This is a genomic window from Micromonospora sp. DT47, from assembly GCF_049844475.1.
Classification (GTDB): Bacteria; Actinomycetota; Actinomycetes; order Mycobacteriales; family Micromonosporaceae; genus Micromonospora.
This window is the reverse complement of sequence record NZ_JBNCLC010000010.1, coordinates 168,091-220,482: the sequence shown is the minus strand read 5'-3', so window position 1 is coordinate 220,482 and position 52,392 is coordinate 168,091. Positions and strand designations below refer to the sequence as shown.

Sequence of the window (52,392 nt, the reverse complement as noted above, 5' to 3'; positions counted from 1 at the left end):
CGTAGGAACCATGATCACTGATGTCTGTGCCCGTCTCCTACCCGCCCGATCCTCACTGACCTATTTGCGCGGCCTCTTAGGAGCCCGTGTCCGAGAGGACGTGGGGGTTCGAAACCCCTCTCCCGCACCAGATAGCACTGTCGCGAGCGTCACGATCACGGGCCCGCGCCGGGGGCGGTCCATCAGGATGGCGGGCGTGAGTCTGCACTTCGTCCTCGACCCCGACCTCACTCCCGAGCTGCGCGAGCGGATCGTCGAACTCTGGGTGGACGTCACCAACGCGGGCGGCGCCGTGGGCTTCGTCGCGCCGGTCACCGTCGCCGAGGTCCGCCCCGTCGCCGAGCGCGCCCTCGCCGACATCACCGACGGGCCGGACCGGCTCCTGATCGGGTACGAGGGCGACCGGCCGGTCGCCGTGCTGATCTTCGCCGACAACCGGTTCCACCTGAAGACGCACTGGGGCATCCTCAAGCGGGTGATGGTCCACCCGGACACCCAGGGCCGGGGGTATGGCCTCGAACTGATGCGGGAGGCGGCGCGGCGCGCCCCCGAACTGGGCTGGCGGGCGCTGCACGTGACGGTGCGCGGCGGGTTGGGGCTGGAGAAGTTCTACGACCGGCTCGGCTATCGCGAGGTGGGCCGGCTGCCCGGTGCGCTGCGGGTGGCGCCCGGCGACGACCGGGACGAAATCTTCATGTGGCTCGACCTTGACCGCCCGACGGGCTGACCGCGACCGCCGCCCGGCAGACCCGCAACACGGCCTACAGGCCACTGTCCGGAGAACGGTGGCCTAGCGAACGTGATACCTCAGAGGCATCTTGATGCCTCTGAGGTATCGGGCTCACCCCGATCCTCCGCCGGGGCCATGGCACGCTGCTCAGTTGCGGCCAGGGGGCGCACCCGCTGAACAGGCGCCGTCGCCTGGGGGCTCAGTCCTCGACCGTGACCGGGTCACCGACCTTCACCGCGCCCGGGCCCTCCGGCACCATGTGCAGGCCGAAGAGGAGCTTGCGGCCGATGTTGCGGTGCCGGGCCAGGGTGCGCAGCGGCTCGTGGCCGCGTACCCCGGTCTCCTGGTCGGTGGTGGTGACCACGCAGCGGTCGCACGGCCCGGCGGCGCGGAACAGCGCCGCGCCGATCCGGACCGGTCGGCCGGCCCAGCCGTCCTCGGCCCAGGCCGGCGCGCCGGCGACCACCAGGTTGGGGCGGAACCGGGCCATCGGCACCGGTTCCTCACCGGCCTCGGCCAGCCAGTCGTTGAGCGCGTCGAGGGAAGCGGCGCCGGCCAGCAGGAGGGGGTACTCGTCGGCGAAGCTGACCTGGTCGCCACTGTCGTGGTCCCGCCCGCCGGGGGCCATGTGCCGGGCCGGGTGGCGCAGGTGAACCAGGCGGACCGGCCGGTCGAGCAGGGTGGTGAGCCAGCGGTCGGCGCAGTCCCCGGCGGGCACCGCGTCGACCGGCAGCCGGCTGCGGAAGACCCGGACCGGGGTGGCGGCGTCGCCCGCCGGCTCGGCGACGTCGAGGTCGGGGTGGCCGGCGGCGGTCAGCACGAGGCCGTCGCCGCGCGGCACCGCCCGCAGCCGGACCAGGTCGGTGGCCTCCCGCTGGGTGACGCCGACGCCGTCGGCGTCGACGACCATCCAGCGTCGGTCGCCGGCCAGGCCCCACGGCTCGACCCGCGCGTCGTCGTGCTCGAGCCGGTGACACCCCTTGACCGGGTACGTGTGGATGGCGGCGAGCCTCACCAGGCGACCCCGATGCCGTCGCCCGGGTACCAGTGGTTGACCGGGGTCTCCCGGTAGGCGAGGAAGCGCCGGCCGGTGCGCTCGGCGTGCTCAGGGAGGACGTCGGTGTCCGTCACGTTGTCGGTGAGCAGCATCGCGCCCGGCGCCAGCTTCCCCTCCACCGCGTCGAACTCGCGCTTCTCGTGGGCCCGGCTGTGGTCGCTGTCGTGCAGGAACAGGTCGACCGGGCGGTCCAGGGCCTCGATGGAGGCGACGGAGTCGCCGATCACCAGGTCGACCACCTCGGACCAGGGCGCGGTGCGGGCCAGGTAGCCGGCCTCGGGGTTGATGTCCAGCGAGGTGAGCCGCCCCGGGTGCCCCTCGGCGGCGTTGCGCAGCAGCGCCGCCGCCAGCACGCAGCTGCCGAGGCCCTTGTCGACCCCGGTCTCGACGACGTGCGCCGGCTTCCTGGCGCGGACGATGGCGTACCAGCCGATCCGGCGGGCGTACCGGACCCGTCGGTCGGCCAGGCCGCGGCGGGCGGAGGCGGCGGTCGCCTGCTCGATGTGCCGGCGCAACGTCTGGTCCGACTCGATCTCCTGGAAGTATCCGCGGACCTGCGGGACCGGTACGTCGCAGGCCACGCTGACCAACCAGGCCAGGTGCTGGCGGCTGAGCCGGGTCAGGTCGTACGTGTAGTTGTGGTGTTCCCGGGAGGTGACCAGCCAGCGGGCCGAGGCGCGGAGCACCCGGCCGTCGTGGCGGGCGACCGAGGCGAGCCGCTTGGGGAAGGCGGCGACCGGGGCCAGGGGGGTACGGGCGATGGCTCTGCGCAGTTTGATTGCGTCCACCGGAGGGTTCTACCAGTTCCGGGTGAGCGGTGGCTGAATGTTCGCCGACCGATGATCGCAAATGCCGCCGGTCGTGTCCGGACGGCGGGCCCGTCACCGGGGCGTGACTCAGTAGCATGCGCGCATGCCAGAACGTGAGCAGCCCGCGGGCCCCGGATCCGTCGATCCGGTGGAGCCGACCGACCCGCCCGTCGGGGCGGCGGACGAGGCGCGGCCCCGACGTCGGCGCGGCCGGCGGATCGCGCTGATCACGTTGCTGGTGCTGGCGCTGCTGGGCGTCGGTGGCGTGGGCGCGGGCGCGTTCTATCTGCGCTCGGTGGAGAAGGACGTCGAGCGGGTGGACGCCTTCACCGAGGTGCCGCAGGAGCAGCGTCCGCCGGTGGTGGCCAGGGACGCGATGAACGTCATGATCCTGGGCAGCGACTCCCGTGACCCGGAGAAGACCTCGGGCTCGCGGACCGACACGATCATCCTGGCCCACCTGCCGAAGGACCGGAAGAGCGCGCAGCTGGTCTCGATCCCCCGGGACACCTGGGTACGCGTGCCCCGGTCGAAGGACGGCCGGCACGGCGGCCGGGAGGCGAAGATCAACGCGGCGTACGCCTGGGGTGGCGTCCCGCTGATGGTGCAGACCGTGGAGGAGTTCACCAAGGTCCGGGTCGACCACGTGGCGGTGATCGACTTCGCCGGCTTCAAGGAGATCATCGACGCCCTGGCCGGTGTCGAGATCAACTCCGAGAAGAGCTTCACCTCGATCCACCCGCCGTTCCGCACCTTCCCGGCGGGCGTGCAGACGATGGACGGCGCGACGGCGCTCGACTACGCCCGCCAGCGCAAACAGTTCGCCGACGGCGACTTCGCCCGGATCCGCCACCAGCAGCAGGTGATCAAGGCGATCCTGGACAAGGCCGCCTCCGGTGGCATCCTCACCAGTCCGGGCCGGCTCAACGACTTCGTCAAGGCGTCCTCGGCGGCGGTCTCCGTGGACGAGGGGATGTCCCTGCTGGACATGGCGACCGACCTGCGCGGGTTGCGCGGTCGCAACCTCGCCTTCTTCACCAGCCCGAGCCGGGGCACCGGAACGGTGGGCAGCGAGAGCGTCGTCTTCGCCGACACCGACAAGGCCAGGATCCTCTACGACGCGGTACGCCGCGACGCGCCGCAGGAGATCCCGCGCCTCGGGGAGTAACGCGCCCCCGGGGAGTAGCCGGTGGGCCGGTTGCTTCCTGAAAGTTTTCATGCATAGAGTCACGGCATGAATGACGGAGCTGTCGCGGCACCCCCTGACCGGGTGCTCGACCTGTTCCACGGCGTCCGGCTCACCCCCACCCAGCGCCGCATCGCGCACTGCCTGGTGCAGCACGCCGCCGCCGCGGCGTACCTCTCCGCCGCCGAGGTGGCCGAGCTGGCCGGGGTGAGCCAGCCCTCGGTGACCCGGTTCGCCGTGGCGCTCGGCCACGACGGCTATCCGGCGCTGCGCCGCCGGCTCCGCGAGCTGACCGCCGCCGACTCCGACGGCGGCGCCGGGGACGGCAACGAGTTGCAGCGCGCGGTCCGCGCCGAGATCGCGAACCTGGACCGGCTGGCCGGGCAGCTCGCCGACCGGGACCGGATCGCCGTCGCGGGTCGCCTGCTGGGGGCGAGCCGGCCGCTGCCGGTGCTCGGGCTGCGGGCCGCCGCGCCGCTGGCCGCGTACTTCGCCTACTTCGCCGCCAAGGTGCAGCCGGACGTCCGGGTCCTCGACGACGGCGGCAGCCTGCTCACCGACCGGCTGGAGCAGGCGGCGACGGCCGGCGCGACCGCGCTGCTCGCCTTCGTGCTGCCCCGCTACCCGCGGGAGACCCTCGACGCGCTGCGCGACGCCCGCGACGCCGGCCTGACCGTCGTCGCGATCACCGACTCCCCGGTCAGCCCGGCCACCGAGTACGCCGAACTGGTGCTGCCCGCCGCCGTCGGCACCGACCTTGTCTTCGACCTGCACACCGCCCCGATGACCCTGGCCATGGTGGTCCTCCAGGCGATCTGCGACGCCTCACCGGCGGAGACGCAGGCCCGCCTGGAGGCATTCGAATCGTCCGCCGCCCGTCGCCAGTTGTTCCTCGGCTGAGAGGAGTACGAGATGCACCAGTCCGTCCGCGCCGCCCGCGGAGTCGAGCGCACCGCCCGGGGGTGGCCGCAGGAGGCCGCGCTGCGGATGCTCATGAACAACCTCGACCCCGAGGTGGCCGAACGCCCCGACGACCTGGTCGTCTACGGCGGCACCGGGAAGGCCGCCCGGGACTGGCCGTCGTACCACGCGTTGGTGCGCACGCTGACCGACCTGCGCGACGACGAGACGATGCTGGTGCAGTCCGGCCGCCCGGTCGGGGTCATGCGTACCCACGAGTGGGCGCCCCGGGTGCTGCTGGCCAACTCCAACCTGGTCGGCGACTGGGCCACCTGGCCGGAGTTCCGCCGGCTGGAGCAGCTCGGCCTGACCATGTACGGGCAGATGACCGCCGGCTCCTGGATCTACATCGGCACCCAGGGCATTCTCCAGGGCACCTACGAGACCTTCTCGGCCGTGGCGGCCAAGCGGTTCAACGGCACCCTGGCCGGGACGTTGACGCTGACCGCCGGCTGCGGCGGGATGGGCGGGGCGCAGCCCCTGGCGGTCACCATGAACGGCGGCGCCTGCCTGATCGTCGACGTGGACCGGACCCGGCTGGACCGCCGGGTGCGCGACCGCTACCTGGACGAGGTGGCCGACTCGCTCGACGACGCCGTCGAACGGGTACTGACCGCGAAGCGGGAGCGCCGCGCGCTGAGCGTCGGCGTGGTCGGCAACGCCGCCACCGTCTTCCCGGAACTGCTGCGCCGGGGCGTCGAGATCGACATCGTGACCGACCAGACCAGCGCGCACGACCCGCTGTCGTACCTGCCTGAGGGGATGGAGCTGGCCGACGCCCCGGGATACGCCCGGGACAAGCCGGCCGACTTCACCGACCGGGCCCGGGCGTCGATGGCGAAGCACGTCGAGGCGATGGTCGGCTTCCTCGACGCCGGCGCCGAGGTCTTCGACTACGGCAACTCCATCCGCGGCGAGGCGCAGCTCGACGGGTACGAGCGCGCCTTCGATTTCCCCGGCTTCGTGCCGGCGTACATCCGGCCGCTGTTCTGCGAGGGCAAGGGCCCGTTCCGGTGGGCGGCGCTCTCCGGCGACCCCGCCGACATCGCCGCCACCGACCGGGCCATCCTGGAGCTGTTCCCGGAGAACGAGTCCCTCGCGCGGTGGATCCGGCTGGCCGGCGAGCGGGTCGCCTTCCAGGGCCTGCCGGCCCGGATCTGCTGGCTCGGCTACGGCGAGCGGGACAAGGCGGGGGTGCGGTTCAACGAGATGGTCGCCTCCGGCGAGCTCTCCGCGCCGGTGGTGATCGGCCGGGACCACCTGGACTGCGGCAGCGTGGCCAGCCCCTACCGGGAGACCGAGGCGATGGCCGACGGCTCCGACGCGATCGCCGACTGGCCGCTGCTCAACGCCCTGGTCAACACCGCCAGCGGGGCGTCCTGGGTCTCCATCCACCACGGCGGCGGGGTGGGCATCGGCCGGTCGATCCACGCCGGGCAGGTCTGCGTCGCCGACGGCACCGCGCTGGCCGGGCAGAAGATCGAGCGGGTGCTCACCAACGACCCGGCGATGGGCGTGATCCGGCACGTCGACGCCGGCTACGACGACGCCCGCGAGGTCGCCGCGCGCACCGGCGTACGGGTGCCGATGGCGGAGGGTCTGGCGTGACCGACCTCGCCGGCCGGTTCCGGGCGCTCTGGGACGAGATCGCCCCGGTCGGCCGGGACGCCGGCAGCGGTGGCTACCTGCGGTACGCGCTCACCGACCCGGAGCTGCAGCTGCGGGAGTGGTTCCGGGGCCAGGCCGACCGGCGCGGCATGCCGGTCACCGACGACGGCAACGGCAATCTCTTCGCCTGGTGGGGTGACCCGGACGGCGGGGACGCGGTGCTCACCGGCAGCCACTTCGACTCGGTGCCGCACGGCGGGGCGTACGACGGGCCGCTCGGCATCGTCAGCGCGTTCCTCGCCGTCGACGAGCTGCGCGCCGCGGGCGTCACGCCGGTCCGGCCGGTGGCGGTGGCCGCGTTCGTCGAGGAGGAGGGCGCCCGGTTCGGCGTACCGTGCCTGGGGTCGCGGCTGCTCACCGGCGTGCTCGACGCGGACCGCGCGGCCGGGCTGCGCGACGCGGCCGGGGTGAGCTTCGCCGAGGCGTTGGGCGACCGGCCGGCGGGCGCCCGACCGGAGCTGCTCGGCCGGTTCCGCGCCTTCGTCGAGCTGCACGTCGAGCAGGGCCGCGCGCTGGTCGAGGCCGACGCGCCGGTCGCGGTCGCCAGCGCGATCTGGCCGCACGGCCGCTGGCGCTTCGACGTCACCGGCGAGGGCAACCACGCGGGTACGACCCGGATGACCGACCGCCGCGACCCGATGCTCACGTACGCGTTCACCGTGCTGGCGGCGAACAAGGAGGCCCGGCTGCGCGGGGCGCACGCCACCGTCGGCCGGGTGTCCGTGGAGCCGAACGCCACCAACGCGATCCCGTCGAGGGTCATCGGCTGGCTGGACGCCCGGGCGGCGGAGCCGGAGACGCTGGCCGGGCTGGTCGACGCGGTGCAGGCCAAGGCCGCCGAGCGGGCGAAGCGGGACGGCACCGAGCTGACGCTGACCGAGGAGTCGGTGACCCCGCTGGTCGCCTTCGACGGCGGCCTGGCCGACCGGCTGACCCGGCTGCTGGCCGCGCCGGTGCTGCCCACCGGGGCCGGGCACGACGCCGGGGTGCTGGCCGGGCACCTGCCCACCGCGATGCTCTTCGTCCGCAACCCCACCGGGGTGTCGCACTCCCCCGCCGAGTCGGCCACCGACGCCGACTGCGCCGCCGGGGTGACCGCCCTGGCCCGGGTGCTGGAGGAGCTGGCATGCCGATGACCCGCTGGCTCGCCGAGTACGCCTGGCTGCCCGACCACGCCGAGCCCACCCCGGACGTGCTGATCGAGACCGACGAGGGGCGGATCACCGGCGTCACCCCGCTGACCGCCGGCACCCCCACCGCCGGCGTCGACGTGCTCGGCGACGCCGTCCGGCTGCCCGGGCTGACCCTGCCCGGGCTGGCCAACGCGCACTCGCACGCCTTCCACCGGGCGCTGCGCGGACGCACCCACGGCGGCCGGGGCGACTTCTGGACCTGGCGGGACCGGATGTACGAGGTCGCGGCCCGGCTCGACCCGGACTCCTACCTGGCCCTGGCCCGGGCCGCGTACGCCGAGATGGCCCTCGCGGGGATCACCTGCGTCGGCGAGTTCCACTACCTGCACCACGGCCCCGACGGCCGCCCCTACGACGACCCGAACGCGATGTCCGCCGCGCTGGTCGAGGCGGCCGCGCACGCCGGCATCCGGCTCACCCTGCTGGACACCTGCTACCTCAGCTCCACGGTGGACGGTGCGCCGCTGGTCGGGCCGCAGCGACGATTCGGCGACGGAGACGCGCTGCGCTGGGCGGACCGGGTGACCGCGTTCGCGCCGGAGAACGGGCACGCCCGGGTCGGGGCGGCGATCCACTCCGTCCGCGCGGTTCCGGCGGCGCAGCTCGCCACGGTGGCCGGCTGGGCCGACCTGCGCGGCGCGCCGCTGCACCTGCACCTCTCCGAGCAGCCCGCCGAGAACGACGCCTGCCGGGCGGTGCACGGGCGCACCCCGACCGGGCTGCTGGCCGAGCACGGGGTGCTCGGCCCGAACGTCACCGCCGTGCATGCCACCCACCCCACCAGCGCCGACCTGGCCCTGCTCGGGGAGAGCCGGACCGGGGTCTGCCTCTGCCCGACCACTGAACGGGACCTGGCCGACGGGATCGGCCCGGCCCGGCGGATGGCCGAGGCCGGCAGCCCGCTCAGCCTGGGCAGCGACAGCCACGCGGTGGTCGACCTCTTCGAGGAGGCCCGGGCGGTGGAGCTGGACGAGCGGCTGCGCACCCGCCGACGCGGCCACTTCGGGCTGGTCGAGCTGCTGGACGCCGCCACCGTCGCGGGTCACCGGTCGCTGGGGTGGACCGACGCCGGGCGGATCGCCGTAGGGATGCGGGCCGACCTGGTCACCGTACGGCTCGACAGCGCGCGCACGGCCGGGGTGCCGCCGGTCGGGGTCTTCTTCGCGGCGGCCGCCACCGACGTCCACCACGTCGTGGTCGACGGCCGGGTGGTGGTCGCCGACGGCCGGCACCTGAGCGTGGACGTGCCGGCGGAGCTGCACGCCGCCGTCGCGGAGGTCAGCTCATGAGCAGCCTGCTGGTCGACAACATCGGGGAACTGGTCACCAACTCCCCCGGTGGGGACGGTCCGCTGGGACTGCGGCGCGACGCCGCCGTGCTGGTCGAGGAGGGCCGGGTCGCCTGGGTCGGCCCGTCCCGCTTCGCGCCGGCCGCCGACCGGCGGATCGACGCCGAGGGCGCCGCGGTGCTGCCCGGCTTCGTGGACAGCCACGCCCACCTGGTCTTCGCCGGGGACCGGGCCGCCGAGTTCGCCGCCCGGATGAGCGGCGAACCGTACACCGGCGGCGGCATCCGCACCACGGTCGGCGCCACCCGGGCCGCCTCCGACGACACGCTGCGCGCCACCGTGCGCCGGCTGCGCGACGAGGCGATGCGGCAGGGCACCACCACCATGGAGGTCAAGAGCGGGTACGGCCTCACCGTCGCCGACGAGGCCCGGTCGCTGCGGATCGCCGCCGAGGTGACCGACGAGACCACCTTCCTCGGCGCGCACGTCGTCCCCGTCGAGTACGCCGATCGACCCGACGACTACGTGGGGCTGGTCTGCGGGCCGATGCTCGCCGCCGCCGCCCCGCACGCCCGCTGGGTCGACGTCTTCTGCGAGCGGGGCGCCTTCGACGCGGACCACGCCCGGGCGATCCTCACCTGCGGGCAGGCCGCCGGGCTGGGCGTACGGCTGCACGCCAACCAGCTCGGTCCCGGCCCCGGCGTACGGCTCGGGGTGGAACTCGGGGCGGCCAGCGTCGACCACTGCACCCACCTGAACGACGCCGACGTCGACGCGCTGGCCGGGTCACCGACCGTGGCGACCCTGCTGCCCGGCGCGGAGTTCTCCACCCGGTCGCCGTACCCGGACGCCCGCCGGCTGCTCGACGCCGGGGTGACCGTGGCGCTGGCCACCGACTGCAACCCCGGGTCGTCGTACACCTCGTCGATGCCGTTCTGCATGGCCCTCGCCGTACGCGAGATGCGGATGACCCCGGCGGAGGCCGTCTGGGCCGCGACCGCCGGGGGCGCGCGGGCGCTGCGCCGCGACGACGTCGGGGGGCTCACCCCCGGCGCCCGGGCCGACCTGATCGTCCTGGACGCCCCGTCCCACCTGCACCTGGCCTACCGGCCCGGTGTACCACTGATCCGCCAGGTTCTGCACAACGGAGTGCCGCAATGTCGACCGTGACCATCCAGCCCACCGGAATCTCCCCCGCCGACGTGCTCGCCGTGGCCCGCGGCGCCGCCAAGGTCGTCCTCGATCCGTCCACCGTGGACGCCATGGCCACCAGCCGGGCCATCGTGGACGGCATCGAGGCCGCCGGCCGCCCGGTGTACGGCGTCTCCACCGGCTTCGGGGCGCTCGCCAACACCTTCGTCGCCCCGGAGCGGCGGGCCGAGCTGCAGCACGCGCTGATCCGCTCGCACGCCGCCGGGATCGGCACGCCGATGCCCCGCGAGGTGGTCCGGGCGATGATGCTGCTCCGGGTCCGCTCGCTGGCACTCGGCCGCTCCGGGGTCCGCCCGCTGGTCGCCGAGGCGCTGGTCGACCTGCTCAACCACGAAATCACCCCGTGGGTGCCGGAGCACGGCTCGCTCGGCGCCTCCGGCGACCTGGCGCCGCTGGCGCACTGCGCGCTGGTGCTGCTCGGCGAGGGCTGGGTGCTCGGCCCGGCCGGCGAGCGGCTCGATGCCGCCGAGGCGCTGCGCCGGGTCGGGCTGAAGCCGATCGAGCTGGCCGCCAAGGAGGGGCTGGCGCTGATCAACGGCACCGACGGCATGCTCGGCATGCTGCTGATGGCCATCCACGACGCCCGGCACCTGTTCACCATGGCCGACGTGACCGCCGCGCTGGCCATCGAGGCGATGCTCGGCTCGGAGCGGCCGTTCCTGCCCGAGCTGCACGCCATCCGGCCGCACCCGGGGCAGGCCACCTCGGCGGCGAACATCCACCGGCTGCTGCAGGACTCCCGGGTGATGGACTCGCACCGCGACGACCTGGCGCACGCGGTGCAGGACGCGTACTCGATGCGCTGCGCCCCGCAGGTGGCCGGCGCGGCCCGGGACACCCTCGACTTCGTCGACACGGTCGCCGGGCGGGAGCTGCGCTCCGTGGTGGACAACCCGGTGGTGCTGCCGGACGGGCGGGTCGAGTCGACCGGCAACTTCCACGGCGCGCCGCTCGGCTTCGCCGCCGACTACCTGGCCATCGCCGCCGCCGAGGTGGGCGCGATCGCCGAGCGACGGGTGGACCGGCTGCTGGACGTGACCCGGAACCGGGAACTGCCGGCGTTCCTCTCCCCCGACGCCGGGGTCAACTCCGGGCTGATGATCGCCCAGTACACCGCGGCCGGCATCGTCGCGGAGAACCGCCGGCTGGCCGCGCCCGCCTCGGTGGACTCGCTGCCCACCAGCGGCATGCAGGAGGACCACGTCTCGATGGGCTGGGCGGCGACCAAGAAGCTGCGCACCGTGCTGGACAACCTGACCAGCCTGCTCGCGGTGGAGCTGCTCGCGGCGGTACGCGGCCTCCAGCTGCGCGCGCCGCTGGAGCCCTCGCCGGCCGGGCGGGCCGCGGTGGCCGCGCTGGCCGACGCCGCCGGTGAGCCGGGCCCGGACGTCTTCCTCGCCCCGGTGTTGGAGGCGGCCCGGGCGGTACTGGCCGGCCCGGAGCTGCGGGCGGCGATCGAGCGGGAGGTCGGGCCGCTCGGCTGACCGGTTCCGGACGCGGGCGATCCACACTGGAGGGGTGGAGCCGACGACCCGACCGTTCGACGTGCCGGCGCCCCTCCGGCGGGGCCGGCTGCTCTGGCCCGCCCTCGTGGGATACGTCCTGGTGGCGGCGAGCGCCCGACCGCTCACCGGTCCCGCCGCCGTCGCCGTCCTGCTGCCCGGCTGCGCGCTGCTCGGGGTCGGCCTCCGGCGGACACCGACCCGGCAGCGGGCCGTGGGCCGGCGGACCGCCGCCACCTGGCTCGGTCTCGGGGTGCTCTTCTGCCTGTGGGAGCTGGGCGCTTTCCTGGCCGGCAACGACGAGGCGCACCCGACGTTCAGCATCCTCGCCGATCCGCTGCTCGCCACCTACCCGGGGCGGGTCGCCGGCTATCTGCTCTGGCTCGGCACCGGCGGATGGCTGGTGACCCGGTGAACGGCCGCGCCGTGATCGTCGCCGGCTTCGCCGCGATCATCCTGGCCATGCTGTGGACGGATGTGGCCGCCCGGCGCGGCGCGGGACGGGCCGGGCTCGTCCCGCTGGGTGAGGCGCTCACGGCGGCGCTCCGGAGCACCGCCGGCCGGGCGGTCGTGCTCGGCGTCTGGCTCTGGCTCGGCTGGCACTTCCTCGCCCGGTGACGCCGCCGCCTATGGAAGTGCCGGAGTGGCTGTCGGCCTCCGCTGCTAACGTCGCCGCCGTGGAACCCGATGAACAGGAACTCGACGACGAGATCCGCGCCTTCGTCCTGCGTCAGGTCGCCCTCGCCGACCTGCCGGCGGCGGCCATCGTCACCGAGACTGTGGCATACCTCCACGGGGAGGCCGCACCAGACCGGATCGAGGAGCTGACCTGGCCGGTGGTGGTCGAGGAGCTGACCGCCCACCTGGCCGCGCAGCGGGACTGGCCGGAGGTCACCGACAGCGACCGGCTCACCGCCGCCTTCCGGGCCCTGTCCGCCAGCCGGATCGTCGCCCGGGAGAACTTCGCCTGCTGCCAGAACTGCGGCGCCGCCGAGATCGGGGCCGAGGCGGCGCACTGCGAGGCGCCCCGGGGCTACACGTTCTACCACCAGCAGGACGCGGAGCACGCCGTCGACGGCTCGCCCGTGTTCCTCGCGTACGGGCCGTTCGACGGACGACCGTCGGAGGAGGTCGGCGAGGAGGTGGTGGGGGCGCTGCGCGACGCCGGGCTGACCGTGCACTGGGACGGCGACACCCGCACCAGGATCCAGGTGCCGATGGTCTGGGGGCGTCGCCGGGTCGGCCGGCTGGCCGCACTGCCGCCCACCGTGGACGACGACACGAGCGTCGACGTCGAGCGGCTGGTCTCCTGGTCCGGGCCGTACGCGCCCCGGGACGGTGCGCAGTCCGCCGTTCGGCTGGCCGCCCTGCACCTGCCGTGGATGCCCGCCGACGCCCGGGTCCGCCTCTCCACCGACTCGGTGACCGTCACCGTCCGGCGCGAGGGCGACGCGCTGATCGGCGTGTACGACGACCCCGGCCGGCCCACCGCCACCGCCGGCCGGTACGACGGCATGGCCCTCCTGGGCCGGCCGCCGGCCACGACTCCGGCACCCGCCGACTTCGTCGAGGCCACCTACGAGCACTCCGTGGGCCACGGCAACCTCGTGGCGCTGGAGGCGGCGGAGGCCGCCGCGATCGCGCACCAGCTGCGGCCGCACACCCGCGACTTCCTCGCCTGCGGCGGCCGCTCCGGCGGGGTGGTGCAGATGTGCTGGGAGGCGGACCGGCTCTGGCTGGAGACACCACACCCGGAGACGGCCACCGTGACCGGCCGCCACGTCACCCCCGCCGAGGCGGAGCGGATGATCACCATCCTGGCCACCGAGGACCGGATCGCCGTCGGCGAGCTCGGCGACGTCGTGACCAAGCCCTGGTAGCCGGAAGCCGCCCACGTTCCGTCCGGCGTGGGCGGCGCTCGGCTGACCCACGACGGTCAGGCGCGGGTCCAGCGCAGGACGCCACGCAGCAGGGTGGCGGCCGAGGCGGGCGCGGCACCGAACCAGGCCAGGGAGGCGACACCGAGGGCGGCGGCCAGCAGACAGCACCGTGGACGACCGAGCATGGCGCTTCCCCCGTCAGGAAGAGCCCGCCCACCGCCGGGGCGGGCGTGTCCTGACGGGATGGCCGTCGTCACGCCTCTGCATTCGGAGAGTGCATCCTGGTCAGAGGTCGATCACCGTGAGCCACTCCCCGCCCCGGACGGCGCGGTAGCCGTACCTCTCGCACAGGGTCTGGACCACCGTGGGCACGTGAGCCGCACCGTAGACCACCGCGACCCGGATCGCCTCGTCGTGGCGGGCGTCGTGGATCCGAGCCAGCTCGGCGAGGAGTTCGTCGTCCCGCTCCTCCAGCAGCGGCTTCTGCAGGAAACGCAGGAAGATCCGCGGGTCGGTGTCGTCGCTCACCTCGTACCCGCGCCGCAACAGCTGACTCCGGCCGCCGACGGCCGCCATCACGGTGAGCACCGGGACGAGCAGGACCAGGTCGAGCCAACCCCACCACGACAGCCGGTCCCGTCGCCCCCCACCGGTCAGCCGCTCCGGCCACACCACCGGTACGCCCAGCGCCCGGTAGTCGATGTCCTGGTTGACGAGCGCGCTCGCGCCGCGCTGCCGGGTCAGTCGGTAGGCGATCGCGTACGCAAGGCCGGTACCGCTCGGGCCGTCGTACCCCTCGGCCACGATCAGGTCGCACGTCGAGAGCCGGGTGGCCACTTGCCGGTAGAAGGACGGCAGCCCGAAGTGGACCATCGGGAAGAGCACGATCCGCATCGGTGATCCGGACCGGGCCAAGGTGATCACGGCGGACCGCAGCCCCAGCTCGCTGACCTCGGTAATCTGCACGGACACCCTCCCGCCAGAGGTGCGGTCAGGGTAGACGGGGCGAACAAACGAACCAGCACCGAGCGGACGGCGCGTCGGACACGTGCTGGTCCGCCGGCCCACTCAGCCGACCAGCACGGGCAGCGCCTGGCGGCGCAACGCGTCCACCGGCGAAGGGACCCGGGGGGGATCAAGCCGCCGGCGGCAGCACCTTGGCGACCAGCTTGGCAAGCTCGCGCAGCGCCTTGCCGCGGTGGCTGACCGCGTCCTTCTCCTCCGGCGTCAGCTCGGCGTTGGTCCGGTCCTGGCCGTCGCCGAGGAAGATCGGGTCGTACCCGAAGCCGCCGTCGCCGCGCGGCGAGCGCAGCAACCGGCCAGCCTGGCGGCCGTCGACCAGGTGCTCCTTGCCGGTGGGCAGCACCAGCGCCACCGTGCAGACGAACGACGCGCCGCGGTGCTCGTCGGGCAGGTCGGCGATCTGGTCCAGCACCAGTTGGAGGTTGGCCCGGTCGTCGCCGTGCGCGCCAGCCCAGCGGGCGCTGAACACGCCGGGCATGCCGTTGAGCGCGTCGACGGCGAGCCCGGAGTCGTCGGCGATGGTGGGCAGGCCGGTCCGCCGGCAGCCCTCGCGGGCCTTGATCAGCGCGTTCTCGCCGAAGGTCAGTCCGGTCTCCGGCAGCTCCGGATATTCCTCGACGTCGTCCAGCCCGATCAGGGCGATCCGGTGCGCGCCGAGCGCGCCGTCGAGGATCCGCTGCAGCTCGATCAGCTTCTTGCGGTTGCGGGTGGCGAGCAGGACCTTGTTCATGATGCCAGTGCCTTCCGCTGCGCCTCGACCAGTTCCAGACAGCCCAAGGTGCCCAGGTCGAGCATGGCGTCGAGCTGCGCTCGGGAGAAGACGCCGTCCTCGCCCGTCCCCTGCACCTCGACGAACTCGCCCTCGCCGGTGCAGACCACGTTCATGTCCACCTCGGCGGCGACGTCCTCCTCGTAGTTGAGATCCAGCCGGGGCTCGCCGGCGATGATCCCCACGCTGACCGCCGCCACCGACCGGTGCATCACCTTCTCCGGCTTGCCGGCCAGCGACTTGCGGGCGGCCAGCCAGCTCACCGCGTCGTGCAGCGCGACGTACGCGCCGGTGATCGCCGCCGTGCGGGTGCCGCCGTCGGCCTGGAGCACGTCGCAGTCGAGCACGATCGAGTTCTCGCCGAGCGCCTTCAGGTCGATGCTGGCCCGCAGGCTGCGGCCGATCAGCCGGGAGATCTCATGGGTACGCCCACCGATCTTCCCCCGGACGCTCTCCCGGTCGGAGCGGGTGTTGGTGGCCCGGGGCAGCATCGCGTACTCGGCGGTCACCCAGCCCAGCCCGGAACCCTTGCGCCACCGGGGCACGCCCTCGGTCACGCTGGCGGTGCAGAGCACCCGGGTGCCGCCGAACTCGACGAGCACGGAGCCCTCCGGGTGGGTGCTCCAGCCCCGGCTCAGGGTCACCGGTCGGAGTTGGTCGGGCAGCCGCCCGTCAGGTCGCGCCATGACTGCACCTTATGCGGTCGGATGATCCGACCGCGCCCCCGGTGCCCTCAGGCGGCGGTGGCGCTGCCTGCCGCGTCGGGCCGGCGCGGCGCTGCCACGTCCGGTTCCGCCCGCGGCGACCCCGTCCCGCCGGGGCTCGCGCCGTGTACGCGCAGGAATCCGGCGACCGCGGCGGGCCAGCCGAACTCCTCGGCCCGGGACCGGGCGGCCGTCCGCCGCGCGCCCTCCGGCCGGCCCAGCAGCCGGGTGACCGCGTCGGCGATCGAGGCCGCCGTGCCGTACGCGGCGAGCCCCGCCCCGCCCACCACCTCGGGCAGCGCGCTGGCCGCGTTGACCACCACCGGCGTACCGGAGGCCAGCGCCTCGAGTCCGGCCAGCCCGAAGGTCTCCACCGGACCCGGCGCCAGCACCACGTCCGCGCTGGCCAGCAGCGCGGCGACCGCCGCCCGGTCGGGGAGGAAGCCGGTGAAGTGCACCGGCAGCCCGGCGGCCCGCCGGACCAGCGCGCCGCGCAGCGGACCGTCCCCGGCCATCACCAGGACCGCAGGCACCCCGGCCCGGCGCAGCTCGGCCAGCGCGTCGACGGCCAACTCCGGGCGCTTCTCGGTGGAGAGCCGGGCGCAGTGCACCAGCAGCACCTCGGTGTCGTCGGCGTACCGCTCGCGCAGGGCGGCGTCGGACCGGTCGGGTTGGAACGTGATCAGGTCCACCCCCAGCGGCACCAGGTCAACGGCCGGCGCGTCGATCCGGGCGAACTCCTCGGCCGCCCAGCGGGTGGTGCAGACGATCCGGTCGTACGACATCACGGTGCGCAGGTTGAGCCGGTCGGCGACGCCGCGGGCGGTGCCGGACGGCAGCCGCCACTGCCCGAGCAGGCCGGTCAGGCACTCGTGCGACACCATCACGGAGGGCACGCCGTGCGCGCGCGCCCAGCCGCCGGTCCACCGCAGCGTGGACCGGTCGGAGACCTCCAACCGGTCCGGGGCCAGCCGGGTCAGCAGCCGCTCCACCGGTCGCCGGGCGGTCAGCAGGCGGTAGCCGCCGCTGCCGGGCACGACCGGCCCGGGCAGGGTGAAGACGGTCCCCCACCGATACCGGCTCACCCCCGGCCGTTCCCCCGGGATGACCAGCACCGGGTCGTGCCCGGCGTCCCGGTAGCCCTCGCCGAGGTGCCGCAGGGCGATGCGCAGCCCGCCGGAGCGTCCGGTGACGAAGTTGGCCAGCCGGACGATCCGCAGGCCCCGCCGGTCGGCGTCGCCCATCACGCGGCCGTCAGACCGGTCGCGGGGACGCCGGACAGGACGGCCTCGTAGTGCCCGATCAGCTCGTCGCCCACCGCCGTCCAGCTGCGCCGGCTGACCGCCCGCCGGGCGGCCGCGCCGTACGCGACGCGCAGGTCGGCGTCGGCGGCGAGGCCGGCCACCGCGTCGGCGAGGGCGGTCGGGTCGCCGGGCGGGACCAGCAGGCCGGTGACGCCCGGCTCGACCAGGTCCACCGGGCCACCGCTGGCCGGGGCCACCACGGCCAACCCGCTGGCCGCCGCTTCCTGCACGGTCTGGCCGAAGGTCTCGTGCGGGCCGGTGTGCACGAAGACGTCCAGGCTGGCGTAGAGGCGGGCCAGCCCCTCCCCGTGCTGCACGCCGAGGAAGTTCACCCCGGGCAGGCTTCTCTCCAGCTGCCGACGGGCCGGTCCGTCCCCGGCCACCACCACCCGTACGCCCGGCAGCCGGGAGGTGGCCTCCAGCAGGTCCACCCGCTTCTCCGGCGCCAGCCGGCCGACGTAACCGACCAGGACCTCGCCGCCCGGGGCAAGCGACCGGCGCAGGACGGCGCAGCGCTTGTCGGGGCGGAAGCGTTCGGCGTCGACCCCGCGGCCCCAGAGCCAGATCCGCCGCACCCCGTTGGCGATCAGGTCGGCGGCGGCCCGGGTGGACGGGGCCAGGGTGCGCTGCGCGGAGTTGTGGATCTCGGCCAGCCGCCGCCAGGCGGCCGCCTCTCCCCAGCCGACCCGGTACGCCCGGGCGTACGAGGCGACGTCGGTCTGGTAGACGGCGACCGTGGGCAGCGCGTGCCGCTGGGCCAGCGTGGCGGCCCGCGCGCCGAGCACGAACGGACTGGCCAGGTGCACCACGTCGGGTGCGTGCCCGAGCAGCGCGTCGGAGAGCCGGGCGCTGGGCATCCCCAGCCGAAAGCCCTGGTAGCGCGGGAGCGGCATGCTCGGGATCCGCACCACCGGGTACGGCAGCCGGTCGGCGGGACGCCGACGGGCTCCCGGCGGGGCCGGCGCGATGACGATCGGTTCGTGGCCGCGGGCCACGAGGTGCTCGGCGGTCCGGACGACCGAGTGGGCGACACCGTTGACGTCCGGCGGGAACGACTCGGTCACGATGGCGATCCGCATGGTGCCACGGTGGGGGTGGCAGCGGTGCGCCAGACGACGGGTCGCTGACGCACCGGCGAACAGTTCGGCACGAAACCGCGCCGGGCCAGTCCCGGGCGCCGCGCGACCCGGCTCAGTCGTCCCCGGGCCCGACCTGGGGCGGACCGGTGGGAAGCCGGGTGGACCGGCCGGAATGCCGGATCTCGGTGTCGACGGAAAACCGGCCGGCGGCGCGGACGCGGCGCCGGCCGGCGGGAGGGGCGCTCCGGGGGCCCGCCCCGCAGGCGGCGCCGACATCGGCTGCGGCCAGCCCGGCACGGGGGAACGGCCGGAGAGCCGGGAGAGACCCCGCGGGTCGGGGGCGCCGGTGAGGGGGTCCGGTCACCCGGGAGACCCTGGGGCGGCGTCGCTGCCTGCGGCCCGCTCAGACCTCGTACGTCGCGCCCGGCCGGACCACTTCCAGCGGCCCGCCGTACGCGGCGGCGGCCGACTCCAGGGTGTGCCCCTCGCTGCCCCAGGCCGCCACCAGGTGGGTCAGCAGCAGCCGCCCGACCCCCGCCTTGGTGGCCGTCTCGCCGGCCTCCCGGCCGGTGAGGTGCAGGTCCGGAGGGTTCTCCATGCCGTCGAGGTAGCTGGCCTCGCAGAGGAAGGTGTCGGCGTCCTGGGCCAGCCGCAGCAGCGCGTCGCAGAGCGCGGTGTCGGAGGAGTAGCAGAGCACCCGGCCGCCGTGCTCCAGCCGCACGCCGTACGTCTCGACCGGATGGTTCATCCGGTCGACGGTGACGGTGAACGGGCCGATCGGGAACGTGCCGGGCTGCAGGCCGTAGAACTCGTAGACGTCCTCGACGGTGCTGTCCCCCGGGCCGTACGCGGCGGCGAGCCGGTCCGGCGCGCCGGACGGGGCGTACACGGGCAGGGGCGGGTACGGGCCGTCCGGGGCGTACCGGCGGACCACCACGTACGAGACGGCGTCGAGGATGTGGTCGCAGTGCAGGTGGGTGAGGAGGATGGCGTCCGGGGCGTGCAGCCCCACGTAGCGCTGGAGGGTGGAGAGCGACCCGGAGCCGAAGTCGACCAGGAGCCGGAACCCCTCCGCCTCGACCAGGTAGGCCGAACAGGGGGATTCGGGGCCGGGGAAGCTCCCCGCGCAGCCGAGGACGGTCAGTCTCATCCGGTTGTCCCGTGATGACTCACCGTAGTCGCCGCGCCGGTGTCAGCACCGCCGATGATCTCTACCGACGCGTACGCCACGCTGCGCAGCCTACGCGCAGCGACGGCGGGGCAAGAATCATCTGCTGGAAGTTGTCGTCAACGTGACACCCCCGGACCGGCCGGCGACCGACCGTCCGGCCCGGGGCGGGCGTCAGGCCCAGAGCTGACCCTCGAGGGCGTCCTCGGCGTCGGCGAGCGTACCGCCGTAGGCGCCGGTCGACAGGTACTTCCAGCCGCCGTCGCAGACCACGAACGCGACGTCGGCCCGGCGACCGTCCCGCACCGCCTCGTGCGCCACCGCGAGGGCGGCGTGCAGGATCGCCCCGGTGGAGAAGCCGGCGAAGATGCCCTCCACCTCCACCAGCTGCCGGGTACGCAGGACCGCGTCCCGGGTGCCGACGGAGAACCGCCGGGACAGCACGGTGGCGTCGTAGAGCTCCGGGACGTACCCCTCGTCGATGTTGCGCAGACCGTAGACCAGCTCGCCGTAGCGGGGCTCGGCCGCCACCACCTGGATGCCGTCGACCTTCTCCCGCAGGTAGCGGCCGGTGCCCATCAGGGTGCCGGTGGTGCCCAGACCGGCCACGAAGTGAGTGATCGTGGGCAGGTCCTGCAGCAGCTCCGGACCGGTCGTCTCGTAGTGCGCGCGGGCGTTGGCCTCGTTGCCGTACTGGTAGAGCATCACCCAGTCCGGGTGCTCCGCCGAGATCTGCTTGGCGGTGGCGACAGCCTGGTTCGAGCCGCCGGCGGCCGGCGAGAAGATGATCTCCGCGCCGTACATCCGGAGCAGCTGCACCCGCTCGGTGGAGACGTTCTCCGGCATCACGCAGACCAGCCGGTAGCCGCGCAGCTTGGCCACCATGGCCAGCGAGATGCCGGTGTTGCCGCTGGTCGGCTCGAGGATGGTGTCGCCGGGCCGGAGCCGGCCGGCCTCCTCGGCCGCGCGGACCATGAACAGCGCCGCCCGGTCCTTGATGCTGCCGGTCGGGTTCCGGTCCTCCAGCTTCGCCCAGAGCCGCACCGGCGGCGCCCCATCGGGCACCGTCGGCGAGAGCCGGGGCAGCCCGACCAGGGGCGTGCCGCCGCAGGCGTCGAGCAGGCTGTCGTACCGCGCCATCGCGACCGCCCTCAGCGGGCGGCGACGGCGCGCGCTGCGCGCGCAGCGGCGCTGTGCTGAGCGATCGCGGCTGCCGCCGCACGGTGCTGACCGATCGCCGCAGCGGCGGCGAAGCCGAAAGCGCCACCCGCGACGGCCGGCAGGATGGTGACGCTGTCGCCGTCGTTGAGCTTGGCGTCCAGCGCGCCCACGAAGCGGACGTCCTCGTCGTTGACGTAGACGTTGACGAAGCGGTGCAGCGCCCCGGCGTCGGTGACCAGGCGGGCCTTCAGGCCGGCGTGCCGGGAGTCCAGGTCGGTGAGCAGGTCGCCCAGGGTGTCCCCGGCGCCCTCGACGACCTTCGCGCCGCCGGTGTAGCTGCGCAGGATGGTGGGGATGCGAACCTCGATGGCCATGACGTCGTACTCCTTGATCGGGTGTGCCTCGGTGACGGACGAAAAGGGTGTTCGGCGCTGAAGGTCAGCGGCTGGAACACTCGTAGTCGACCGTCGCCGGGCTCTGCCCGAACATGTACGACTGCACAGCGTGCGGGTCCACCGCGGCGTCCCCGATCCGCACCGGCTCCTCGGTCACCACGCCGTCGACGATCCGGAACGAGCGGATCTCCTCGGTGTCCGGCTCCCGGGTGGAGACCAGCAGGTAGTGGGCTCCGGGTTCACCGGCGAAGGAGATGTCCGTCCGGGACGGGTAGGCCTCCGTCGCGGTGTGCGAGTGGTAGATGACGACCGGTTCCTCGTCGCGGTCGTCCATCTCCCGCCACACCCGCAACTGCTCCATCGAGTCGAACTCGTAGAACGTCATCGAGCGGGCGGCGTTGTCCATCGGGATGTGCCGGGTGGGGGTGTCGCTGCCGGCGGGACCGGCGACCACGCCGCACGCCTCGTCCGGGTGGTCCCGGCGGGCGTGGGCGACGATCGCCTCGACGATCGACCGGTCGATGCTCAGCACGCCGACCAGCCTAACGCCTGTCGGTGACGAGCCGCGAAGTGGTGGCCGTCACGAATCAGTCGATCAGGGCGTTGAGCAGGGATTCCTGCAGGTAGCCCAGGTAGGCGTAGACCGACAGTTGGAACACCCGGGAGGAGCCAGGGTCGGCGGCCACCGCGTCGTCCAGCTCCTCGCCGAGGTCGGTGCCGTCCTTGATCTCCAGCCGGACGCCCATCGCCAGCCGGGCGTCGTTGAGCGCCCGCAGCCACGCCTCAGCCGCCTCGGCGTCCAGCCGTACCTCACCGCCGGCCTCGTCCGGCAGCGCGGCGAGGATGGCGCCGGCCTGGTCGATCTTGGCGGTCTTCAGGTCGCCCTCGGTGTAGCGGCGGAACTCCGCCGCGCCGGCCGGGTCGTCCGGGTACGCGTCGGGGAAGAGCCGGCCGACCACCGGGTCGGTGTGGTCGAACCCGTCGGTGAGCAGCCCGACCACCTCGGAGGCGACCTTGCGCAGGACCCGGACCTCGTCCACGGCGAAGATGGCGACGTACCGGCCGCCCTGGCGGCGGAACATGCTCACGACCGGTCCACCGTCGCCCACAGCCCGTACGCGTGCAGCTGCGACGCGTCGTGCTCCATCCGCTCCCGGGCGCCGCTGGACACCACGGCCCGGCCCTTGTGGTGCACGTCCAGCATCAGCTTCTCGGCCTTCTCCCGGCTGTATCCGAAGAGCTTCTGGAAGACCCAGGTCACGTACGTCATGAGGTTGACCGGGTCGTCCCAGACGATCGTCACCCATGGCCGGTCCGAGACCGGCACCTCGTCGGTGTCCGGCGTCTCGACCGGTGCAACCTGTGGAGCCGCCATGCCCCCCATCGTGCCACCGGAGCCGGCGATCCGATGAACCGGAACGCCGGGCCGCCCCGGATCACCCTCCTGGGCGGCGGACACCGGGCGGGACGGCGACGCGAGGCCGCCCTGGTCAGGCGAGCAGGATGCCGTGGTCGAGCGCATCGGAGAGCACCGCGCCGAGCGAGAGACGGATCACCTCGAAGCGCCGGGAGACCTCCCGGGACAGCTCCAGCTCGACCTCGCGCAGCGCTCGCTGGGCCCAGGACCGGGCGCCGTTCGGGTCGTCGTTGCCGGGGCTGCGCCAGTGCTGCCAGCACCCGCCGGAGAGCGCCACCCCCACCGGCGGGAGGACCTCGACGCGCTCCGCCCCGGGGAAGCCGGCCAGCGCGTCGAGCGCGCCGGCGCCGCTCAGCCCGGCCACCCCGGCGGTGCTGGTGACCAGGAGCACCCGGTCCAGCTCCAGGCCGGTCGGGTGGTCGCCGAGCCCCCAGCGCACGGCGTGGGCGATCCGGCGGCGTACCCCCTCGGCGAGGGGCGCGCCGAAGACCGGGGCGGCCACGTCGTCGACGATGCCCCGGACGGCCTCGTCGCACTGCGCGGTGGCGAGCATCGACAGGGCCTCCATCTCCCGGTCGAGCAGCTGCGGCAGGCCGGCGCAGCCGACCCCGAAGACGATCTCCTGCACCACCCGGAGGTGGATGTTGGCCAGCTCCAGGGCGAGGTGCTGACGAATCCGCTGGACGCAGGAGCGCACCTGACGGTCGAGCCGGTCGGTGAGGTCACCGGGGTCGAGCCCCGGGGCGACGGTCACCCGGCCGTGCGCCCCGGGCAGCACCGGCGGCTGGGCGCTGGCGCGTCGCAGCCTCTCGTCGGCGGCCCAGCCGACCAGCGCCCGGCGCAGGGGGGCGTGGTCGGCCTGCCGGACCGGGTACCAGCGGGCGGCGGCGAGCCCGGGCACGGCGGCGAGCAGGGCGGCCCGGTGGGCCGCGACGGAGACCGCTGCCGGGTCGACCGGAACCCGGGCCCGGCCCTGGGCCGTCGCCCCGGTGCGGACGGGCGGCGGGACGGACGCCCCCGTGTCCCCCGTCGAACCGCCGTCCCGGACCGGGGCCCAGCCGGCCACCCCCGGGGTGACCACGAAGAAGACCTCGACCGGTGCCCGGGCGACCTCGGCCAGCAGGTGCAGCTCGGCGGCGGTGAACGCCTGGTCCGCGGAGATCACGAAGAGCAGTGCGCCGGCCCGGCTGACCGCGTCGAGCAGCACCCGTCCGCTGGCCACGCCCAGCGAGCCGGTGTCGGGGGTGTCGAGCACAGCAAAGTGCCGCAGCAGCGGATCGGGGACGCTCAGCTCCACCCGGCGCGGCGGACGGGCCAGCGCCGGGCCGGCCGCCGCCGGGTCGGCGCCGTAGGAGTGCGGCTGGCGGTAGCCCGGCACGTACGCCGCGCGGCTCGGCACTCCGGCGTGGTTGACCAGCAGGCAGCTGCCGGCTGGCACGGCCAGCATCGCGGGCTCCAGCCCGAGCAGGGCGGCGAGCACCTCGCGCCGGCCGGCGCCAGCCGGGCCGGCGGCGACCACGGCCAGCGGCTCGTCCGGGCAGGGGGCGGTCACCCCGAGCCGGGTGGGCAGCGGCCCGCGGCACAGCCGCTGTGTCGACTCACTCGCGTCGTCGGGGACATGGGCCGAGCGGAGAGGACCCGGCTTCATCGGACGGCCTCCCGGTGAGGGCGACCGGGTTGCGGGCCGGTCGCGGGAAAAATCCGGTGGTGGCATCCGGATGCCCGGAAGAGTACGGGCGCAGGTCGCCCCCGCCGAACACATCGGATACTCACCAGTAATCAACAGCTTACTCAACTTCGCTGAGCGACGGTGTACGCGCCACGGATTACCGTCGATATGCTGCTCGGATGAGTCGGTGGGACTTCGTCGGCCGAACAGATGAACTCAACCATCTGTTGTCGGCGGTCGGCGGCCCGGAGGGGCGCGGACTGCTCCTCAGCGGCAGCGCGGGCGTCGGCAAGAGCCGGCTGCTGCGCGAAGGAGTGGCCGCGCTGCCCACCGACCGCTACGCGATCTGGTCCGTGGCCGCCAGCGCCGCCACCGCCGCGCTGCCCTTCGGCGGCCTGGCCCAGGTGCTCCCCGCGTCCCAGCCACAGGGCCTCTCCCCCGCCGGGGTGCTGCGCTGGGGGGTGGAGGTGCTGCGGGAGCAGGCCGCCGGGCGGCCCATCGTGCTCGCCATCGACGACGCCCATCTGCTCGATCCGCCGTCGGCCGCGCTGGTCCACCTGCTCGCCGGCGCGGAGAACACCACCGTGCTCGGGACGCTGCGCAACGGCGAGCAGATCCCGCTGCCGATCCGGGCGCTGTGGACCGACGACCTGGTCGACCACGCCGAACTGGCCCCGCTCGGTTTGGCCGAGACCACCGACCTGCTCGCCGCCATCCTGGACGGTCCGGTCGACGCCAGCTCGGCCGAGCGGCTGTTCCGGGTCTCCGCCGGCAACCCGCTGCTCCTGCGCGAGCTGGTGCTGTCCGCCGCCGACAGCGGCGAACTGGTCCGCACGTACGGGGTCTGGCGGTGGACCGGCCGGCTGGAGCTCGCCCCCAGCCTGACCGACCTGATCGACACCCGGATCGGCCGGCTCGACGCCGGGGTCCGCGCCGTGCTGGAGCTGGTCGCGTTCGGCGAGCCCCTCGGCCTGCACCTGCTCAACCAGGCCGCCGAGCCGTCCGACGTGGAGACCGCCGAGGAGCGCGGACTGATCTCGGTGGACCGGGACGACCGGCGGCGCGACATCCGGCTGGCCCATCCGCTCTACGGCGAGATGATGCGCCGACGCTGCCCGGTCAGCCGCACCCGGCGGTTGCAGGCGCACCTGGCCGAACTGCTGGAGCAGGTGGGCGCCCGGCGCCGCGGCGACCTGCTGCGGGTGGCGGTGTGGCGGCTCGACTCCGGCACCGCGCAGGACGCCAGGCAGCTGGTCGGCGCGGCCGTCCAGGCGTTCACCCGGTACGACGTACCCCTGGCGACCCGGCTGGCCCGCGCGGCGCTCGACGCCGGCGGCGGCTTCGACGCCGCGGAGCTGCTCGCCACCATCCTGATGTTCGGCGACCGGCCGGACGAGGCGCTGCGGGTGCTCGACTCGGTGGCCGCGGAGGTCCACGGCGACCGGCGGCGCAGCCGCTGGCTGACCGTCCGCGGCATGGTGAGCTATTGGGGGTTGAGCCGACAGTCCACCGTGGACGAGATCGCCCGGCAGGGCGCCGAGCTCACCGATCCGGGCGACCAGGCCCGGGTCCGCGCCTTCGAGGCGATCATGCGGCTGCACGGGCTGGACACCGGTACGGCGCTGCGGCTGAGCCGCTCGGTGCTGGACCGCCCGGCGGCCTGCGCGGCGGCCCGGGAGCTGGCCCGCTGCACGATCGCCCACTTGGAAGCCGCGCGCGGGCAGTTCCGGCCCAGCGCCACGGCGATCGCCCGGGTGGCGGCGGAGGCGCCGAACTGGCGCGCCGACATGCCCTATTTGCAACTCGCCATGGAACTGGCCCGGGGCACCCGGCTGGCGCTCGCCGGCGACCTGGCCGGCATCGACGCGATCGTGGCCGACGAGTTCGCCGACCAGGCCGGCGCCAGCGACTTCCGGCTCGGCACCGGCTACCTGGCGATCCTCCAGGCGTACGCGGCGCGGCTGCGGGGCCGCAGCAGCGAGGCGCTCATGCTCAGCCTCGGGGCCTGTGCGGTGCTCGCCACCAGCCGGGTCTACGCAGGTCTCGCGCACGCCGAGCGGGCCCAGGCCGCGGCGCTGCGCGGCGAGACCGGGCACGCCGCCGAGGCGATGGCCGAGGCCGACCGGACCCACGCGCCCGGGATGGCGGTGCTCTACCCGTGGCTGGAGCAGGCCCGCGGCGCGGTGCTGCTGGCCGGCGGCGACCTGCCGGGCGCGGCCAAGCACCTCGGCGAACTGGCCGACCGGCTGCGCGCCGACGGCTTCGCCGGGCACGAGGTGCTGGTCCTGCACGACCTGGTCCGGCTCGGGCAGGCGACCGCCCCGGTCGGGCCGACCTGCACCGACGGCAGCCGGCGCACGGTGGCGCAGCGGCTGAGCGAACTCTCCGAACGGGTCGACGGGGTGCTGGCGCCGCTGCTCGCCCGGTACGCCCGGGCCACCGTCGACGGCGACGGCGCGGCCCTGCTGGAGGTTGCCGACGGGCTCGCCGCGCTGGACCTGCCGGTCTGGGCGGCCGAGGCGGCCGCGACGGCGCTGCGCGAGCTGCGGCGGGAGCGGTCAGGCTCGGCCAGCGCCGCGCACCGGCGGCTCGGCGCCCTGCTCGGCCGCTGCGACGCGGTCCGTACCCCGGCGCTGGACGCCCTGCTGCCGGCGCTGACCGACCGGGAGCTCGAGATCGCCGGGCTCGCGGCCGAGGGAGTGACCAGCCGGATCATCGCCGAGCGGCTCTTCCTGTCCACCCGCACCGTGGAGAACCACCTGCAGCGGGTCTACAGCAAGCTCGGCATCACCGGGCGGGCCGAGCTGCGCGCGGCGCTGCGGTCCTACCCGGGCCACGACGGCGGCGAACCGGCGTGAACTCTAGGCTGGGGTCGTGAGCCCCCTTCGCCCCGCGCTGCTGACCGACCACTACGAGCTGACCATGGTCAGCGCCGCCCTGCGGGACGGCACCGCCGACCGCCGCTGCGTCTTCGAGGTGTTCACCCGGCGGCTTCCGGCCGGTCGGCGCTACGGGGTGGTCGCCGGCACCGGGCGACTGGTGGAGATGATCCGGGACTTCCGCTTCCACGCCGACGAGGTCGAGTTCCTGCGCCGCACCGGCGTGGTCGACGACCGGGGCGCCGAGTGGCTGACCAACTACCGCTTCACCGGCGACGTCGACGGGTACGCCGAGGGCGAGCTCTTCTTCCCCAACTCCCCGATCCTCACCGTCTCCGGCGGCTTCGCCGAGTGCGTGGTGCTGGAGACGCTGGTGCTGTCGGTGCTCAACCACGACAGCGCGGTCGCGGCGGCCGCCGCCCGGATGGTCACCGCGGCCCGCGGTCGGGCCCTGATCGAGATGGGTGCCCGGCGGGCGCACGAGGAGGCGGCGGTGGCCGCGGCCCGGGCCGCGTACCTGGCCGGCTTCCGGTTCACCTCCAACCTGGCCGCCGGCCAGCGGTACGGCATCCCGACCGCCGGCACCGCCGCGCACGCCTTCACCCTGCTGCACGACGACGAGAAGGCGGCGTTCGCCTCGCAGGTCGCCACGCTGGGCAAGGACACCACGCTGCTGGTCGACACGTACGACATCAGCCAGGGCATCCGCAACGCGATCGAGGTGGCCGGGCCGGAGCTGCGCGCCGTCCGGATCGACTCCGGCGACCTCGCGGTGATCGCCCAGCAGTCCCGGGAGCTGCTCGACTCGCTCGGCGCCACCGAGACGAAGATCATCGTCTCCGGCGATCTCGACGAGTACGCCATCGCCTCACTCGCCGCCGAACCGGTCGACATGTACGGCGCCGGCACCGCCGTGGTCACCGGCTCCGGCGCGCCCACCGCCGGGCTGGTCTACAAGCTGGTCGAGGTGGACGGGCGCCCGGTGGTCAAGCGCTCCGAGCACAAGGCCACCATCGGCGGCCGGAAGGTGGCGGTACGCCGGCACAAGCCGACCGGCACCGCCACCGAGGAGGTCATCGTGCCGCAGGGGGTGCCGGACCGGCAGCCCAACGACCGGCCGTTGCAGCGCTCCTTCGTCGTCGACGGGGAACCGATGGCGCTGCCGTCGCTGGAGGAGTCCCGCGAGCACCTGCGGCAGGGCCTGATCTCGATCCCGTGGGAGGGACTGAAGCTCTCCGGCGGGGACCCCGCGATCCCGGTGACCGTCGTACCCGCCGCCTGAGAAGTCCGAGAGGAGTGCACCGATGGCCAACGCCCTGATCATCGTGGACGTGCAGAACGACTTCTGCGAGGGCGGCTCCCTCGCCGTCGCCGGGGGCGCCGGCGTCGCCGCCGGCATCTCCCGGCTGCTCGCCGCCGAGCCGCAGCGCTGGGACCACGTGGTCGCCACCAAGGACTACCACGTCGACCCGGGTGCGCACTTCGGCGATCCGCCGGACTACGTCGAATGCTGGCCGCGGCACTGCGTGGTCGGCACCGCCGGCAGCGAGTTCCACCCCGATCTGAAGATCGACCGGGTCGAGGCGATCTTCCACAAGGGCGAGTACGCAGCGGCGTACTCGGGCTTCGAGGGGCATGCCGAGGGCGGCGAGTGCCTGACCGACTGGTTGCGCCGGCACGACGTGGACCGGGTCGACCTGGTGGGCATCGCCACCGACCACTGCGTACGGGCCACCGCGCTGGACGCCGCCCGGGAGGGGTTCGGCACCACCGTGCTGCTCGACCTGACCGCCGCCGTGGCGCCGCACACCCTCGACGTGGCGCTGCGGGCGATGGAGGGCGCCGGGGTGGCCATGCGGGGCGAGCCTGTGATCAGGGCCGCTTGACCCGGTAATCGCTTGCCGATGCCGTACACCCCGGTCGAGGATTGCCGCCGGAGGTACGGACCATCATGAACTTGACGCCTTACCGGCAGGCGCTTGCCCTGCCCGGTCTTCGGCCGCTGCTGCTGGTGTCGGTGCTGGCCCGCATCCCGCTCACCGCGACCGGGGTGACGCTGACCTTCTTCGTCGTGCTCGACCTCGGCCGCGGCTACGGGGCGGCCGGCCTGGTCGGCGCCGCGCTGACGGTGGGCGCCGCGCTCGGCTCGCCGCTGCTCGGCCGCGTGGTCGACCGGCGCGGCCTGCGCCCGGTGCTCGCCCTGACGACGGTCGCCGAGGCGGTGTTCTGGGCCAGCGCCCCGGCGCTGAGCTTCCCGGTGCTGCTACCCGCCGCGTTCCTGGCCGGGCTGCTCGCCCTGCCGATCTTCTCGGTGATCCGCCAGTCGATCGCCGCAATGGTGCCGGCGGAGCGGCGCCGCCCGGCGTACGCGCTGGACTCGATGTCCGTGGAGCTGTCGTTCATGGTCGGGCCGGCGCTGGCGGTCGCCCTGGCCACCACCGTCTCCGCCCGGACCACGCTCTGGCTGGTCGGCGCCGGCATCGTCGCCTCCGGCGCGGCACTCTGGCTGCTGAACCCGCCCACCCGCAGCGCCGACGAGCCGGCCGGGCCGCAGCCCCGGGTGCCCCGCCGCCAGTGGCTCACCCCGCGGCTGCTGGCCGTGCTCGCGGTGAGCACCGCCGCCACCCTGGTGCTCGGCGGCACCGACGTCGCGGTGGTCGCCGTGCTGCGGGCCAGCGGCGAGGTCGGTTGGACCGGCGCGGTGCTCAGCATGTGGGCGGTCGCGTCACTGGTCGGTGGCTTCGGGTACGGGGCGGTCAGCCGGTCGTTCTCCCCGCTGGCGCTGATGGCCGCGCTCGCCCTCTGCACCATCCCGGTGGGGCTGGGCGGCGGGCACTGGTGGCTGCTCTGCCTGGCGCTGATTCCGGCCGGCGCCCTCTGCGCTCCGACGATCGCCGCCACCTCCGACGCGGTCAGCCGGCTGGCTCCCGCCGGGGTACGCGGGGAGGCGATGGGTCTGCACGGCTCCGCCGTCACGGTCGGCATCGCGCTGGGCGCGCCGCTGGCCGGCGCGGTGATCGACGCGAGCGCCCCGCTCTGGGGCTTCGTGGTGCCCGGCGCGGTCGGGCTGCTGGTGGCGCTCGCGGTGCTCCCGGTCGAGCTGCGCCACCGCCGGCAGGCCGCCGCCGAGCCCGCCCCGGTCGAGCCTGCCCCCGCCGAGCCCGACCTGGTCAAATCCGCCGCCCCCGCCGACCTGGCGCCTGCCATCTCCTGACCAGCTCACCGGCGACGGGGCCAGGGCCGGCCCGGCCCCGGCACCCCGCGTGTCCCGCCGGTGCGGTCTGCTGCGCCGGCAGCCGGAGGTCCCGGTGCGGCGCCGGAGCCCGCCCCGCCGAGCAACCTCGCGCCCCGGAAGTGGTGGTATCGCGGAGCCGGCAGCACCGCGCCGCCGGCCACAGGCCCCGGGCTGCAGGCCCGGCATGTGGCCGCGGGCCGCGGGCCGCGGGCCGCGGGCCCGGCCTGGCCCCGGGACGCCCTCAAGATCCGCTCAACTTTCGGGGAAATTGCTGTGTCGCGGCCCCGCCGGGGCAGCACCTTCCCCCGAATTGGCTGCCTCCGCCGAGCGGCAGCGCCACGGGGAGCACGACGAGGGCTGGTCGGTGGCGGCCCATGGGCCAGCGGGGCCGGGCACGCGTGTCGGCCTGGAGGGCTGTATGCCTGGGGAGCGATATACCTCAGAAGCATATTTATGCCTGACAGTCATACCGCTCATCCGAGGATCCGCTCCGACGGACGTTGCTCTGCGTCGTCAGCCAACCCGCCAGCTCGATGGCCGTACCCCGGAAACGGCGGCGGGCGCCGTACCCCTGGTGGGGTGCGGCACCCGTCGCGGTGTCGTACGGAGGATCAGCGCTGGTCGAGGTTGCCGGCAGTGTCCTCCCGGTAGCTGGCGCCACCGTTGGACTCGCTGGTCAGCGGCTTGGCGCCACCCTCCGGCGGGCCGGCCAGGCTCTGGCCGCCGGCGGCCAGCTGCGGGAACTTGTGGTCGAAGGCCGGCCGCTCGGAGCGGATCCGCGGCATCCGGTCGAAGTTCCGCAGCGGCGGCGGGGAGCTGGTCGCCCACTCGAGCGAGTTGCCGTGGCCCCACGGGTCCTCGACCTCGACCACCGGGCCGGTCTTGTACGACTTCCAGCAGTTCCAGAGGAACGGCAGGGTCGAGATACCGGTGAGGAACGCGCCGATGGTGGAGATGGTGTTCAGCGTGGTGAAGCCGTCCTGAGGCGCGTAGTCGGCGTACCGGCGGGGGAAGCCCTCGTTGCCCAGCCAGTGCTGGATCAGGAAGGTCGTATGGAAGCCGATCATGGTCAGCCAGAAGTGCAGCTTGCCGAGGCGCTCGTCGAGCATCCGGCCGAACATCTTCGGGAACCAGAAGTAGATGCCGGAGAAGACGGCGAACACGATGGTGCCGAAGAGCACGTAGTGGAAGTGCGCCACCACGAAGTACGAGTCGGAGACGTGGAAGTCCAGCGGCGGGCTGGCCAGCAGCACACCGGTGAGACCACCGAAGAGGAAGGTCACCAGGAAGCCGACCGCGAAGAGCATCGGCGACTCGAAGCTGATCTGCCCCCGCCACATGGTGCCGATCCAGTTGAAGAACTTCATACCGGTGGGCACGGCGATCAGGAAGCTCAGGAAGCTGAAGAAGGGCAGCAGCACCTGGCCGGTGGCGAACATGTGGTGCGCCCAGACGCTCATCGACAGCGCGGCGATGGAGATGGTCGCGGCGACCAGGCCCTTGTAGCCGAAGATCGGCTTCCGGGAGAAGACCGGGATGACCTCGCTGATGATGCCGAAGAACGGCAGCGCGATGATGTACACCTCGGGGTGCCCGAAGAACCAGAACAGGTGCTGCCAGAGCATCGGCCCGCCGGTGGCCGGGTCGTACACGTGGGCGCCGATCAGCCGGTCCGCGGCGAGCGCGAAGAGGGCGGCGGCCAGCAGCGGGAAGACCAGGATCGCGAGCAGGCTGGTGACCAGCAGGTTCCAGGTGAAGATCGGCATCCGGAACATGGTCATGCCCGGCGCGCGCAGGGTCAGGATCGTGGTGATCATGTTGACCGCGCCGAGGATGGTGCCCAGACCGGAGATGGCCAGGCCGACGATCCACATGTTGGCGCCGACACCCGGCGAGTGCTCCACGCTGCTCAGCGGCACGTACGCGAACCAGCCGAAGTCGGCGGCGCCGCCCGGGGCGATGAAGCCCGCGGTGGCCATGGTGCCGCCGAACAGGTACAGCCAGTAGGCGAAGGCGTTCAGCCGGGGGAAGGAGACGTCCGGCGCGCCGATCTGCAGCGGCACGATGTAGTTGCCGAAGGCGAACACGATCGGCGTCGCGAAGAACAGCAGCATGATCGTGCCGTGCATGGTGAACAGCTGGTTGTACTGCTCGGGCGACAGGAACTGCAGCCCCGGCCGCGCCAGCTCGGCGCGCATGATCAGGGCCATCAGGCCACCGATCATGAAGAACGCGAACGCGGTGACCATGTACATGATCCCGATCTGCTTCGCGTCCGTGGTGCGCAGCAGCCGCGCGATGGCCGACCCCTTGACCGGCTCTCGGACCGGCCATGGCCGGGTCACGACCGGCTTGGGTGCGACGGTGGTCACGAATGGCCTCCGGTTCTCGGTTGTCCCGCTTGGCACGCGCTTCTATCTGCGAGCCGTCATCCGGAAGGAGGATAGTCCCCGGCAGGTGGCAACGCCGCTCGGGGTGGTCCGGCAGACTGGCCGGGGTTCGGGTCCGCGTCACAGCGGGTCGACCAGGAGCCGGTAGTGCTCCCGGAAGATCCGTCCGCCGCGCCCGCGCAGCAGCGGGTCGCGCAGCGCCGGCGGCACGTCGCGGGTGCGGTTGCGGTCCCGGGTCCGGTCCCGCACCCATCGGGTACGCGGGCGACGGCGACTCTCGTACGCCACCAGCGCCGCCTCCACGCTGCCGGCCGCCTTCAGCGACTCGGCCAGCACCACCGCGTCCTCGAGGGCCATCGCCGCGCCCTGGCTCAGCGTCGGCGCGGTGGCGTGCGCGGCGTCGCCGACCAGCAGCACCCGACCGTGGTGCCAGCGGCCCAGCTCGACCTCGTCGGTGACGCCGACCTGCACGTCGCGCAGCGCCTCCAGCACCGCCGGCACCGGGCCGCCGTAGTCGCCGAAGAGTTCGCGCAGCCGGGCCACCGGATCGGCCGGGGCGACGGTGCCGGCCTCGTCGGCGTAGCAGTACAGCCGGCCGGCCCCGATCGGCACCACCAGGAAGCCGGCGCGCTGCCCGAGCAGCGCCGTCCAGTCGGCGACGTCCGGCCCGTCCCGCACCACGCCGCGGTAGACCACCTGGCCGGCGGGGCGGGGCGGCCCGCCGAGCGCGGCCAGGGTGCGTACCGCGGAGCGGGGGCCGTCGGCGCCGATGACCAGGTCGTACTCGCCGCCGGTGCCGTCAGTGAAGGTGACCGCGACGCCGGCCGGCAGCAGCTCCACGGCACTGACCTCGGCGCCGTGCCGGACCGCGCCGCCGGCCCCGCTGAGCAGCACCTGGTAGAGGTCCCGGCGGGGCAGCGCGCGGCACTCGCCGACCCCGGCCCAGAGCGCGTCGAGATCCACCTCACAGAGCGGTGCGCCCGCGGCGTCCAGGAAGCGCTGCCGGTGGATCACCCGCCCGAGCCGGTGGACCGGCCCGTCCAGGTCGAGCCGGCGCAGCGCCCGGTCGGCGTTGCCGGGCAGGTAGAGGCCGGTGTCGACCAGCTCGTTCGGGGGCAGCTTCTCAGTGACGTCCGGCCGGAAACCCGCCATCCTCAGCGCCCGGGCCACGGCCAGACCGGCGATGCCCGCGCCGACGACGAGGATGCGCAGGGGGGAGCCACCCATGGTGGTGTACGCCTCCGGAGGGGTTCGGCACGCGTTGGAGGCAAGACATTACTCGGTGCAATCGACGCACACCAGGGCCGATCGGCCCGGCGCGCGTCGCCCTCAACGGCAGGGCCCGCACCCGGACCTGACCCCGGACGGCGAGCGGGGCGTGACCTGGAAGGTCACGCCCCGCCCCCGTTCCCAGGGGGCCGGTCAGACCCGGGTGAGCCGGACGGCATCGGCGATGACCAGCCCGCCGCTCGAACTCCACCGGCTGACCGCCACCCGGTTGGCGTCCCCCGCCGGCAGCGCGAAGGTGCCGAGGATCCGCCACTGCCCACCGGTCGCCCGCTGGTCGACGTAGACCGTCTTGTTGCCGGTCGTCGTGGCGATGATGTACGGGGTCGCGCCGTTGTAGCCGGAGTTGGCCGGCCACCAGGCGTCGGCCCGGTAGTTGCCGGCGGCCGGGACGTTGAACTTGTACCAGGCGGCATCGCTGGCCGCGACCGGGTCGGCGTAGCGGTAGTCGGCACCGTAGCGCTGCCCGGAGTACGTCGAGACGCCCCAGTTGGCGCTCGCGGTGAACCGGCCGGCGGTGGCGTTGTCCACCACCGAGCTCCACGTCGTCCCGCCGGCCATCTTCGCGGCGACGTCGGCCCGCATCACGTTCAGGTCGATGAAGGACGGGTCGATCTTGCCGGTGGTGCTGGTCTCGCGGTGCCCCCGGGCGTAGCTGGCGTCCTTGCCGAGGCGGGTGAGCACGGCGGCGGTGGCGGCGATCGACGCGTTGTACTGCGCGGCCGTCATCTCCTGGTTGACCCCGTTGTAGTCGATCTCCCACCCGATCATCAGGGTGTTCCCGTCGCCCGCGGGGATCGGCCCGCTGCCCCCGCTGGTACCGGCGTGGTTGCACCGGCCGGCCGAGATGACGTGGAAGACGCCGTGGTAGTCGACCAGGGCCTGGCAGAGCGGGCCCGGCAGGTCCGACCGGCCGTTGATGCAGATGTTGAGCGCCGGGTGCGGGTTGCTGGCGCTGGAGGTGGCCGCGGTGTGGTGCCACAGCACCCCGATCGGGTCGAAGGAACCCGGGCGCATCCGGTTGAGCCAGTCTCCCTCCACGACGACCTGGACCCCTGCGCCCCGCAGCACGTCCACCAGCCAGGGAATGGTGGCCATCACGACCCCTGGAGCAGGTCGGCCAGGCACTCGACCCTCGGCGCGGCGGCTGCCGGGGTGGGTCGGGCGACCGTGGTCAGGGCGGCGGCCAGCAGGGCCGGTATGCCGAGCACACCTCGGCGCCGCAGGTGGATGGGCCGGGCAGTTGCCATGGCAGTCCTCCGGGAATGACGGAGATCCGACGGATCGATGGCCGTGACGCTACATCGCCATGTTCATCTATGTCGATAGCCTTCATTCTCGACTCTGGGCCTGAAGGTTTCCGACCAACCCTCAGCTGCCGGCGGGTGGCGGCGTCGAGCGCGAGGTCGGTGTCACGGCGGCAAAGGCGTACCGGCGTGCCCAGTCCACGAATTCGTCAGCGCGACCCGAAAAACCCGCAAACAGGTCGTCCAGCTCCGGGCTCGGCCCTTCGTCGACCAGCAGCGCGACCAGGGCACTGTTCCTGGGGCCCGAGCCGGGCAGGGGGAGGCCGCCCCGCAGTCGATCCTTGAACACCGCACGGTCCAACAGGTCGGTGAAACCGTCGATCGCCCCGGTCAGCAGCTCGGCGACCTTCGCACCAGCCACGTGGGCAGACGCCAGCGAGTCGACCGTCCAGCGCTGCGGGTCATCGATGCTCATCCCGGTGGGAATCCGACCCTGGAGCAGGCTCTCCATGGCCAGCTCCGGGGCGATCGTGGGCCCCGCCTCGGGCCGGCTCAACCGGGTCGACAGCACCCCGTCGTACGCCTGCGGCTCCCCGGTCCGCGCCTCGCCCGGCGGCGCCTGCAACCAGGCGAGCCACGGCGCGGGCACCAGGGCGAGGTTGACGTAGAAGATCCACTCGTCGGCGGTGCTGGACGACGAGTCCTGGAACTCGACGACGACCGCGTCGCCGTTCGGCGCGTACCGCCGGTAGACCTTCGACGTGCGGACGAAACCCCGACTCCGCAGCACCGGGTCGACGTGCTTGCGCAACAGCACGTCGGCGGCCCATTCGGTCTTCAGCACGCGGGTCAGGACCCGCACGAACCGCACCACCATGGCCCCGCCCCCTTTCCGAGGCGGAGAAGCTAGCATTCCGCGCCGACGCGCGGCCTCAGCTGCCGAGCGCGTCGATGTCGCGCATCTCCTCGGCGGTCAGCGAGAAGTGCCAGATGTTGAAGTTGGCGCGGATCCGCTCCGGGGTCACCGACTTGGGGATGACGACGATCTCGTGGTCGATGTGCCAGCGGAGCACCACCTGGGCCGGCGAGACGTCGTGCGCGGCCGCGATCCGGGTGAGCACCGGGTTGGCGAGGTCGCTGGTCTTGAACGGGCTGTAACCCTCCAGCACCACGCCCCGGTCGCGGTGCTCGGCGTGCCGCTGCCGGTCGTAGAGCGACGGGCTCCAGCGGATCTGGTTCACCGCCGGGTTCTCCTCGGTCGCCTGGATCAGCTCGTCGATCTCGGAGGTGCTGTAGTTGCTCACCCCGACCGCGCGGACCAGGTTCTCGTCCCGGGCGGCGAGCAGTTCCCGCCACATCGGGATGCTGTCCGCCGGTGACGACGGCGGCCAGTGGATCAGCCACAGGTCGACGTACTCCATGTCGAGGGCGCGCAGGCTCGCCTCGATCGTCTCCCGTTCCCGGCCCACCCGGTCCGGGGGCAGCTTGGTGGTGACGAAGACGTCCTCCCGGCGCAGCCCGCTCTCCTGGACCGCCCGGCCCACCTCCTTCTCGTTGCCGTACATGGTGGCGGTGTCGATGTGCCGGTAGCCGGCGTCGAGGGCGGCCAGCACCGCGTCGTACCCGGCCTGGCCGGTGGCCTGCCAGGTGCCGAAGCCGAGCATCGGCATCCGCACGTCGCCGGGGAGCAGGACGCTGGGCTGGTCGTGGTCCATACCGACGGTTCTACCCGTGATCGTGGGCGACATGCCCCGGAACCGGTCAACCGGCGGGTCCGGGCGGCGTGCCGGACAATGCCGGTGTGGCTGACCCGCTGGAGGAGTACCGGCGCAAGCGTGACGCGGCCCGCACCCCGGAGCCGGTGCCGCGCCGGGCCGCACGGAGGAAGAAGACCGCCGGCGACGCGGCCCGGTTCGTGATCCAGCAGCACCACGCCCGCTCGCTGCACTGGGACCTGCGGCTGGAGCACGAGGGGGTGCTCGCCTCCTGGGCGGTGCCGCGCGGGCTGCCCCGGGACACCGGCCGCAACCACCTCGCCGTGCACACCGAGGACCACCCGATGGAGTACCTCGACTTCTCCGGCGAGATCCCGGCCGGCGAGTACGGCGGCGGGCGGATGACCATCCACGACCGGGGCACCTACCGCTGCGAGAAGTGGCGCGCCGACGAGGTGGTCGTGGTGCTCGACGGGGAGCGGACCGACGGCCGGTACGTCCTCTTCGCCACCGGCGGCAAGGAGGGCAGGGACTGGATGGTCCGGCGCACCGACCCGCCACCGCCCGGCTGGACGAGCATGCCGGAGCTGATCCCCCCGATGCGCCCGACCAGGGCCGCCCGGCTGCCGAGGGACCAGGCCGACTGGGGGTACGAGCTGCGCTGGGACGGCGTCCGGGCGATGGCGTACGTCTCCGGCGGCCGGCTGCGGCTGCTCGACGCGGAGGGCGCGGAGATCACCGGGGCGTACCCGTGGCTGCGCGAGCTGGCCGAGGCGCTGGCGCCGACCGAGGCGGTGCTGGACGGGGTGCTGGTCCGGGTCGACGCCGCCGGCCGGGTTCACCCGGCACGCGCCGGCCGGGCCACCCGGGACGCCCAGTTCATGGTCGTCGACCTGCTCTGGCTGGAGGGCGTGACCAGCATCGACGTGCCGTACGCGCAGCGCCGGGAGCTGCTCGACGGTCTGGCGCCCGCCGGCCCGCACTGGCAGACTCCGCCGTGGTTCCCCGGCACCGGCGCCGAGGCGCTCGAGACGGCCCGGCAGCAGGGGTTGCCCGGGGTGGTGGCGAAGCGGTTGGACTCGGTCTACGAGCCGGGCCGGGCCAGCCGGCGCTGGCTGAGCATCGACGCGGCCTGACGGCGAGGAGCATCGTGTACCTGACCCACCTGGAGTGCCCGCGCTGCGGCCGGGAGCACGACGCCGGCAAGCCGACCAACCTGTGCGGGTGCGGGTCGCCGCTGCTGGCCCGCTACGACCTGGCGGCGGTGGCCGCGGCGGTCACCCCGGAGCAGTTCGGCCTGCGCCCCGCCGACCTGTGGCGATACCGGGAGCTGCTGCCGGTGGCCGACGAACGGCACGTCACCACACTGGGCGAGGGTTGGACGCCGCTGCTGCGCGCCCCGGCGTACGGGCACGAGATCGGCATCCCGGACCTGATCGTCAAGGACGAGGGGCTCACCCCGACCGGCTCGTTCAAGGCGCGCGGCGCCGCCGTCGGCGTGAGCCGGGCCCGGGAGTTGGGCGTCGAGCGGATCGCCATGCCGACCAACGGCAACGCGGGGGCGGCCTGGGCGACGTACGCGGCCCGGGCCGGCATCGGCGCGACCATCGCGATGCCGCTGGACGCCCCGAGCATCTGCCGCCGGGAGTGCGTGGCCGCCGGTGCCGACCTGCGCCTGGTGGACGGGCTGATCAGCGACGCCGGCCGGTGGGTGGCCGAGCTGGTCGCCGGCTCGGACGGCGGGGTCTTCGACGCGGGCACGCTGCGCGAGCCGTACCGGCTCGAGGGAAAGAAGACCATGGGGTACGAGATCGTCGAGCAGCTCGGCTGGCAGGTGCCCGACGTGATCATCTACCCCACCGGCGGCGGCGTCGGGCTGATCGGCATCCACAAGGCGATGCACGAGCTGCGCGAGCTGGGCTGGGCGGAGGACCGGCTGCCCCGGCTGGTGGCCGTGCAGTCCACCGGCTGCGCCCCGATCGTCCGGGCCTTCGCCGCTGGGGAGGACCGGGCGCGGCCATGGGCGGACGCGCATACGGTGGCCTTCGGGATCACCGTCCCGGCCCCGCTCGGCGACGAGCTGATCCTGACCGCGCTGCGGGAGAGCAGTGGTACGGCGCTCGCCGTCGACGACGCGGAGATCCTGGCCGACCTGCGGGACTTCGCCGTCCGGGAGGGGCTGCTGCTCTGCCCGGAGGGCGCGGCCTGCCTGACCGCGGCCCGGCACCTGCGGGCCGGTGGCTGGATCCGGGCCGGCGAACGGGTGGTGGTGCTCAACACCGGGGCGGGGCTGAAATATCCGGAGACGGTGGACGTCTCCGGCGTACCCGTGATCTGACCCGGCCGGCGCCCCGGACCCGTCGTCGGTGCGTCAGGCGGTGGCCGGGTCGGTCAGCCGCCAGGCGGCGTTGATCAACCCGATGTGGGACAGCGCCTGCGGGGTGTTGCCCAACTGGGCACCGGTGCGCAGGTCGACCTGCTCGGCGAAGAGGCCGACGTCGTTGGCATGCCCGAGCACCTTCTCGAACAGCCGCCGGGCCCGCTCCTGCTCGCCGGCCATCACCAGGCACTCCACCAGCCAGAACGAGCAGAGCACGAAGCCGGCCGGGTCGGTGCTCCAGCGGCGCACCAGCCCGTCGGCGGTGCCCAGCTCCCGCTCCACCGCCTCGATGGTCGAGCGCATCCGGGGGTCGGTGGCGGGCAGGAAGTGCACCACCGGCAGGAAGAGCGCCGAGGCGTCCAGCTCCGCCGACCCGAACGCCCCGGTGTACGCGCCGATCCGCTCGTTCCAGCCCTCCCGCAGCACGGTCTCGCGGATCTCGTCCCGGATCGCCGCCCAGCGCGGCGCGTCGGCCCGCTCGCCGAGCCGGGGCGCCAGCGCGACCGCCCGGTCCAGGGCCCGCCAGCAGAGCACCTTGGAGGTGAGGTAGTGCCGCTCGACGTCCCGGATCTCCCACATCCCCCGGTCCGGCAGCCGCCAGGTCGCGGCGACCTGCTCGGCCAGCCCGACCACCATCTCCCGCAGCTCCACGTCGAAGGTCTCGCCCAGGTAGTCGTGCAGCCGCCAGACCGCCGAGATCACCTCGCCGGGCACGTCGAGCTGCCGCTGCCGCCAGGCGTCGTTGCCGATCCGCACCGGCCGGCTGCCGGCGTAGCCGCGCAGATGGGTGGACACGTGCTCGGAGAGGTCCCGCTCCCCCTCCAGCCCGAACAGCACCGGCACCGGCTGCTCCCCGACCCGGCCGATCGAGCGGGCCCCCCAGGCGAAGAGCCGGTTGGCCTCGGTGGGGCAGGCGGCCACCCAGAGCGCGCGCATGGTCATCGCGAAGTCGCGCAGCCAGGAGTAGCGGTAGTCGTAGTTGCGGTCGCCGCCGATCACCTCCGGCAGCGAGGTGGTCGGCGCGGCGGCGACCGCGCCGCTGCGGGCATGCGTCAGGCCGATGAGCACGGTGGCGCTGCGCCGGACCGGGTCGGCGTACTCGCCGGCGTAGCGGTGGCTCTCCCGGTACGCCTCCCACGCCTGCACGGTCTCGGCGAGCGCGGTGTCCGGGTCGAGCCGGTGCGGCGGGCCGCCGTAGACGGGCGCGTACGCCAGGTCGAAGCCGACCCGCTCGCCGGCGCTCACCTCGAACTCGTGCCGGACCCGTTCGCGGTCGGCCCGCAGGGTCAGGCCGGTGCCGCGCAGGGTCAGCGTGACCGGCCCGGCCGCGGCCAGCACCGCGCCATCGGGCTGCTCGTGCAGGTACGGGGTGAGCAGGCCGTACTCCGGGCGGGGCGCGAAGTCCAGGCCGACCCGGACCTGGCCGCTGAGCCCCTCGACCATCCGCAGCAGCACCGCCGGCGAGTTCATCCCCAGCTCGTGGCTCCGGGCGCCCAACTCGGCGGCGAGCGCGTCGGTGACCGCGACACTGCCCTGCGGAGTGTGGTGGACGGTGCGCAGGACCAGCGTGTCCGGGTGGTACGACCGCTCCACCCGCCCCGGGCCCAGCGGCGCGAGCCGCCAGTACCCCGCGTCCGGGTCGAGCAGCCGGCCGAAGACCGAGGACGAGTCGAAGCGGTCCGGACACCACCAGTCGATCGAGCCGTCCCGGCCGACCAGCGCGCCGGAACGGCAGTCGGAGAGGAACGCGTAGTCGGAGATCGGCGGCTGGTCCACCCGCCCCGGGTACCCGGGGCGGCCCGGTTCAGGCCGGGCCGTCCCGGTGTCAGGCGGTCGGCGGCTCGTCCTGCCCGGCCGCCTCAGCGGCGTCGGCCTCCTCCTTGGTCCGGTGCACCGCCTGGTCGGCGTGCTCCGGCGGACCGTAGACCGTGTAGAGGACCAGCGGGTTCGGCCCGGTGTTGACGAAGTTGTGCTTCGTCCCGGCCGGTACGACCACCAGGTCGCCCTGGGCGACCTCCTTCGTCTCGCCGGCGACCCGGGCCTCCCCCGTGCCGCTGACGAAGGTCAGGATCTGGTCGATCCCGTCGTGCACCTCCTCGCCGATCTCGCCGCCTGGCGGAATGGTCATGATCACCAGCTGGGTCTTCTCACCGGTCCAGAGCACCCGCCGGAAATCCGGGCTCTTCTGGGCGACGGTCGCGATCGTGAAATGCTCCATGGCGCGCTCATACCCGGCAGGGAGCCGGATCACGCCGGGACTCGCACATGGTGGAATTCCCCAGCCGGGTGAGGTTTGACCCCCGACGGAACGGGCATCGACCACTCTGACCGGCGCGAACAGCGCAGGTCGAGCCAGGTCCCCGCTGCCGTACCGCCGGATGGCTGCGGTGGTGGGAGACGGCCGGAGCGCGGCGACGTGACGACCCATGGTCGTGCGGCGCCGTGCGCCCGTGTGGGCACCGTTTCGCACCGACGCTCGGGCCAGCACCGCCAGCGGATCAATGCCCGACGCGGAACGGGCGACCCGGGCGGGCTCCGGGGAACCCGCTTCCCCCAACGGTTTCCGCATTTCCCTGGACTTTCGACCCTGTGACGGGGACGAATGTCTCGTTACATTGAAGTATGGTGCCCACCCACGGGGGCCGGGTGGCGGGATCGGTCTACCGCCCCATCCTCGCCAGCCGGCGGGGCGAACTGGAGGCGCTTGGTCATCTGGACAGCGCCTCGGCCCCGCTCGTCGCTCCGGTCCTCGAGATCTCCACCGTCGACGGCTGCGTGCTCGACCTGCTCGGCCGGCTGCCGGCCGGGCTACTCCCGGCGGTCGACGTCTCCGCTCTGCCCGACGTGCCGGAGACCGAGCTGGCCCGCTGGGGCGTACCGGTGGTGCCGGTGATCGGGCTCGCGGAGAGTGACCGGCGGCTGGTGGCGCACGGGGTGGCGGCGCAGGCGCACGCCCGGCGGGCGGTGGTCCGGCTGCGGGCCGGCCAGGACCGGGCCGGGCCGGACGCGACCACGGCGGCGGCGGAGCGGATCTGGCGGTACGCCCGCCTGGTGCCGGAGCAGTGCGACCTGCTCATCGACGCCGGGGACGTGTGCTGCCCGGCCGACCTGCGGGTGGCCGAGCCCCGGCTGCGGCGGCTGGTCGACTGGGCACGCCGGCACGCCTGGCGGACGGTGACGGTGGCGGCCGGCGGGATGCCGCCGACGCTGTCCCGGCTCCCCACCGACGAGCCGGTCCGCCTGGACCGCTGGGACTGGCTGCTCTGGCAACGCCTGGCCGACCTCGGCGTCGGGTACGGCGACTACGGCGTCGCCCCGGCGCCGCCCGGCGGCGAGGGGCCGGGCGACCGGCTGCCCACCGTGCGGTACACCACCGACGGCGCATGGTGGGTGTACCGCTGGTCGCGGCGGGGCGGCCGGGGCGACGAGCGCTTCGCCGACCTGTGCCGCACCCTGGTCGCCGCCCCGCACTGGCCGCCGGACGGGGCGGGCTTCTCCTGGGGCGACCACGAGCTGCTGCGCCGGGCCCGCCGGGCGGCCGGCGCCGGTTCGCCGACCAACTGGGCGGCGTGGAGCACCTCCCACCACCTGGCGCACGTGCTGGGAGCGCTGGACCGTACGACCCGTGGCGCGCGGCCCGGGCCGTGGCGGGACGAGGAGGACCGCAGCCGGCCGGTCCGGCCGCACCGGGGCGGCGAGACCCGGCGGGCCGGCTGAGTCACTCCTTCTCGGTGAAGCCGAACTGCACCACGCCCTCGTCGTCGACGACCGCGTCGACGGAGGTGTCGTTGAGCAGCTCGGCGGCGTCGCCGTCGAGGAAGATGCGGGCACCCTCGGTGGCGACCACCTGGTCGCCCTGCGCCGGCTCGGGCACCAGCTCGATGCTGAGCGAGCCCGCATCGGTGTCGGCCGCGATCCGCAGCCCGCCGTCCTCGAGGACGCCCTGCTGCGCGGCGAGGTCGTGGATCACGAGCACGGCGTTGTCGGTCATGGTGAGCATGGCAGAACTCCTCGTGGTTTTCTCGGGATCGGGACGTCGCGCGGAAGTCGGACGCACGCCTGACGGCGAATCGGTCATCGCCCGGCGGATCGGGGCGTCTCGCACGGCCCTCATTACCCACGGTGCCCCCTGCGGGGGCGTCCGTCAAATAGAGCGGGGTCTGTGGCCGCCGGCGGAGGCTTTCACGTTTCGGCTCCTCGGCCCCGTGATCGTTCATACGCTGAGCGCATGGACGACGCCAGACGGTACGCCGCGGAGTTCCTCGACTCCCTGCTGCTGGATTTCTTCGGTGGGCGCTTCGTCATCCGGGGTCCGCCTGGGGGGACATGGTGGACCAGACCGGTGCACTCGGCGCCAACGGCCACCAAGATGCGGCCGGTGCCCCGCCCTTCGGGGCGGGGATGAAGGTCTGCGCGGGAGGGCGGCCAGGCTCGAGCGTGCCTTAGACGGGGCGGGGCGGCGGTTTAGGTAGAAAACCTTCGGCGCAGAGTATTGCCTGGCGGAAATCTCCGTGGCAGCGTCAGCACATGCATCGTCGTCTCTTTCCCCGGACGTTGGCGCTGGTGGCGCTGGTCGCCACCGCGGCCGCCGCCGGCGCGCCCCCCGCCACCGCCGAATCACCGACCCCGGCCGCGACCCGGCTGCACGCCACGATCGACGCGATCCTCGCCGACGCCCGGCTCGACGGGGCGCAGGCCGGGGTGGTCGTCAGGGACACCGCCACCGGCGCGACGCTCTACGACCGCAACGGCGACCGCCGCCTGGTGCCCGCCTCCAACACCAAGCTGCTCACCTCGACCGCGGCGCTGGAACTGCTCGGCCCCGGGCACCGGTTCACCACCGACGTGCGGACCGACGGCACCCGCCGGGCCGGCCTGGTCTCCGGCGACCTCTACCTGCGCGGGGGCGGTGACCCGACCATGCTCGCCGCCGACTACGACGCGCTCGCCGCCCAGGTCGCGGCGGACGGCGTACGGGTGGTCACCGGCAACCTGGTCGCCGACGACACCCGGTACGACCGCACCCGGCTCGGTCCGGACTGGACCTGGGACGACGAGTCGTACTACTACGCCGCGCAGGTCTCCGCGCTGACCGTCGCGCCGGACACCGACTACGACGCCGGCACCGCGATCGTGCACGCCGCCCCGGCCGCCACCGCCGGCTCGCCGCCGGTGGTCACGATGACCCCGCCCAACGACTACGTCCGGATCGACAACCGGGCCGAGACGGTGGCCGACGGCGAGAGCACCATCTCCTTCGAGCGGGAGCACGGGAGCAACACCATCGTGGTCACCGGCCGGATCGCCGTCGGCGACGCGCCGTCCAGCGACTGGATGACGGTCTGGGAGCCGACCGGGTACGCCGCCGACGTCTTCCGTACCGCGCTGCGCCGGCACGGGGTCCGGGTGCTCGGGCGTACGGTGCTCGGCCGGGCCACCCCGGACGGGGCGGCGACCGTCGCCCGGCACGACTCGATGATCCTCGCCGAGCTGATGGTGCCGTTCCTCAAGCTCTCCAACAACGGGCACGCCGAGGTGCTGACCAAGGAGATCGGCCGGGTCATCTCCGGCTCCGGCACCTGGACCGCGGGGCTCACTGCGATCAGCGAGTACGTCGCCGACACCGGCATGGACACCGGCAGGCTGCGCCAGCGTGACGGCTCCGGGCTGTCCCGGCGCAACCTGATCCCGCCGGCCCAGTTCACCGCCCTGCTCGCCGCGGTCCGGCAGGAGCCCTGGTTCGACACCTGGTACGCGGCCCTGCCGATCGCCGGCAACGCCGAGCGATTCGTCGGCGGCACGTTGCGCAGCCGGATGCGCGGCACCCCGGCGGCCAACAACGTGCACGCCAAGACCGGCAGCCTGACCGGGGTCTCCGGCCTCTCCGGCTACGTCACCGACGCCGACGGCCGGGTGCTGGCCTTCTCGATCGTGCTCAACAACTACCTGGCCTCCTCGGTGAAGGGGCTGGAGGACCAGATCGCCATCGCGCTGGCGTCGTACACGGAGAAGAGCGTGACCACGGCGCGGGTGGCGCCGCCGGCGGCGCCGGAGACGCCGCGCACGCCCGAGGGCATGGAGTGTTCCTGGGTGAAGCCGATCGTCTGCTGAGTCCGCGACGGCCCCGCGCCTGACCGGGCGTGGGGCCGTCGCGCACCCGGGCCGGGCCGGTCAGCCGGTGGTGCCGGTGACCTCCCGCAGCCGGGCGGCGGTCCGGCCGGCGTCGTAGTCCGGCCCGACACCCTGGACGATGATCAGCGACCCCTCGATGTGCCGCAGGCGCAATGGCAGGATCTCCTGGTAGGCGGGGGACGCGTACCAGGCTCGGGCCCGCTCGACGTCCGGGAACTCGACGATCACCACGGTCCCGGGCCAGTCGCCCTCGATCACCTCCACGTCGGCGCCGTGCACCCGGAACCGACCCTGGTACGGGTCGAGGGTGGACTGGATCCGCGCGATGTATTCCAGGACGTCCTCGTTGATCTGCGGCGTACGCAGGTGGGCGAGCGCGAAGGCCGGCACGGTTCCTCCCCTGTGGTCGGTCGGCCCGTCACGTCGTGGGCCGGTAGGGAAGAGTCTGCGCCAGTCCCCGGTCACGCGTCGATTACCTGGCGGGTAGGCGTCAGACCCGCTCCAGCACCACCACCGGGATCTCCCGGTCCGTCTTCGTCTGGTACCCGTCGTAGGCCGGCCAGGCGGCGGTCATGGTGCGCCACATCCGCGGCTTCTCCTCCGGCCCGGCGGTACGCGCGCGGGCGGTGAACCGCTCCGCGCCCACCTGCACCTCGGCCTCCGGGTCGGTGAGCAGGTTGAGGTACCAGGCCGGGTGCTGGGGCGCGCCGCCCTGCGAGGCGACGACCAGGTAGTCGTCGCCGTCCCGGCCGTAGATCAGCGCGGTGCGGCGCAGCTTGCCGCTCTTGCGGCCCTTGGTGGTCAGCAGCAGCGTGAACACGCCCGGGCGCCACTCGTGCCCCTCGGCGCCGTCGGTCTCGACGTACCGCCGGATGTGGTCGGCCACCCAGCCCTCGGGGCTGTCCACCACCTGCTCGCTCGCCGACATCGCCTACCTCCCGCCGTTCGTGGGCACCGTCGCGCCCACGCTACTCCGGGACCACGGCAAGGGCCGGGGAACGCTCAGCGCAGCGCGACCGCCTGCAGGCCGACGTTGCCGCAGCCGCCGAAGGTCTGCTCGGTGGTCCAGTTCATCAGCAGCTTCGCCCCCCGTTCCGCGCGGAACCGGATGACGAACCGGGCGGTGTGGGCGGTGTGCGGGTCCTCCAGCCGCAGGGTGCGGGTCGGGCCACCGGTGGAGAGCCGGACGTCCAACCGACCCCGGGCCATCCAGAGCCCGGCGAAGAGGTGGACCGTCCGCGGTTCCCCGCTGCCGGTCACCGCCAGGGCGAAGCCGTTGCCGACGTCGCAGGCGTAGACGCCGGTCGCGGCGGACCCGACCGCGTCGACCGGTGTGCCGTCGTGCCAGCTGAAGAACTCCGGGTTGGTGTCGTAGCTGTCGCGCGCCCCCCGGCCGCCCTCGTCCCGGATCTCGCCGGTGCCGCCGCGCTTGCGGATGACGGAGTCGGGGCCGCGCAGTCCCCAGTGCACCCAGTCCCTTGTGCCGACCGCGGTCAGGTCGACCGTGGCCGGCACGTCGGTCCGGATGACGTCGAGCAGCGGCGCGGCCGGCGGCGGCGTGGGACGCGGGCTGGGCGACGGCGAGGCGGTCGGCGAGGGCAGCCGCTCCCGGGGCCGCAGCCCCGGCGAGGCGACGCCCGCCTCGCTCGGGTCACCGAGCCCGACCGCGGCGGTCGGTGTCGAGGCCGGGGTGGACGCGCCCGCCGGGAGCACCGCGCCCGCGCCGGGTGGCGGGGCCTCCGAGCCGGGATGGAAGTACGCCACCAGCGCGGCGAGGCAGGCCACGGCGGCGGCCGCCTCCACGGCCCACCAGCGGCGTTGCCGTTTGCGGGCCACCCACCGCTTCGCGCTGCGGCTGGGACCAGGCCCGATCCGCATGATCTCTTCGTCCGTCACGTCCACTCCCCCGCCCGTCGTCGACGACCGCGCGGGGAGTCGGGGGTCGTCGCGTGAGCCGCTTCACGTTTTCATCGCCCGGCGGGATGCGCCATATGCGGAGCGGTGGGCGTTTCCAGTTTGTTACCAAGCGGTAGTGACGGAACGTTTCCTAACAGTGAGGTGAGCGGCCCTGAGCTGCAGGAATTGCCGCGGGGACCGCTGGACGTCCGAGCGGTCAGCGGATCTCGAACCCGAGCGCCTGGGCCAGCACGATCGCCTGCTCCGCGTCGATCAGCGCACCGGCCCGCTGCACGGCCGTCGGGTCCAGCGCGGTGAGGTCGCTGCCGCGCAGGTCGGCCCGGGTAAGCCGGGTGGCGTGCAGCTGGGCACCGGAAAGGTCGAGGCCGGTCACCGTCGCGCCGGTCAGGTCGGCCCCGGTCAGGTCGGCCTCGCGCATCCGCACGTCGGTGAAGCTCACCCCGCGCAGATCGGCGCCGGGCAGCGCGACGAACGACCAGTCGCCGCCGTCGACCCGCAACGGCCGCAGGTCGCACTGGTCGAAGGTGCTGCCCACCAGCTTGCAGCCGGTGAACTCGGCCTCGAAGAAGTTGCACCGCTTGAAGACGCAACGGGTGAAGGCCGAGTCGACGTGCCGGGAGGAGTTGAACCGCACGTTGCCGAAGGTGCACCCGGTGAAGGAGGCGCCCCGGCTGACCGCCTCGGTGAGGTCGACGTCGTGGAAGACGCAGTTGACGAAGTGCCGGTCGACCAGCTCCTCGGCGTACCAGTCTTCGTGGCGGAACGTGGTGTCCTCGATGGTCTCCGGCATCGGCCCACCCTATTCCCGGGCACCGACGACGACCGTGGGCCTTCCGCCGGCGGCGTACCGACTAGTAGGTTCGGCGACGTGAGCGTGGCACGCAGTACCGACCCGGACCTCATCGGCTTCGACCCCGCCCGGCTGGCGCGGATCGACGAACACTTCGGCCGCTACGTCGACGACGGGCGGCTGGCCGGCTGGCAGGTCGTGGTCACCCGCCGCGGCGAGATCGCGCACTCCTCGACGTACGGCATGCGCGACGTCGAGGCCGGCGCACCGGTGGAGCGGGACACGCTCTGGCGGATCTACTCGATGACCAAGCCGATCACCTCCGTCGCGGCGATGATGCTGTGGGAGGAGGGCCGCTTCGAGCTGACCGACCCGATCAGCCGCTGGCTGCCGGAGTACGCCGACGTGCGGGTCTTCGACAAGGGCTCCGCGCTCAAGCCGTACACCGTGCCGGCGGTCGAGCCGATCCGGGTCTGGCACCTGCTCAGCCACACCTCCGGCCTGACGTACGGCTTCGCGCAGGCCTCGGTGGTCGACGCGCTCTACCGGGCCGCCGGCTACGACCTGGGCGTGCCGCCCGGGCTGGACCTGGCCGGGGCCACCGCCGGGATGGCCCGGCTGCCGCTGATGTTCCAGCCCGGCAGCGGGTGGAACTACGGCGTCTCCACCGACGTGCTGGGCCGGCTGGTCGAGGTGGTCTCCGGCCAGACCCTCGACCAGTTCTTCACCGAGCGGATCTTCACCCCGCTGGGCATGACCGACACCCGCTGGTGGGTGGACGAGCCGGACGCCAAGCGGCTCGCCGCCCTCTACACCCCGCACCCGGCCACCGGGAAGGCGGTCCGCGTCGACAAGCTCGGGGCCTTCGCGCTGACCCGCCCCGACTGCCTCTCCGGCGGCGGCGGGCTGGTCTCCACGGCCGCCGACTACCACCTCTTCACGCAGATGCTGCTGCGCGGCGGGGAGCTGGCCGGCGTACGCCTGCTCTCGCCCCGCACGGTGCGCTTCATGACCCGCAACCACCTGCCCGGCGGGGGCGACCTGGCGTCGTTCGAGCCGGAGGGGTTCGCCGAGACCGTGCTGGACGGCATCGGCTTCGGCCTGGGCTTCGCCGTGGTGCAGGACCCGGTGCCGGCCCGGGTGCCGAGCAGCGTCGGCGAGTACTACTGGGGCGGCCTGGCCAGCACCGCGTTCTGGGTGGACCCGGTGGAGGAGATCACCGCGCTGCTCTTCACCCAGCTCATGCCGTCGAGCACCTACCCGCTGCGCTCGCAGCTGCGGCAGCTGGTCTACTCCGCGCTGATCGACTGAGCGGTTCCGCCGACGGGTGGCGCAGCCGGTCCATAGCCTGGACGGCATGAGCAACGTCGTCGTGTACGGCGCCGGCGGCACCGCGGGCTCGCGGATCGTCAGCGAGGCGGCCGGTCGGGGGCACCGGGTCACCGCGGCGGTCCGCCGCCCGGAGGCGGTCACCTGGCTGCCGGCCGGGGTGCACGTGGTGACCGGGGACGCCACCTCGGCGCAGAGCGTACGGGCGCTGGCGCCCGAGGCCGATGTGATCGTGGTGGCGATCGGCGGCGGCGACCGGGCGCTCTGGCGGGACGCGGCGGAGAACCTGATCACCGTCCTGCGGGACATGCCGAACCCGCCCCGGGCCGTCCACGTGGGCGGCGGCGCGACCCTGCTGACGGCGAAGGGCACCCCGTTCCTCGAGGAGCCGGACTTCCCCGACGAGTACCGGGACGCGGCGCTGGGCCAGGCCGACGCGCTGGCCCTGTACCGCTCGTCGGCCGACGGGGTGACCTGGACGTACCTCTCGCCGCCGCCGCTGGAGTTCCACCCGGGCGAGCGCACCGGGCGCTACCGCACCGGCACCGAGCACCCGGTCGTCGACGACCAGGGGCGCTCGGTGCTGACCTACGAGGACCTGGCGGTGGCGGTCGTGGACGAGATCGAGGATCCTCGCTTCGAGAACATGCGCTTCACCGCCGCGTACTGAGCGGCCGGGTCAGTCCGCGAGCCGGGCCGGGAAGCCGCCGGTGGCGATCGGCCCCCAGCTTTCGACGGTCACCCGGATCAGCGACTTGCCCTGCGCGATCATCGCCTGCCGGTACTCGTCCCAGTCCGGGTGCTCGCCGGAGATGCTGCGGAAGTACTCCACCAGCGGCTCCAGCGCCTCCGGCAGGTCGAGCACCTCGGCGGTGCCGTCGACCTGCACCCAGGGGCCGTTCCAGTCGTCGGAGAGCACGCAGGCGGAGACCCGGGGGTCCCGCCGGATGTTGGTCACCTTGGCCCGCTCCGGATAGGTGGAGATCACCAGCCGGCCCTCGGCGTCGACGCCGCAGGAGACCGGCGAGGACTGCGGGCGGCCGTCGGACCGGGTGGTCATCAGCAGGACCTTGTGCCGGGGCCGGATGAACTCGATCAGGGCGTCGCGGTCGACCCGGGTGTTGCTCGCGATGGTGCGTGCCATCCCTCGGTTCTATCAGGCCGCCGGGCCGCCCGTCCCGGCGGCGGGCGCGCCGGCCTCAGCGGTACCGGCCGGCGACCCGGCCGGGATCCGACTGGGCGGGGACGCGGGGCCGGGCGGTGGGCCGCCAGGCACGGCCGTTGGCGTAGATCACCCGGAAACCGAGGTACGTCGCCAGCGGCGCCCAGTGCGCCGAGCCCATCCGCAGTTCGGCGGCGTTGTGCCGCTGGCCGTTGGCGAGCACGTCGAGCAGCACGGTTTCGAAGGCGGCCGATTCAACCCAGTCGACATCGCGGGTGAAACCGCAGATCAGGGCCGCTCCGGTCACGTCGAGGAAGTCACGCAGCGCGGCATCCGACGCGCGCAGCACCGAGCAGCTGCCGAAATAGAGCCGGCGTCCCTCGCACCGGCCGGCCATCCGCTCGGCCACGTCGGTCAGTTCGACCGAGTCCCAGTCGGTGAGGCAGAGCCGGCTCGGTTCGCCGTGCATGGCGAAGAACCCGACCCGGTAGTCGGCGTACTGCTTGAGCAGCCAGCGGTCGAGGAAGTAGAAGAGCTCGTCGCGGGTGGCGGCGTCCTTGTGGATGAACCGGATCCGGCCGAGCCGTTCGAGCAGTTCGAGGGTCGGCAGCACCGAGCCCCGCTCGTTCAGGTCGCGGTGCCACTGCCCCTCGACGCAGAAGACGCCACCGCGCGCCACGTCCACCTCCCCCGTCCCGGCCGACCGGCGCCGACGTTACCGGTCCCGGGTCACGGAGCGGCATCGTCCCGGCCGGGCCGGGCCGGCGTTTCACGCCACATCGGCGGCTCTGTGCCGCAGTTCGCCCGATCCGCCTTGCTGGGCGAGATGGGCGTTTCGTAATTCGCCCCAATTCACAGGCAATGCCCAGGGACAGGCGAACGCGAGGACAATTCTTCTTAATCGGCGCGAACCGTCCGCGAAAGTGCCAAGGTGGAAACCGCGGGACGTCCGGGTCGATGTCCTGGTCACCACCCCAATCGCTCTGATACCGGGAGGACTTCTGTGCGCGTAAACACCTTGAAGCGGGTTGTTGTCGCGTTCGCCCTGGCGTTGCCCGGGGCCGCGATCGCCTCGGTGGTCGCCGCGCCAGCGGCTCATGCCGACGGCTGCTACACGTGGCAGCGCAACCTCTACCAGGGGCGCTCCGGCGACGACGTCCGACAACTGCAGATCCGGGTGGCCGGCTGGGCCGGCACCGGAGGAATCGTTCGGATCGACGGGGTCTACGGGCCCCAGACCGCCGCCGCCGTACGTCGGTTCCAGGCCGCGTACGGGCTCGGCGGCGACGGCGTCGCCGGCCCGCAGACCTTCAACAAGCTCTACCAGTTGCAGGACAACGACTGCACCCCGGCACACTTCAGCTACACCGAGATGGACGGCGGCTGCGGCCAGGGCGGGTGGAGCGGGGGCCCGCTCTCGGCGACCCAGACGAGGTCCAACGCGGTACGCACGATGTGGAAGCTGGAGGCGCTGCGCCGGAGCCTGGGCGACCAGCCGCTCTACGTGAACAGCGGCTTCCGCAGCACCGCCTGCAACCGGCAGATCGGCGGCGCGTCCGACAGCCAGCACCTCTACGGCAACGCCGCCGACCTGACCTCGCGGACGAGGTCGCTGTGCCAGATCGCCAGCAACGCCCGCAACCACGGGTTCAGCGGCATCTACGGGCCCGGCTACCCGGGCCACAGCACCCATGTGCACGCGGACTCGCGGCGGGAGAACAACAACGACCGCACCTCGAACACGACCAGCTGGTC

General features: G+C 73.7%; 53 protein-coding genes (1 of these 53 only partly in view). 23 read left to right on the top strand and 30 right to left on the bottom strand.

The genetic code is table 11. The annotated features are described in order from the left end of the window. The first annotated feature begins 187 nt into the window (after nt 1-187). Nucleotides 188-727 carry a GNAT family N-acetyltransferase gene (locus tag ACLQ2U_RS18215; protein WP_425751865.1) on the top strand — a complete coding sequence of 180 codons (540 nt, stop codon included), beginning with the start codon at nt 188-190 and terminating at the stop codon, nt 725-727. A gap of 202 nt (nt 728-929) precedes the next feature. On the opposite strand, the gene ACLQ2U_RS18210 is transcribed toward ACLQ2U_RS18215, so the two are convergent. Together ACLQ2U_RS18210 and ACLQ2U_RS18205 are read right to left on the bottom strand one after the other, a co-directional pair. Then, nucleotides 930-1,745 carry an MOSC domain-containing protein gene (locus ACLQ2U_RS18210; protein ID WP_425751864.1) on the bottom strand — a complete coding sequence of 272 codons (816 nt, stop codon included), beginning with the start codon at nt 1,743-1,745 and terminating at the stop codon, nt 930-932. Beyond that, the gene (locus ACLQ2U_RS18205) at nt 1,742-2,575 is read right to left on the bottom strand and encodes a class I SAM-dependent methyltransferase (protein ID WP_425751863.1); all 834 of its coding nucleotides are present in this window, start codon (nt 2,573-2,575) and stop codon (nt 1,742-1,744) included. The genes ACLQ2U_RS18210 and ACLQ2U_RS18205 overlap by 4 nt, the downstream gene beginning before the upstream one ends. Before the next feature lie 124 nt (nt 2,576-2,699). On the opposite strand from ACLQ2U_RS18205, the gene ACLQ2U_RS18200 reads away from it, so the two are divergent. The 10 genes from ACLQ2U_RS18200 to ACLQ2U_RS18155 all read left to right on the top strand — a co-directional run bounded on the left by ACLQ2U_RS18200 (nt 2,700) and on the right by ACLQ2U_RS18155 (nt 13,485). Further along, a complete protein-coding gene (locus ACLQ2U_RS18200) occupies nt 2,700-3,764 on the top strand; it encodes an LCP family protein (protein ID WP_425751862.1) in 1,065 nt (354 codons plus the stop codon). Nucleotides 3,765-3,830: 66 nt separating this feature from the next. Further along, entirely contained in the window at nt 3,831-4,682 is an 852-nt protein-coding gene (locus ACLQ2U_RS18195; RefSeq protein ID WP_425751861.1) for a MurR/RpiR family transcriptional regulator, read from the top strand. A gap of 12 nt (nt 4,683-4,694) precedes the next feature. Continuing rightward, on the top strand, nt 4,695-6,350 hold the full coding sequence (hutU, locus tag ACLQ2U_RS18190; RefSeq protein ID WP_425751860.1) for a urocanate hydratase: 1,656 nt from the start codon (nt 4,695-4,697) through the stop codon (nt 6,348-6,350). Next, nucleotides 6,347-7,546, top strand: coding sequence for an allantoate amidohydrolase (locus tag ACLQ2U_RS18185; protein WP_425751859.1), 1,200 nt, complete (start codon nt 6,347-6,349; stop codon nt 7,544-7,546). Before hutU ends, ACLQ2U_RS18185 begins: the two co-directional genes overlap by 4 nt. Continuing rightward, on the top strand, nt 7,543-8,892 hold the full coding sequence (locus tag ACLQ2U_RS18180) for a formimidoylglutamate deiminase (RefSeq protein WP_425751869.1): 1,350 nt from the start codon (nt 7,543-7,545) through the stop codon (nt 8,890-8,892). Before ACLQ2U_RS18185 ends, ACLQ2U_RS18180 begins: the two co-directional genes overlap by 4 nt. Beyond that, entirely contained in the window at nt 8,889-10,061 is a 1,173-nt protein-coding gene (gene hutI / locus ACLQ2U_RS18175) for an imidazolonepropionase (RefSeq protein ID WP_425751858.1), read from the top strand. The genes ACLQ2U_RS18180 and hutI overlap by 4 nt, the downstream gene beginning before the upstream one ends. After that, nucleotides 10,049-11,587: a histidine ammonia-lyase gene (gene hutH / locus ACLQ2U_RS18170; protein WP_425751857.1), complete on the top strand. Its 1,539-nt coding sequence runs from the start codon at nt 10,049-10,051 to the stop codon at nt 11,585-11,587. The genes hutI and hutH overlap by 13 nt, the downstream gene beginning before the upstream one ends. Nucleotides 11,588-11,621: 34 nt before the next feature. Next, nucleotides 11,622-12,020, top strand: a complete 399-nt coding sequence (locus ACLQ2U_RS18165) for a hypothetical protein (protein ID WP_425751856.1) — start codon at nt 11,622-11,624, stop codon at nt 12,018-12,020. Beyond that, nucleotides 12,017-12,223, top strand: coding sequence for a DUF6186 family protein (locus ACLQ2U_RS18160; protein WP_425751855.1), 207 nt, complete (start codon nt 12,017-12,019; stop codon nt 12,221-12,223). Before ACLQ2U_RS18165 ends, ACLQ2U_RS18160 begins: the two co-directional genes overlap by 4 nt. Before the next feature lie 59 nt (nt 12,224-12,282). Continuing rightward, nucleotides 12,283-13,485, top strand: coding sequence for a DUF6891 domain-containing protein (locus ACLQ2U_RS18155; RefSeq protein ID WP_425751854.1), 1,203 nt, complete (start codon nt 12,283-12,285; stop codon nt 13,483-13,485). Between the two features lie 56 nt (nt 13,486-13,541). Here ACLQ2U_RS18155 and ACLQ2U_RS18150 read toward each other — a convergent pair whose 3' ends face one another. The 13 genes from ACLQ2U_RS18150 to ACLQ2U_RS18090 all read right to left on the bottom strand — a co-directional run bounded on the left by ACLQ2U_RS18150 (nt 13,542) and on the right by ACLQ2U_RS18090 (nt 24,153). Next, nucleotides 13,542-13,670: a hypothetical protein gene (locus ACLQ2U_RS18150; RefSeq protein WP_425751853.1), complete on the bottom strand. Its 129-nt coding sequence runs from the start codon at nt 13,668-13,670 to the stop codon at nt 13,542-13,544. A 100-nt stretch (nt 13,671-13,770) separates the two neighbouring features. Next, nucleotides 13,771-14,451 (bottom strand): hypothetical protein, encoded by a 681-nt coding sequence (locus ACLQ2U_RS18145; RefSeq protein ID WP_425751852.1) that lies wholly within the window; start codon nt 14,449-14,451, stop codon nt 13,771-13,773. Between the two features lie 169 nt (nt 14,452-14,620). Continuing rightward, nucleotides 14,621-15,238 (bottom strand): RdgB/HAM1 family non-canonical purine NTP pyrophosphatase, encoded by a 618-nt coding sequence (gene rdgB, locus ACLQ2U_RS18140; protein WP_425751851.1) that lies wholly within the window; start codon nt 15,236-15,238, stop codon nt 14,621-14,623. Further along, nucleotides 15,235-15,963 carry a ribonuclease PH gene (rph, locus tag ACLQ2U_RS18135; RefSeq protein WP_425751850.1) on the bottom strand — a complete coding sequence of 243 codons (729 nt, stop codon included), beginning with the start codon at nt 15,961-15,963 and terminating at the stop codon, nt 15,235-15,237. The genes rdgB and rph overlap by 4 nt, the downstream gene beginning before the upstream one ends. 47 nt (nt 15,964-16,010) lie before the next feature. Next, nucleotides 16,011-17,225 carry a glycosyltransferase gene (locus ACLQ2U_RS18130; protein WP_425751849.1) on the bottom strand — a complete coding sequence of 405 codons (1,215 nt, stop codon included), beginning with the start codon at nt 17,223-17,225 and terminating at the stop codon, nt 16,011-16,013. Then, nucleotides 17,225-18,364 (bottom strand): glycosyltransferase family 4 protein, encoded by a 1,140-nt coding sequence (locus ACLQ2U_RS18125; protein WP_425751848.1) that lies wholly within the window; start codon nt 18,362-18,364, stop codon nt 17,225-17,227. The genes ACLQ2U_RS18130 and ACLQ2U_RS18125 overlap by 1 nt, the downstream gene beginning before the upstream one ends. 403 nt (nt 18,365-18,767) lie before the next feature. Next, a complete protein-coding gene (locus tag ACLQ2U_RS18120; protein WP_425751847.1) occupies nt 18,768-19,514 on the bottom strand; it encodes an MBL fold metallo-hydrolase in 747 nt (248 codons plus the stop codon). A 192-nt stretch (nt 19,515-19,706) separates the two neighbouring features. After that, nucleotides 19,707-20,672: a PLP-dependent cysteine synthase family protein gene (locus ACLQ2U_RS18115; protein ID WP_425751846.1), complete on the bottom strand. Its 966-nt coding sequence runs from the start codon at nt 20,670-20,672 to the stop codon at nt 19,707-19,709. A gap of 11 nt (nt 20,673-20,683) precedes the next feature. After that, nucleotides 20,684-21,067 (bottom strand): MoaD family protein, encoded by a 384-nt coding sequence (locus ACLQ2U_RS18110; RefSeq protein ID WP_425751845.1) that lies wholly within the window; start codon nt 21,065-21,067, stop codon nt 20,684-20,686. A 64-nt stretch (nt 21,068-21,131) separates the two neighbouring features. Beyond that, nucleotides 21,132-21,620 (bottom strand): Mov34/MPN/PAD-1 family protein, encoded by a 489-nt coding sequence (locus ACLQ2U_RS18105; protein ID WP_425751844.1) that lies wholly within the window; start codon nt 21,618-21,620, stop codon nt 21,132-21,134. Between the two features lie 55 nt (nt 21,621-21,675). Then, on the bottom strand, nt 21,676-22,170 hold the full coding sequence (locus tag ACLQ2U_RS18100) for a DUF2017 domain-containing protein (RefSeq protein ID WP_425751868.1): 495 nt from the start codon (nt 22,168-22,170) through the stop codon (nt 21,676-21,678). 2 nt (nt 22,171-22,172) lie between these two features. Then, nucleotides 22,173-22,463, bottom strand: coding sequence for an ATP-dependent Clp protease adapter ClpS (gene clpS, locus ACLQ2U_RS18095; RefSeq protein ID WP_088963684.1), 291 nt, complete (start codon nt 22,461-22,463; stop codon nt 22,173-22,175). Between the two features lie 115 nt (nt 22,464-22,578). Continuing rightward, nucleotides 22,579-24,153 (bottom strand): hypothetical protein, encoded by a 1,575-nt coding sequence (locus ACLQ2U_RS18090; RefSeq protein WP_425751843.1) that lies wholly within the window; start codon nt 24,151-24,153, stop codon nt 22,579-22,581. Between the two features lie 200 nt (nt 24,154-24,353). Here ACLQ2U_RS18090 and ACLQ2U_RS18085 point away from each other — a divergent pair, with 200 nt between their 5' ends. The 4 genes from ACLQ2U_RS18085 to ACLQ2U_RS18070 are packed head-to-tail and all read left to right on the top strand — an operon-like array spanning nt 24,354 to nt 30,267. After that, nucleotides 24,354-27,032, top strand: a complete 2,679-nt coding sequence (locus ACLQ2U_RS18085) for a LuxR C-terminal-related transcriptional regulator (protein ID WP_425751842.1) — start codon at nt 24,354-24,356, stop codon at nt 27,030-27,032. A 16-nt stretch (nt 27,033-27,048) separates the two neighbouring features. Beyond that, nucleotides 27,049-28,335, top strand: coding sequence for a nicotinate phosphoribosyltransferase (locus tag ACLQ2U_RS18080; RefSeq protein ID WP_425751841.1), 1,287 nt, complete (start codon nt 27,049-27,051; stop codon nt 28,333-28,335). A 22-nt stretch (nt 28,336-28,357) separates the two neighbouring features. Beyond that, nucleotides 28,358-28,939 carry an isochorismatase family protein gene (locus tag ACLQ2U_RS18075; RefSeq protein WP_425751840.1) on the top strand — a complete coding sequence of 194 codons (582 nt, stop codon included), beginning with the start codon at nt 28,358-28,360 and terminating at the stop codon, nt 28,937-28,939. Nucleotides 28,940-28,980: 41 nt separating this feature from the next. Continuing rightward, a complete protein-coding gene (locus ACLQ2U_RS18070) occupies nt 28,981-30,267 on the top strand; it encodes an MFS transporter (RefSeq protein ID WP_425751839.1) in 1,287 nt (428 codons plus the stop codon). Between the two features lie 632 nt (nt 30,268-30,899). On the opposite strand, the gene ctaD is transcribed toward ACLQ2U_RS18070, so the two are convergent. From ctaD to ACLQ2U_RS18040, 6 genes are all read right to left on the bottom strand, one after another. Continuing rightward, nucleotides 30,900-32,660, bottom strand: a complete 1,761-nt coding sequence (ctaD, locus tag ACLQ2U_RS18065; protein ID WP_425751838.1) for a cytochrome c oxidase subunit I — start codon at nt 32,658-32,660, stop codon at nt 30,900-30,902. Between the two features lie 138 nt (nt 32,661-32,798). After that, nucleotides 32,799-33,905 (bottom strand): FAD-dependent monooxygenase, encoded by a 1,107-nt coding sequence (locus ACLQ2U_RS18060; RefSeq protein ID WP_425751837.1) that lies wholly within the window; start codon nt 33,903-33,905, stop codon nt 32,799-32,801. A gap of 195 nt (nt 33,906-34,100) precedes the next feature. Further along, nucleotides 34,101-35,063 carry an N-acetylmuramoyl-L-alanine amidase gene (locus ACLQ2U_RS18055; RefSeq protein ID WP_425751836.1) on the bottom strand — a complete coding sequence of 321 codons (963 nt, stop codon included), beginning with the start codon at nt 35,061-35,063 and terminating at the stop codon, nt 34,101-34,103. Further along, nucleotides 35,063-35,215, bottom strand: a complete 153-nt coding sequence (locus ACLQ2U_RS18050; RefSeq protein ID WP_425751835.1) for a hypothetical protein — start codon at nt 35,213-35,215, stop codon at nt 35,063-35,065. Before ACLQ2U_RS18050 ends, ACLQ2U_RS18055 begins: the two co-directional genes overlap by 1 nt. 121 nt (nt 35,216-35,336) lie before the next feature. Continuing rightward, nucleotides 35,337-36,089 carry a DUF4304 domain-containing protein gene (locus ACLQ2U_RS18045; RefSeq protein ID WP_425751834.1) on the bottom strand — a complete coding sequence of 251 codons (753 nt, stop codon included), beginning with the start codon at nt 36,087-36,089 and terminating at the stop codon, nt 35,337-35,339. A gap of 55 nt (nt 36,090-36,144) precedes the next feature. Continuing rightward, nucleotides 36,145-36,927, bottom strand: coding sequence for an aldo/keto reductase (locus tag ACLQ2U_RS18040; protein ID WP_425751833.1), 783 nt, complete (start codon nt 36,925-36,927; stop codon nt 36,145-36,147). An 86-nt stretch (nt 36,928-37,013) separates the two neighbouring features. Here ACLQ2U_RS18040 and ACLQ2U_RS18035 point away from each other — a divergent pair, with 86 nt between their 5' ends. Further along, nucleotides 37,014-38,063, top strand: a complete 1,050-nt coding sequence (locus ACLQ2U_RS18035; RefSeq protein ID WP_425751832.1) for a DNA polymerase ligase N-terminal domain-containing protein — start codon at nt 37,014-37,016, stop codon at nt 38,061-38,063. Between the two features lie 14 nt (nt 38,064-38,077). Beyond that, nucleotides 38,078-39,265 carry a threonine synthase gene (locus ACLQ2U_RS18030; protein WP_425751831.1) on the top strand — a complete coding sequence of 396 codons (1,188 nt, stop codon included), beginning with the start codon at nt 38,078-38,080 and terminating at the stop codon, nt 39,263-39,265. Nucleotides 39,266-39,298: 33 nt separating this feature from the next. Here ACLQ2U_RS18030 and ACLQ2U_RS18025 read toward each other — a convergent pair whose 3' ends face one another. Further along, complete coding sequence (locus ACLQ2U_RS18025; protein ID WP_425751830.1) at nt 39,299-41,083, bottom strand: glycoside hydrolase family 15 protein; 1,785 nt, start codon at nt 41,081-41,083, stop codon at nt 39,299-39,301. A gap of 49 nt (nt 41,084-41,132) precedes the next feature. Next, nucleotides 41,133-41,525: a cupin domain-containing protein gene (locus tag ACLQ2U_RS18020; protein WP_425751829.1), complete on the bottom strand. Its 393-nt coding sequence runs from the start codon at nt 41,523-41,525 to the stop codon at nt 41,133-41,135. A 404-nt stretch (nt 41,526-41,929) separates the two neighbouring features. Between ACLQ2U_RS18020 and ACLQ2U_RS18015 the strand changes: the two genes are divergently transcribed. Further along, entirely contained in the window at nt 41,930-43,024 is a 1,095-nt protein-coding gene (locus ACLQ2U_RS18015) for a beta family protein (RefSeq protein ID WP_425751828.1), read from the top strand. Nucleotide 43,025: 1 nt separating this feature from the next. Here ACLQ2U_RS18015 and ACLQ2U_RS18010 read toward each other — a convergent pair whose 3' ends face one another. Continuing rightward, the gene (locus tag ACLQ2U_RS18010) at nt 43,026-43,307 is read right to left on the bottom strand and encodes an iron-sulfur cluster biosynthesis family protein (protein WP_425751827.1); all 282 of its coding nucleotides are present in this window, start codon (nt 43,305-43,307) and stop codon (nt 43,026-43,028) included. A gap of 228 nt (nt 43,308-43,535) precedes the next feature. On the opposite strand from ACLQ2U_RS18010, the gene ACLQ2U_RS18005 reads away from it, so the two are divergent. Together ACLQ2U_RS18005 and dacB are read left to right on the top strand one after the other, a co-directional pair. Next, nucleotides 43,536-43,712, top strand: coding sequence for a hypothetical protein (locus ACLQ2U_RS18005; RefSeq protein ID WP_425751826.1), 177 nt, complete (start codon nt 43,536-43,538; stop codon nt 43,710-43,712). 122 nt (nt 43,713-43,834) lie between these two features. After that, nucleotides 43,835-45,418 carry a D-alanyl-D-alanine carboxypeptidase/D-alanyl-D-alanine endopeptidase gene (gene dacB / locus ACLQ2U_RS18000; RefSeq protein ID WP_425751825.1) on the top strand — a complete coding sequence of 528 codons (1,584 nt, stop codon included), beginning with the start codon at nt 43,835-43,837 and terminating at the stop codon, nt 45,416-45,418. 60 nt (nt 45,419-45,478) lie between these two features. Here the strand turns inward: dacB and ACLQ2U_RS17995 are convergent, their stop codons facing one another. The 4 genes from ACLQ2U_RS17995 to ACLQ2U_RS17980 all read right to left on the bottom strand — a co-directional run bounded on the left by ACLQ2U_RS17995 (nt 45,479) and on the right by ACLQ2U_RS17980 (nt 48,146). After that, on the bottom strand, nt 45,479-45,829 hold the full coding sequence (locus ACLQ2U_RS17995) for a DUF1330 domain-containing protein (RefSeq protein WP_425751824.1): 351 nt from the start codon (nt 45,827-45,829) through the stop codon (nt 45,479-45,481). A gap of 100 nt (nt 45,830-45,929) precedes the next feature. Beyond that, the gene (locus ACLQ2U_RS17990; protein ID WP_425751823.1) at nt 45,930-46,367 is read right to left on the bottom strand and encodes a nitroreductase family deazaflavin-dependent oxidoreductase; all 438 of its coding nucleotides are present in this window, start codon (nt 46,365-46,367) and stop codon (nt 45,930-45,932) included. Nucleotides 46,368-46,441: 74 nt separating this feature from the next. Beyond that, the gene (locus ACLQ2U_RS17985; RefSeq protein ID WP_425751822.1) at nt 46,442-47,335 is read right to left on the bottom strand and encodes a hypothetical protein; all 894 of its coding nucleotides are present in this window, start codon (nt 47,333-47,335) and stop codon (nt 46,442-46,444) included. 217 nt (nt 47,336-47,552) lie between these two features. Continuing rightward, nucleotides 47,553-48,146: a pentapeptide repeat-containing protein gene (locus ACLQ2U_RS17980; protein WP_425751821.1), complete on the bottom strand. Its 594-nt coding sequence runs from the start codon at nt 48,144-48,146 to the stop codon at nt 47,553-47,555. Nucleotides 48,147-48,224: 78 nt separating this feature from the next. On the opposite strand from ACLQ2U_RS17980, the gene ACLQ2U_RS17975 reads away from it, so the two are divergent. Both ACLQ2U_RS17975 and ACLQ2U_RS17970 read left to right on the top strand, forming a co-directional pair. After that, entirely contained in the window at nt 48,225-49,457 is a 1,233-nt protein-coding gene (locus ACLQ2U_RS17975; protein ID WP_425751820.1) for a serine hydrolase domain-containing protein, read from the top strand. A gap of 46 nt (nt 49,458-49,503) precedes the next feature. Then, the gene (locus tag ACLQ2U_RS17970) at nt 49,504-50,145 is read left to right on the top strand and encodes an NAD(P)-dependent oxidoreductase (protein ID WP_425751819.1); all 642 of its coding nucleotides are present in this window, start codon (nt 49,504-49,506) and stop codon (nt 50,143-50,145) included. Nucleotides 50,146-50,154: 9 nt separating this feature from the next. Here the strand turns inward: ACLQ2U_RS17970 and ACLQ2U_RS17965 are convergent, their stop codons facing one another. Both ACLQ2U_RS17965 and ACLQ2U_RS17960 read right to left on the bottom strand, forming a co-directional pair. Then, complete coding sequence (locus ACLQ2U_RS17965) at nt 50,155-50,619, bottom strand: PPOX class F420-dependent oxidoreductase (RefSeq protein WP_425751818.1); 465 nt, start codon at nt 50,617-50,619, stop codon at nt 50,155-50,157. A 55-nt stretch (nt 50,620-50,674) separates the two neighbouring features. After that, a complete protein-coding gene (locus tag ACLQ2U_RS17960) occupies nt 50,675-51,316 on the bottom strand; it encodes a DUF6642 family protein (RefSeq protein WP_425751817.1) in 642 nt (213 codons plus the stop codon). A gap of 324 nt (nt 51,317-51,640) precedes the next feature. On the opposite strand from ACLQ2U_RS17960, the gene ACLQ2U_RS17955 reads away from it, so the two are divergent. Beyond that, nucleotides 51,641-52,392: the 5' portion of a D-Ala-D-Ala carboxypeptidase family metallohydrolase gene (locus ACLQ2U_RS17955; RefSeq protein ID WP_425751816.1), read on the top strand. It continues 25 nt past the right edge of the window; 752 of the gene's 777 nt are visible here — the first part of the coding sequence; the start codon lies at nt 51,641-51,643; its stop codon lies off the right edge, out of view.

What these genes read in the sequence shown, in the direction of transcription:
- ACLQ2U_RS18215 (WP_425751865.1), top strand. Translation starts at nt 188, where the DNA reads ATGGCGGGCGTGAGTCTGCACTTCGTCCTCGACCCCGACCTCACTCCC.
- ACLQ2U_RS18200 (WP_425751862.1), top strand. Translation starts at nt 2,700, where the DNA reads ATGCCAGAACGTGAGCAGCCCGCGGGCCCCGGATCCGTCGATCCGGTG.
- ACLQ2U_RS18195 (WP_425751861.1), top strand. Translation starts at nt 3,831, where the DNA reads ATGAATGACGGAGCTGTCGCGGCACCCCCTGACCGGGTGCTCGACCTG.
- hutU (WP_425751860.1), top strand. Translation starts at nt 4,695, where the DNA reads ATGCACCAGTCCGTCCGCGCCGCCCGCGGAGTCGAGCGCACCGCCCGG.
- ACLQ2U_RS18180 (WP_425751869.1), top strand. Translation starts at nt 7,543, where the DNA reads ATGACCCGCTGGCTCGCCGAGTACGCCTGGCTGCCCGACCACGCCGAG.
- hutI (WP_425751858.1), top strand. Translation starts at nt 8,889, where the DNA reads ATGAGCAGCCTGCTGGTCGACAACATCGGGGAACTGGTCACCAACTCC.
- hutH (WP_425751857.1), top strand. Translation starts at nt 10,049, where the DNA reads ATGTCGACCGTGACCATCCAGCCCACCGGAATCTCCCCCGCCGACGTG.
- ACLQ2U_RS18150 (WP_425751853.1), bottom strand. Translation starts at nt 13,670, where the DNA reads ATGCTCGGTCGTCCACGGTGCTGTCTGCTGGCCGCCGCCCTCGGTGTC.
- rdgB (WP_425751851.1), bottom strand. Translation starts at nt 15,238, where the DNA reads ATGAACAAGGTCCTGCTCGCCACCCGCAACCGCAAGAAGCTGATCGAG.
- rph (WP_425751850.1), bottom strand. Translation starts at nt 15,963, where the DNA reads ATGGCGCGACCTGACGGGCGGCTGCCCGACCAACTCCGACCGGTGACC.
- ACLQ2U_RS18130 (WP_425751849.1), bottom strand. Translation starts at nt 17,225, where the DNA reads ATGGGCGACGCCGACCGGCGGGGCCTGCGGATCGTCCGGCTGGCCAAC.
- ACLQ2U_RS18125 (WP_425751848.1), bottom strand. Translation starts at nt 18,364, where the DNA reads ATGCGGATCGCCATCGTGACCGAGTCGTTCCCGCCGGACGTCAACGGT.
- ACLQ2U_RS18120 (WP_425751847.1), bottom strand. Translation starts at nt 19,514, where the DNA reads ATGAGACTGACCGTCCTCGGCTGCGCGGGGAGCTTCCCCGGCCCCGAA.
- ACLQ2U_RS18115 (WP_425751846.1), bottom strand. Translation starts at nt 20,672, where the DNA reads ATGGCGCGGTACGACAGCCTGCTCGACGCCTGCGGCGGCACGCCCCTG.
- ACLQ2U_RS18110 (WP_425751845.1), bottom strand. Translation starts at nt 21,067, where the DNA reads ATGGCCATCGAGGTTCGCATCCCCACCATCCTGCGCAGCTACACCGGC.
- ACLQ2U_RS18100 (WP_425751868.1), bottom strand. Translation starts at nt 22,170, where the DNA reads ATGTTCCGCCGCCAGGGCGGCCGGTACGTCGCCATCTTCGCCGTGGAC.
- clpS (WP_088963684.1), bottom strand. Translation starts at nt 22,463, where the DNA reads ATGGCGGCTCCACAGGTTGCACCGGTCGAGACGCCGGACACCGACGAG.
- ACLQ2U_RS18090 (WP_425751843.1), bottom strand. Translation starts at nt 24,153, where the DNA reads ATGAAGCCGGGTCCTCTCCGCTCGGCCCATGTCCCCGACGACGCGAGT.
- ACLQ2U_RS18085 (WP_425751842.1), top strand. Translation starts at nt 24,354, where the DNA reads ATGAGTCGGTGGGACTTCGTCGGCCGAACAGATGAACTCAACCATCTG.
- ACLQ2U_RS18075 (WP_425751840.1), top strand. Translation starts at nt 28,358, where the DNA reads ATGGCCAACGCCCTGATCATCGTGGACGTGCAGAACGACTTCTGCGAG.
- ACLQ2U_RS18060 (WP_425751837.1), bottom strand. Translation starts at nt 33,905, where the DNA reads ATGGGTGGCTCCCCCCTGCGCATCCTCGTCGTCGGCGCGGGCATCGCC.
- ACLQ2U_RS18055 (WP_425751836.1), bottom strand. Translation starts at nt 35,063, where the DNA reads ATGGCCACCATTCCCTGGCTGGTGGACGTGCTGCGGGGCGCAGGGGTC.
- ACLQ2U_RS18050 (WP_425751835.1), bottom strand. Translation starts at nt 35,215, where the DNA reads ATGGCAACTGCCCGGCCCATCCACCTGCGGCGCCGAGGTGTGCTCGGC.
- ACLQ2U_RS18045 (WP_425751834.1), bottom strand. Translation starts at nt 36,089, where the DNA reads ATGGTGGTGCGGTTCGTGCGGGTCCTGACCCGCGTGCTGAAGACCGAA.
- ACLQ2U_RS18040 (WP_425751833.1), bottom strand. Translation starts at nt 36,927, where the DNA reads ATGGACCACGACCAGCCCAGCGTCCTGCTCCCCGGCGACGTGCGGATG.
- ACLQ2U_RS18020 (WP_425751829.1), bottom strand. Translation starts at nt 41,525, where the DNA reads ATGGAGCATTTCACGATCGCGACCGTCGCCCAGAAGAGCCCGGATTTC.
- ACLQ2U_RS18015 (WP_425751828.1), top strand. Translation starts at nt 41,930, where the DNA reads ATGGTGCCCACCCACGGGGGCCGGGTGGCGGGATCGGTCTACCGCCCC.
- ACLQ2U_RS18010 (WP_425751827.1), bottom strand. Translation starts at nt 43,307, where the DNA reads ATGCTCACCATGACCGACAACGCCGTGCTCGTGATCCACGACCTCGCC.
- ACLQ2U_RS18005 (WP_425751826.1), top strand. Translation starts at nt 43,536, where the DNA reads ATGGACGACGCCAGACGGTACGCCGCGGAGTTCCTCGACTCCCTGCTG.
- dacB (WP_425751825.1), top strand. Translation starts at nt 43,835, where the DNA reads ATGCATCGTCGTCTCTTTCCCCGGACGTTGGCGCTGGTGGCGCTGGTC.
- ACLQ2U_RS17990 (WP_425751823.1), bottom strand. Translation starts at nt 46,367, where the DNA reads ATGTCGGCGAGCGAGCAGGTGGTGGACAGCCCCGAGGGCTGGGTGGCC.
- ACLQ2U_RS17980 (WP_425751821.1), bottom strand. Translation starts at nt 48,146, where the DNA reads ATGCCGGAGACCATCGAGGACACCACGTTCCGCCACGAAGACTGGTAC.
- ACLQ2U_RS17970 (WP_425751819.1), top strand. Translation starts at nt 49,504, where the DNA reads ATGAGCAACGTCGTCGTGTACGGCGCCGGCGGCACCGCGGGCTCGCGG.
- ACLQ2U_RS17965 (WP_425751818.1), bottom strand. Translation starts at nt 50,619, where the DNA reads ATGGCACGCACCATCGCGAGCAACACCCGGGTCGACCGCGACGCCCTG.